The organism is Xanthomonas euvesicatoria pv. euvesicatoria, assembly GCF_020880415.1.
GTDB classification, from domain to species: Bacteria; Pseudomonadota; Gammaproteobacteria; order Xanthomonadales; family Xanthomonadaceae; genus Xanthomonas; species Xanthomonas euvesicatoria.
In genome coordinates this window covers 1-57,671 of record NZ_JAJIUJ010000034.1, presented here as the reverse complement: position 1 = coordinate 57,671, position 57,671 = coordinate 1, and the positions used below count along the sequence as shown (strand labels likewise).

42 protein-coding genes, 1 other RNA gene and 2 pseudogenes (1 of these 45 running past the window's edge) are annotated in these 57,671 nt (G+C 65.5%); 14 read left to right on the top strand and 31 right to left on the bottom strand.

Features of this window, described 5'->3' with window-relative positions; genetic code table 11:
• The 17 genes from LN450_RS05125 to LN450_RS23170 form a co-directional block, all read right to left on the bottom strand.
• A protein-coding gene (locus tag LN450_RS05125) for an aldehyde dehydrogenase family protein (protein ID WP_011349099.1) crosses the window boundary here: on the bottom strand, positions 1-879 show its 5' portion. Its footprint begins 558 nt before the window's first position; the window shows 879 of its 1,437 coding nt (coding positions 1-879); the start codon lies at positions 877-879; its stop codon lies off the left edge, out of view.
• 102 nt (positions 880-981) lie between these two features.
• Entirely contained in the window at positions 982-2,121 is a 1,140-nt protein-coding gene (locus tag LN450_RS05120) for an MFS transporter (protein ID WP_033478785.1), read from the bottom strand.
• A 78-nt stretch (positions 2,122-2,199) separates the two neighbouring features.
• Positions 2,200-2,841 carry a hypothetical protein gene (locus LN450_RS05115; protein WP_029820779.1) on the bottom strand — a complete coding sequence of 214 codons (642 nt, stop codon included), beginning with the start codon at positions 2,839-2,841 and terminating at the stop codon, positions 2,200-2,202.
• 4 nt (positions 2,842-2,845) lie between these two features.
• Positions 2,846-4,294 (bottom strand): aspartate aminotransferase family protein, encoded by a 1,449-nt coding sequence (locus LN450_RS05110; protein ID WP_029820780.1) that lies wholly within the window; start codon positions 4,292-4,294, stop codon positions 2,846-2,848.
• A gap of 11 nt (positions 4,295-4,305) precedes the next feature.
• Positions 4,306-4,986, bottom strand: coding sequence for a class II aldolase/adducin family protein (locus LN450_RS05105; RefSeq protein ID WP_011349101.1), 681 nt, complete (start codon positions 4,984-4,986; stop codon positions 4,306-4,308).
• The gene (locus tag LN450_RS05100; protein WP_011349102.1) at positions 4,973-6,619 is read right to left on the bottom strand and encodes a xylulokinase; all 1,647 of its coding nucleotides are present in this window, start codon (positions 6,617-6,619) and stop codon (positions 4,973-4,975) included. Before LN450_RS05100 ends, LN450_RS05105 begins: the two co-directional genes overlap by 14 nt.
• A complete protein-coding gene (locus tag LN450_RS05095) occupies positions 6,619-7,536 on the bottom strand; it encodes a TorF family putative porin (protein ID WP_011349103.1) in 918 nt (305 codons plus the stop codon). Before LN450_RS05095 ends, LN450_RS05100 begins: the two co-directional genes overlap by 1 nt.
• A gap of 82 nt (positions 7,537-7,618) precedes the next feature.
• Complete coding sequence (locus tag LN450_RS05090) at positions 7,619-8,065, bottom strand: DUF2147 domain-containing protein (protein WP_008573850.1); 447 nt, start codon at positions 8,063-8,065, stop codon at positions 7,619-7,621.
• A gap of 509 nt (positions 8,066-8,574) precedes the next feature.
• Positions 8,575-9,612 carry an SMP-30/gluconolactonase/LRE family protein gene (locus LN450_RS05085; RefSeq protein ID WP_008573847.1) on the bottom strand — a complete coding sequence of 346 codons (1,038 nt, stop codon included), beginning with the start codon at positions 9,610-9,612 and terminating at the stop codon, positions 8,575-8,577.
• Positions 9,613-9,823: 211 nt separating this feature from the next.
• The gene (locus LN450_RS05080; RefSeq protein ID WP_014091488.1) at positions 9,824-11,008 is read right to left on the bottom strand and encodes an endo-1,4-beta-xylanase; all 1,185 of its coding nucleotides are present in this window, start codon (positions 11,006-11,008) and stop codon (positions 9,824-9,826) included.
• A gap of 47 nt (positions 11,009-11,055) precedes the next feature.
• Entirely contained in the window at positions 11,056-13,827 is a 2,772-nt protein-coding gene (gene galB, locus LN450_RS05075) for a beta-galactosidase GalB (RefSeq protein ID WP_011349106.1), read from the bottom strand.
• Between the two features lie 84 nt (positions 13,828-13,911).
• Positions 13,912-15,330, bottom strand: coding sequence for a glucuronate isomerase (gene uxaC / locus LN450_RS05070; protein WP_011349107.1), 1,419 nt, complete (start codon positions 15,328-15,330; stop codon positions 13,912-13,914).
• A gap of 40 nt (positions 15,331-15,370) precedes the next feature.
• Positions 15,371-16,348 carry an endo-1,4-beta-xylanase gene (locus LN450_RS05065; protein ID WP_008573839.1) on the bottom strand — a complete coding sequence of 326 codons (978 nt, stop codon included), beginning with the start codon at positions 16,346-16,348 and terminating at the stop codon, positions 15,371-15,373.
• Positions 16,349-16,448: 100 nt separating this feature from the next.
• Positions 16,449-16,847, bottom strand: coding sequence for a hypothetical protein (locus LN450_RS05055; RefSeq protein ID WP_011349108.1), 399 nt, complete (start codon positions 16,845-16,847; stop codon positions 16,449-16,451).
• Positions 16,844-17,836 (bottom strand): endo-1,4-beta-xylanase, encoded by a 993-nt coding sequence (locus tag LN450_RS05050; protein ID WP_011349109.1) that lies wholly within the window; start codon positions 17,834-17,836, stop codon positions 16,844-16,846. Before LN450_RS05050 ends, LN450_RS05055 begins: the two co-directional genes overlap by 4 nt.
• Before the next feature lie 9 nt (positions 17,837-17,845).
• A complete protein-coding gene (locus tag LN450_RS05045; RefSeq protein WP_011349110.1) occupies positions 17,846-19,159 on the bottom strand; it encodes an MFS transporter in 1,314 nt (437 codons plus the stop codon).
• A complete protein-coding gene (locus LN450_RS23170) occupies positions 19,156-19,284 on the bottom strand; it encodes a hypothetical protein (RefSeq protein ID WP_256127428.1) in 129 nt (42 codons plus the stop codon). Before LN450_RS23170 ends, LN450_RS05045 begins: the two co-directional genes overlap by 4 nt.
• 335 nt (positions 19,285-19,619) lie before the next feature.
• On the opposite strand from LN450_RS23170, the gene LN450_RS05040 reads away from it, so the two are divergent.
• The 4 genes from LN450_RS05040 to LN450_RS05025 all read left to right on the top strand — a co-directional run bounded on the left by LN450_RS05040 (position 19,620) and on the right by LN450_RS05025 (position 26,078).
• On the top strand, positions 19,620-22,553 hold the full coding sequence (locus LN450_RS05040; protein ID WP_011349111.1) for a TonB-dependent receptor: 2,934 nt from the start codon (positions 19,620-19,622) through the stop codon (positions 22,551-22,553).
• Positions 22,554-22,651: 98 nt separating this feature from the next.
• Positions 22,652-24,139 (top strand): MFS transporter, encoded by a 1,488-nt coding sequence (locus LN450_RS05035; protein ID WP_008573831.1) that lies wholly within the window; start codon positions 22,652-22,654, stop codon positions 24,137-24,139.
• Between the two features lie 32 nt (positions 24,140-24,171).
• Positions 24,172-25,206 (top strand): glycoside hydrolase family 43 protein, encoded by a 1,035-nt coding sequence (locus LN450_RS05030; RefSeq protein WP_008573829.1) that lies wholly within the window; start codon positions 24,172-24,174, stop codon positions 25,204-25,206.
• A gap of 338 nt (positions 25,207-25,544) precedes the next feature.
• Positions 25,545-26,078 (top strand): lipocalin family protein, encoded by a 534-nt coding sequence (locus tag LN450_RS05025; protein WP_011349113.1) that lies wholly within the window; start codon positions 25,545-25,547, stop codon positions 26,076-26,078.
• A gap of 58 nt (positions 26,079-26,136) precedes the next feature.
• On the opposite strand, the gene LN450_RS05020 is transcribed toward LN450_RS05025, so the two are convergent.
• From LN450_RS05020 to LN450_RS05010, 3 genes are all read right to left on the bottom strand, one after another.
• Positions 26,137-26,490 carry a ribonuclease E inhibitor RraB gene (locus tag LN450_RS05020; RefSeq protein ID WP_011349114.1) on the bottom strand — a complete coding sequence of 118 codons (354 nt, stop codon included), beginning with the start codon at positions 26,488-26,490 and terminating at the stop codon, positions 26,137-26,139.
• 213 nt (positions 26,491-26,703) lie between these two features.
• Positions 26,704-27,102, bottom strand: a complete 399-nt coding sequence (locus LN450_RS05015; protein ID WP_011349115.1) for a DUF5076 domain-containing protein — start codon at positions 27,100-27,102, stop codon at positions 26,704-26,706.
• A 57-nt stretch (positions 27,103-27,159) separates the two neighbouring features.
• A complete protein-coding gene (locus tag LN450_RS05010; protein WP_008573822.1) occupies positions 27,160-27,732 on the bottom strand; it encodes a hypothetical protein in 573 nt (190 codons plus the stop codon).
• Between the two features lie 152 nt (positions 27,733-27,884).
• Here LN450_RS05010 and LN450_RS05005 point away from each other — a divergent pair, with 152 nt between their 5' ends.
• On the top strand, positions 27,885-28,088 hold the full coding sequence (locus LN450_RS05005; protein WP_008573820.1) for a YdcH family protein: 204 nt from the start codon (positions 27,885-27,887) through the stop codon (positions 28,086-28,088).
• Positions 28,089-28,717: 629 nt separating this feature from the next.
• On the opposite strand, the gene LN450_RS05000 is transcribed toward LN450_RS05005, so the two are convergent.
• Positions 28,718-29,698: a zinc-binding dehydrogenase gene (locus LN450_RS05000; RefSeq protein ID WP_011349117.1), complete on the bottom strand. Its 981-nt coding sequence runs from the start codon at positions 29,696-29,698 to the stop codon at positions 28,718-28,720.
• Between the two features lie 261 nt (positions 29,699-29,959).
• Here LN450_RS05000 and LN450_RS04995 point away from each other — a divergent pair.
• A non-coding RNA gene (locus LN450_RS04995) (sX9 sRNA) lies at positions 29,960-30,033 on the top strand.
• Between the two features lie 4 nt (positions 30,034-30,037).
• Here the strand turns inward: LN450_RS04995 and plsB are convergent.
• Positions 30,038-32,704 (bottom strand): glycerol-3-phosphate 1-O-acyltransferase PlsB, encoded by a 2,667-nt coding sequence (gene plsB, locus LN450_RS04990; RefSeq protein ID WP_011349118.1) that lies wholly within the window; start codon positions 32,702-32,704, stop codon positions 30,038-30,040.
• Positions 32,704-33,675: a hypothetical protein gene (locus LN450_RS04985; protein ID WP_011349119.1), complete on the bottom strand. Its 972-nt coding sequence runs from the start codon at positions 33,673-33,675 to the stop codon at positions 32,704-32,706. Before LN450_RS04985 ends, plsB begins: the two co-directional genes overlap by 1 nt.
• 410 nt (positions 33,676-34,085) lie before the next feature.
• Here LN450_RS04985 and LN450_RS04980 point away from each other — a divergent pair, with 410 nt between their 5' ends.
• From LN450_RS04980 to LN450_RS04965, 5 genes are all read left to right on the top strand, one after another.
• Positions 34,086-35,138 (top strand): LacI family DNA-binding transcriptional regulator, encoded by a 1,053-nt coding sequence (locus tag LN450_RS04980; RefSeq protein ID WP_011349120.1) that lies wholly within the window; start codon positions 34,086-34,088, stop codon positions 35,136-35,138.
• Between the two features lie 167 nt (positions 35,139-35,305).
• On the top strand, positions 35,306-38,344 hold the full coding sequence (locus LN450_RS04975; RefSeq protein WP_039418439.1) for a TonB-dependent receptor: 3,039 nt from the start codon (positions 35,306-35,308) through the stop codon (positions 38,342-38,344).
• 316 nt (positions 38,345-38,660) lie between these two features.
• Positions 38,661-39,794 carry a TonB-dependent receptor gene (locus LN450_RS23340; protein WP_011349122.1) on the top strand — a complete coding sequence of 378 codons (1,134 nt, stop codon included), beginning with the start codon at positions 38,661-38,663 and terminating at the stop codon, positions 39,792-39,794.
• 48 nt (positions 39,795-39,842) lie between these two features.
• Entirely contained in the window at positions 39,843-41,696 is a 1,854-nt protein-coding gene (locus tag LN450_RS23335; protein WP_375341287.1) for a TonB-dependent receptor domain-containing protein, read from the top strand.
• A 105-nt stretch (positions 41,697-41,801) separates the two neighbouring features.
• Positions 41,802-43,322, top strand: a complete 1,521-nt coding sequence (locus LN450_RS04965) for a tryptophan halogenase family protein (RefSeq protein WP_011349124.1) — start codon at positions 41,802-41,804, stop codon at positions 43,320-43,322.
• A 407-nt stretch (positions 43,323-43,729) separates the two neighbouring features.
• On the opposite strand, the gene pyrF is transcribed toward LN450_RS04965, so the two are convergent.
• Positions 43,730-44,461, bottom strand: coding sequence for an orotidine-5'-phosphate decarboxylase (gene pyrF, locus LN450_RS04960; RefSeq protein ID WP_011349125.1), 732 nt, complete (start codon positions 44,459-44,461; stop codon positions 43,730-43,732).
• A complete protein-coding gene (locus LN450_RS04955) occupies positions 44,458-45,417 on the bottom strand; it encodes a 5'-nucleotidase, lipoprotein e(P4) family (RefSeq protein ID WP_039418441.1) in 960 nt (319 codons plus the stop codon). The genes pyrF and LN450_RS04955 overlap by 4 nt, the downstream gene beginning before the upstream one ends.
• Before the next feature lie 331 nt (positions 45,418-45,748).
• On the opposite strand from LN450_RS04955, the gene LN450_RS04950 reads away from it, so the two are divergent.
• On the top strand, positions 45,749-46,417 hold the full coding sequence (locus LN450_RS04950; RefSeq protein WP_011349127.1) for a YceH family protein: 669 nt from the start codon (positions 45,749-45,751) through the stop codon (positions 46,415-46,417).
• A gap of 279 nt (positions 46,418-46,696) precedes the next feature.
• Here the strand turns inward: LN450_RS04950 and LN450_RS04945 are convergent.
• The 3 genes and pseudogenes from LN450_RS04945 to LN450_RS04935 all read right to left on the bottom strand — a co-directional run bounded on the left by LN450_RS04945 (position 46,697) and on the right by LN450_RS04935 (position 50,568).
• Positions 46,697-47,733, bottom strand: a pseudogene (locus tag LN450_RS04945) (DUF4272 domain-containing protein).
• A gap of 51 nt (positions 47,734-47,784) precedes the next feature.
• Positions 47,785-48,321: a GNAT family N-acetyltransferase gene (locus tag LN450_RS04940; protein ID WP_014091508.1), complete on the bottom strand. Its 537-nt coding sequence runs from the start codon at positions 48,319-48,321 to the stop codon at positions 47,785-47,787.
• Between the two features lie 270 nt (positions 48,322-48,591).
• Positions 48,592-50,568: a UvrD-helicase domain-containing protein gene (locus LN450_RS04935; protein ID WP_011349130.1), complete on the bottom strand. Its 1,977-nt coding sequence runs from the start codon at positions 50,566-50,568 to the stop codon at positions 48,592-48,594.
• 205 nt (positions 50,569-50,773) lie between these two features.
• On the opposite strand from LN450_RS04935, the gene LN450_RS04930 reads away from it, so the two are divergent.
• Together LN450_RS04930 and LN450_RS04925 are read left to right on the top strand one after the other, a co-directional pair.
• Positions 50,774-51,403 carry a thymidine kinase gene (locus LN450_RS04930; protein ID WP_008571920.1) on the top strand — a complete coding sequence of 210 codons (630 nt, stop codon included), beginning with the start codon at positions 50,774-50,776 and terminating at the stop codon, positions 51,401-51,403.
• A gap of 428 nt (positions 51,404-51,831) precedes the next feature.
• On the top strand, positions 51,832-52,965 hold the full coding sequence (locus LN450_RS04925; RefSeq protein WP_011349132.1) for a GAF domain-containing sensor histidine kinase: 1,134 nt from the start codon (positions 51,832-51,834) through the stop codon (positions 52,963-52,965).
• Positions 52,966-53,140: 175 nt separating this feature from the next.
• Here LN450_RS04925 and LN450_RS04920 read toward each other — a convergent pair whose 3' ends face one another.
• The 3 genes and pseudogenes from LN450_RS04920 to mutM all read right to left on the bottom strand — a co-directional run bounded on the left by LN450_RS04920 (position 53,141) and on the right by mutM (position 57,295).
• Entirely contained in the window at positions 53,141-54,742 is a 1,602-nt protein-coding gene (locus tag LN450_RS04920) for an OpgD/OpgG family glucan biosynthesis protein (protein ID WP_039418777.1), read from the bottom strand.
• 68 nt (positions 54,743-54,810) lie between these two features.
• Positions 54,811-55,833 (bottom strand): annotated as a pseudogene (locus LN450_RS04915) (DUF4380 domain-containing protein).
• A 646-nt stretch (positions 55,834-56,479) separates the two neighbouring features.
• Positions 56,480-57,295, bottom strand: coding sequence for a bifunctional DNA-formamidopyrimidine glycosylase/DNA-(apurinic or apyrimidinic site) lyase (gene mutM / locus LN450_RS04910; RefSeq protein ID WP_008571924.1), 816 nt, complete (start codon positions 57,293-57,295; stop codon positions 56,480-56,482).
• Positions 57,296-57,671 lie beyond the last annotated feature (376 nt).

Below are 57,671 nucleotides of genomic sequence, written 5' to 3'. Positions count from 1 at the left end.
CAGGTCGGGGCTGGCAGCCACCGCCGCCGCGCTGCTGCCGTAGCGCTGCGCCAGCAGTTCGCGGCACCGCTGCAGCAGCGCCGTGCGGACCTCGCGATGCACGAACAGCGTATCGGGCGCGACGCAGGTCTGCCCGGCATTGACCAGCTTGCCCCACACCAGCACCTGCGCGGCGCGTTCCAGGTTGGCGCTGCGGTCGACGATGCCCGGCGATTTGCCGCCCAGCTCCAGCGTCACCGAGGCCAGCTGGGCGGCAGCGGCGGCCATGACCTGCCGCCCCACTGCCGGTGAGCCGGTGAAGAACACATGGTCGAACGGGCAGGCCAGCAAGCGCTGCGCAGTGGCCACCCCGCCCTGCACCATCGCCACTTCGGAAGGGTCGAACGCCTCGGCCAGCAGCTCGCGCAGCACCGCGTTGACCTGCGGGGTGAATTCGGACGGCTTGAGGATGGCGGTGTTGCCTGCCGCCAGCGCCGAGACCAGCGGCCCCAGCACGGTGGCAACCGGATAATTCCATGGTCCGATGATCAGGCAGCGGCCCTTGGGCTGATAGCCGATCTGCGCGTGCGTGCCCAGCGTCAGCAAGGTGGGCGACACCTTGCGCGGGCGCATCCAGCGCGGCAGCCCGGCGATGGCGGCGGCGATTTCGTCGACCACCGGCAACAGCTCGCTCAGCTCCACTTCCAGTGCCGGCTTGCCGAAGTCGCCGGCAAAGGCGGCATACAGGGCCTGCCGCCGCGCCAGCAGCGCGCTGCGCAACGCGCGCAGGCGCTCGCGCCGCTGCGCGGCGGTGGAACTGCGCCAGGCCGCGGCCACCGGCTGCTGGGCGGCGAACAGTGCCGCGATGTCCTCGGCGCAGACGTCCAGGTCAGCGTGCATGACGCGCACGCCCCTGCTGCAAGCGCACACACTGCAAACGCATCCGCGACCGGCGCGCCGGACGCGCCGGCACGCTGCGGCCCATTCCGCACACGCTGTCGCTCATCGATCCCCCCTGTTCTGCTGCGCTCCGGCCGGCGCCCGGCGGCGCTGGTCGCGGCCGGCTGCCGCCGCCAGGACCGCCGCCAGCAATGCGGCGGCCAGACTGAACGCCGGTACCGGAGCCGGATCATCGTGCTGTAGCAGCAGCGAAGCGAGCAAGGGGCCAGCTGCCGATCCCAGCAACTGCACCGCCGGCACCAGCACCGCCACCCGGCCATGCGCGTCGGCACCGAACGCCAGGCCCACGTGGAAGGGCATCAGGAACATCCAGACCAGGCCGAAGCCCACGCAGGCAACCGTGAACGCGGCAGTGCCGGCCGGCGCCGCACGCGCCATGATGGCCGCCACCGCTGCCAGCACCAGGCTGCCGACCACCAGGGTGCGCGCGTGACCGAGCCGGCGCACCCACCAGATCGCCGCCAGCGCGCCGACGATCTGCATCGCCAGCACCAGCGAGGTGTGCGCCTGCACCGCCCCGGCATCCAGGCCCGCGCGCAACCCCAACGGTTCCAGGTACGCCCACAGCGCGCCGGTCGCGGCCATCTGCACGAAGGCAATCAGCAAGGGCAACAGGGTTGTCGGCGACCAGCGCACGCGGCTGGCCGGCGCGGTTGCGCTCACCGCAGACAGGGTCGCCGGCAGCAACGGTGTCAGCAGGGCCGCGCACAGCGTCACCGCGCCCAGCGCCACGAAACCGCCTTTCCAGCCGGTGGACGGCAGCACCCACAACGCCAGCAGGTTCGCCAGTGCGATCTGCGCCACCGCCTGGGTCAGCATGAACACCGCGGTGACCCGATCCGGCTTGGCCGCGCGCACGATGGTCAGGGTCGCCACCCACAGCAGCAGCCCCTCCGCCAGGCCGGCAGCTGCGCGTACCAGCACGAATGCGGTGTCGCCGACCGCCTGGGTGGTGGCCAGGTCCAGCAGTGCCGCCAACAGCGCCGCCAGCACGGCGACCTGGCGCTGCCAGCGGTGCGGCAACAGCGCATCGCCCAGCGCCACGCCCAGGCCGAGCGCGACGATCTCCCCCATTGCCACGATGCCCACGCCGGAGAGCGTGATCAGCTTCTGCTCGACCAATGTTCCCAGCAGGATCGGCTGCACGCCCAGGATGAGCAGGGCGATCGAACCGATCAACAAACCGGACGGCAATCCCTGCGAGGCGGGAACGGCCACGGCGGACAACGCGGGTGGATGACTGCTGCGCATGAGATGCCCTCAGTAGGCCGTGCTTTCGGTGGGCAGGGCGCCATTGGCGAATGCGGCGCTCGCACGTACCTGGTCCTTGCGCAGACGCCCGTTGGCGATGCGACGCACCCACCACGGCAGCTGCCGGGTGGGTCCTCCGGTGGCCGCCGCCAGCACATACGCCTTTGCGCACTTTTCGAACAACGCGATGTTCAGCGCCAGGCGACGCGCACTGGTACCCAGGCACAGCGGCCGCCGTGCCACCAGCACGGCATTGCCGATCGCCCCGGCCAGCGTGGCCGCCGCGTCGGCCGCGCGCACCGGCGGCGGCATCGGCCCCAGATGCCGCGCCTGTTCGTCGAACACCTGCGGCAACGCGCCGCCGCAGTCGGCCAGGCAGTGGCCGAAGGCACCGGCCGACCACGCCACCGCCCCCACATCGCCACGCTGCGCATAGACCTGCGCATGCAGGCGCTGCGCCGCATCCAGCGCGGCATCCTCGCGCCAGTCCAGCAGCAGCGGCGTTGACGCGGTGGCGCTGCCGATCCACATCTGCGTGGCGCCCGGGCAACGCACCGACAAGGCCGCGTCATCGTCGCCGAGCAAGTGGGAGGCCTGCAGCCGTTCGCGGGTCTGCAGCCAGGTGTCGCGCAGGGCATCGGTGGCGTTCATCGGCTCAGACCAGTGCGAAGACATCGTCGAAACGGTTCAGGGCCTCGTCGATCACCGCATCGGTGTCGGCCATGCTGGTGTAGATGCGGCTACCGGCCAGGGTGATCAGGCCATGCGCCGAATACGCCGCGCCCATCTCTTCCATCATGTGCTTGCGCGCCTTGGCTTCGTTGCGCACGCGCCAGAGTTTGTAGAGGTTGCCGGTGTCCAGCAGCAGCACGCCGGAGGTCTGCAGGTGCACGATCGAGCCCATGTTGTAGACCACGTACGGCAATCCGCGGCGCTGGATGATCGCCTCCAGACCCGCACGCAGGCGATCGCCGGCGCGACCGGCGCGGCCGGCGGCATCGTTCTGCTGCGCTTCCAGCAACGCGTAGTAGCCGGCCACGCAGGACAGCGGATTGGCCGAGAGCGTGCCGCCGACAAAGGCGCGCCGCGCGGTCGTGCCGATGCCGCCCACCAGGCTCATCATGACCTCGCGGCGGCCCCCGATCGCCCCGGCCATCGGATAGCCGCCGGCCAGGCACTTGCCCAGCACGGTGATGTCCGGCGCAACGCCGAAGTAGCCTTGCGCACCGCCGGGGCCCAACCGGAAACCGGTGACCACTTCGTCGAAGATCAGCAGCGCCCCGAACTCGTCGCACAGCGCGCGCACCTGGCGGTTGTAGTCCGCATGCACCGGGCGGGTGCCGCTCTCCGGCCCCAGCGGTTCCAGCAGCACCGCCGCGGTGCCGCCGCGCAGGCGATTGAATTGCAGCTTGCGGCGCAACGCGTCCAGATCGTTGGGCAGGCATTCCTGGGTATGCGCGGTCGCCCCACGCGGAATGCCGATCGCTTCCATGCGGCCGGTGCCGGGCAGGCGCAGGCCGTACACCAACTGGTCGCTCCAGCCGTGATACGCACCGCCGATCTTGATGATCCAGCGCTTGCGGGTATACGCGCGCGCCAGGCGCACCGCGCCCATCACCGCCTCGGTTCCCGAACCGAGCAGGCGCACCATCTCCACCGCCGGCATGCTGGCGCAGACCAGCTCGGCCAGTTTGACCTCGTATTCGTGCAGCAGTCCGGTCACCGGTCCGCACTGGTCCAGCACCTCGTTGACGCGTGCGCGCAACGCCGGCGGGTTGGAGCCGAGCAAGGTCGGTCCGCCGGCCTGCAGGAAATCGATGTAGCGGTTGTCGTCGACGTCGGTCAGGTAGGCGCCCTCGGCGCTGCGCATCGCCAGCGAGAACGGGTAATTGAAGGCCAGGTTGTGCTGCACGCCGCCGGGAATCACCCGCTGCGCGGCGTCGCCCAACTGCTTGGAGCCTTGGCAGCGCTGCTCGAAGTAGCGCATCACCTTGTCCATGCCTTCGCGCCGGACCGGCCGCATCGGCTGTTTGACCAACGCATCGAAGCGGCGATACAGCTGGTCCACATCGGGCCATTGCGAAATCGCGGAAGTCACGCTCATTGTCGGTGCCATCATGTCTGGGAAAGGGAGGACGCGCCGGACGTGTGCCGGCTGGAATCCAGCGCCGTCAGCACCCGCAGCAGGCCGGCAGCGAGGTCGGGCTCGCGCGCCGCACGCGCCTGGATCTGCGTCTGCAGGTGGCTGCGCGCGGCCAGCTCCAACGCTTCGACCACGGTGACGGCCGCCTCCAGGTTGGTGCCGCAGCAGACCACGCCGTGATTGCGCAGCAGATAGGCGTTGACGGTGGGCTGCAGCTGCCGGGCCAGCAGGCGGGCCAGCAGGCCGGTGCCCGACGGCATGTAGCCGGCGATCGGAATCCGTGCACCAAGCAGCCGGCGCAACGCCGGTTGCGTCACCTCCAACGGCGCGCCCAGCAGGGTGCAGGCGCTGGCGACCGGCTGGTGGGTGTGGATGCTGCAACCCACGTCCGGGCGCCGCCGCATCACCTGCGCATGCAGGCCGGTTTCGACCGACGGCGTGCGCGTGCCGTCGAGCTGGTGCAGGTCCTTGGTGCGGACGATGCAGATATCCTCGGCCTGCATGCTCAGGTAGTCGATCGCCGAGGGAGTGACCGCGAAACACTCGGCATCGATACGCAAGGCGACATTGCCGCCGGTGCCGGCCAGATAGCCGCGGCGCGACAGTTCGATGCACAGCGCGACCACGCGCTGGCGTTGTTCAAGGGCAAACATGCGTGGCGACCTCCGGGGCGGGCGCAGGCGTGGAGGGATTGAGCCGTCGGTAGATCGGCGCCAAGGTGCGCTGCAGGTCCTTGAACACCGCGTAGCGGTCGTCGTACAGCGCACGCGTGCCCGCATCCGGCTCGTAGACCCGCCGGGGGCGCTGCAATGCCGCCAGGTCGCCGAAGCCGAGCCGGCCCAGGCCGACCCCGGCGATGAAGGCCGCGCCCACTGCGTTGGCCTGGATCGGATTGTGCAATTGCCGGATCGGCCGGCCGCTGACATCGGCGATGATCTGGCACCACAGATCCGACTGCGCGCCGCCACCGACCGCGGCAATCGTGCCTGGGTCGCAGCCAAGCAGGCGCGCGAACGGCTCCATCATCCAGCGCGTGTTGAACGCCACCCCTTCCATCACCGCGCGGATCATGTCCTCGCGGCTGTGCATCAACGAGAGATTGATCAGGCCCGCACGCAGGCTCGGGTCTTCCACCGGCGTGCGTTCGCCGAACAGCCAGGGCATGTAGATCAACCCGTTGGACCCTGCGGGCACGCGTGCGGCGATGCGATTGAGCACTTCATAGACGTCCGGGCGCTGCTCGTCGCTGAGCAGTTCGTCGGCATGGAACAGGATGCGGTCGCGCAGGAAGGACAGGTTGGCACCGGCGGTGGTCTGCAGGGCGATCGCCAGATAGCGCCCTTCCACCGCGCACGGCACCGCGGCGATCGTACTGCGCACGTCGGTTTTCATGCGCGGCACATGCGCGCCCAACCACGACGAGGTGCCCAGGTACAGGTGCGCGGCGTGGTCTTCCACCGCCGCGGCGACCGCCACGGCCGACGTGTCGATCGCGCCGGCCACCACCACGGTCTGCGGCGACAGGCCCAGCGCCTGGGCCACCTGCGGCAGCAGCGGACCCAGCACGGCAGTGGACGGCACCAGGTCCGGCAACTTGTCGCGCTCCACGCCGACCATGTCCAGCAGGCCCGCGTCGTAGCGAATATGGTGCGGGTCGCGATTGTCGGTGACCCAGGTGGTCAGCATCGAATCGGGAGTGGCGCAGAACCGGCCGGTCAGGCGCAGGTTCATGTAATCGAGCACGTTGAGAAACTTGTGCGTGCGCTGGTAACGCACGGGCTGGTGATCGCGCAGATAGGCGATGTGGCCGGCGCAATCCTTGCCGCTGCGCGCAGGCGCGCCACCGCTCAGGCGCAACCATCGCCACAGGCGCAGGGGATCGTAGCCGCGCACATTGAGCCAACGCCCCTGCAGACGCCGGGCGATGGCCGCCTGGCCGCGCATGTCCAGCCACAGCATGGCGCGCCCGAGCGCCTGGCCGTTATGGTCCACGCAGACGGTGCCTTCGCCCTGGGTCGAGCAACACACGGCCACCACGCGTCGGCGCAGTGCCGCATCGCCCTGCACCACGGCAGCGGCGGTGGCGCTGAACGCGTCCCACCACGCGTGCGGGTCTTGTTCGGCAGCGACGCCCTGCACGTGCAGTTGCACCGGTTCGAACGCCCAGGCGAGCACCTTGCCGTCCAGCGTCACCAACGCGCATTTGCAGCCAGAGGTTCCCAGGTCCACCGCCAGCACCAGCGGCGCATTGCCGCCGGTGTCGTCTGCGAGCGTTTGGGTGCGCATCAGAACGTGTAGCCGATCGAGAACACCAGCGCATCGCCGTCGGTCTTGCGGATACGCTCGCCGTCCTGCACCCAGTACAACTGGTGCGCGTTGGTGTTGGTGGTCAGCCAGTCCAGGTTCCAGTCCAGGCCCCAACGCCGATGGGTGATGCCGATCTGGTAATCGGCGAAGTTGCCTTCGCGAAAGTTGGCCAGTTTCTGGTAGCCGGCATGCAGGCGCAGCGTCGTGGACGGCAGCAGCGAGGGCAGCAACGGCAACTGGGTATTGAGGTCGGCCAACACGGTGCCACGCGAATCCTGTTCGCCGCGCGCGTAGCACTGCAATGCGGCGGTCGGATCGATCGAGAAGCGCAGGATCTGCCCGCACACGCCGCCAGTATCGGCACCGCGGTAGGTCTTGGACACCACATACAACACGCGCCCTTCGACGATGCCGTAGCCCAGCTCCATCACGGCGAAGTCGCTGTTGTAGTTGGTCGTGCGCACGTCGGTCGGGGTGCCGGTTTCCAGGTCGATGCTGTGCGGCGCCATGAAGCGTGCGCCCGGGAATCGCTCGGTGGCCAAGCCCACGCCGGCGTGCCAGCGGTCCGGATTGCCGAAGCGATAACCGCCCGCCAGGGTGACGCCCAGGCCGTCGCCATTGACGAACTGCTTCTTGCTGACCCCGGCCACTTCCAGCAAGGCGACCAGCCCGCTGGCATGCACGAACTGGGTGCTCCACTTGGCCGAGGGCCGCATCAACGAATCGGAGATGCCGCGCGTGCGCTGTTCGCTCATCAGCTTGACCTGGTTGTCGAACTGATAGGTCGCCACGCTGCCCTCGCTGGCCGGGTCGGCTTGCTGGGCCTGCGCCGGCAGGCAAGCCGCACCTTGCAGCAACGCACACGCGACAACCGCGCCGACATGGATCTTCGCCATCTGGATTCCCCCGGTGGATGTGAGTGAGAACCGCCGCGATCGCGGCGGCCGGTGCTGCGCGCGCATGTGGCGCTGGCCGCAGCTAGTGGCTGGCGCACACCGGCGTGGATGGCAGGGCCTGCACGCGGGTGAACAGCATGTTTTCGCCGAGCACTTCGGCGCCGATGAACGCGCGCAGGGTCAGGCTGTCGCCCTTGCTCCGCAGCGTGGCCTTGTAGCGCTTGCCGCTGCGCGGATCGAATGCCCAACCCTCGCGCCAGGTGCCGTTGTCGTCGCGCTCCAGGCGCGCGATCTGCACACCGCAGGTGTCCTTCGGCGTGCCGGCGTCCTTGTCCCACACCACCTTTCCGCACATCGCGCTGGCGGCATCGGTACACGGCGCAAATGCGATGACGGCGTCCTTGGCCGCAGTCAGCCACAGGCCCTGTACCGGCGAGGACGCTGCCGCCAGCGCAGGCATCAGCGGCAGCGCCGCTACGACAACGCACGCCAGGGTGCGCAGCAACCGGGAAACGCAAGCTTCGTTCATTGCCGCAACCCCGCGGGCACCCGCTCATGACAGTAGTGAAAACTACCGTATAGCGATGATTACCTTTTTGCAACAGGCTCAAGCGTGGCGATTGCCTGGACAGCTGCACGCCTTGGCACAGCAGGCGTTGCGCGGTGCAAGAGCGATTCGGTGCACGCCTGTTTTGACGCGCCGCACCACGGTTGCGGTCGCCACGTTGGTGCGGTGAGCCAGGTAAAAGGCCTGGCTCGCAGGCGCTGCGGCCGGCGGTCGGAGGTGCGGGCACCACGCTGCTCGGTAAGACCGGCAGCGGTGGCGCTACGGGCGAGGACGCGTCGTGCGGGCGCGCGTCATGGCCGCTGGCCTTGTCTGCAAGCAAGCGGCCTGTGGCGGCTGGACGATTGACCGAGGCAGTACACAAGGCAGCCGACACGGCGGCAGTACCAGGCGATTGGCGCTGCGGTCAGACACGCATGCGGCCAGACGTGCGTGTCCATCGCGAGGCGATGCAGCGGCATCGCCGCGATCGTCTAGCGCACGAACTGCAGGCCCAGCGACTTCACGCGCACGCGCGCCAGCATCGCGTGCGAGGTCATGTACAGCGTGTGGCCATCGTTGCCGAAGGCGCAGTTGGAGACGGCCTCGCCGGTGGCGATGCGACCCAGGCGTTGGCCGGCGGGATCGAAAACGATCACCCCGCCGGGGCCGGTGGCAAACAACGTACCGTCGGCGGCAACCGCCATGCCGTCGGGCAGGCCGGGAACATCCTTGGCGATCAGGTCGGACGCATCGGCGAACACGCGCTTGCCGGTGACGGCACCCTGTGCATCCAGTGCATACGCCATCCAGATCGGCCGTTGCGGATCGGAGTTGGAGACGTACAAGGTGCGCGCATCCGGCGACAGGGCAATGCCGTTGGGAAAGCTCAGGCTATCGTCCAGCAGATGCACGCTGCCATCGGTGTCCAGGCGATAGACGCCATTGAAGCGCAGCTCCTTGACCGGCGATTTATCCAGATCCTTCAACCCGTACGGCGGGTCGGTGAAGAACACCACGCCATCGCTGCGCCGCACGACATCGTTGGGGCTGTTGAAGCGGTGGCCCTCGAAGGCAGTCGCAAGCGGTGTCTTCTTGCGCGTGACCGGATCGAGCCTGGCCAGGATGCGCGTGCCGGAATCGGCTAGCAGCACCGTGCCGTCGGGCTCGGCGTACAGACCATTGGCGCCGGCTTCGCGCAGCGTGGGCAGTTCCGGGCCGGTGTAGCCGGAGGGCGAGAGCAGGACCGACAGGCCGGCCTGTTCGGACCAGCGATACAGCTTGTTTTCCGGCACATCCGTAAACAACAGATAGCCTCCCTTGCGTACCCATGCCGGGCCTTCGGACCAGGTGAAGCCTTCGGTGAGCTTCTCGATGCGCGCATCGCTTGCCACCACATCACCGAAGCGGCGGTCGAATGTCTGCAGCTGGCCGATGGCCGCAAAACGCGGCGTCGGTGGAGTCTGCTTGGTGCAGGCAGCAAGCACCGCCAGCAACGGCACGGCCAACAGCAGATAAGACGGCAAGCGCATCGGTCAGTCCTGTCTCATGGTTGGGGGCATGATGCCATCATGCGTGTGCAGGCGACTGCGCATAGCGGCCACCAATGCATCGCGCGCATGCATCTATGAGGTGCACGGCACGCAGGAATGCGGTGTTTCGAGCCATCCATGCCGCACCGAACATCGGCCGTGCTCGCCTGTGCCCGGGCGTGGTGGTCAGCAGCTCTTGGGCCGGCAGCCGCTAGCGTGCAGCGGTTGCGGTGGGCACGGCCAACACCGCATCCAACGCCGGCTTGGGTTGATGATTGCGATCGAACAGCAGCGGATAGTTGGTGCGCCCAGGTACCGGGTAATCGTTTTTCCACGACATGTCATCGCTGACGCCCCACACGCTGACGCGCGCAATCTTGTCGCGCTTGCGCCAGAACAGCGCGAACAGCTCGGCATACCGGTCGCGCAATTGCGCCTGCACGTCGGCAGGCAAACCATCGCGATAGGGGTCGAGAAAGCGCTTGAATTCCGGCAGCTGAAACTGCTTGTGCGCCATGCCGGTGCCGATGATCTGGCCTTCCTTGGTGAGCGGCAACACATCGATGTCCAGCTCGGTGATCATGACCTTGACGCCAAGCGCAGCGTACGCATCGATCGCGTCCTCGATGTCGCGCAAGCTGGGGTAGTTCAGCCCCCAATGGCCTTGCATGCCCACGCCATCGATACGGACACCAGCCTGCTGCAGCATCTTGACCATGCGCACGATGCCATCACGCTTGGCCGGCCGCCATGCATTGAAATCGTTGTAGTAGAGCTGCGCATCCGGTGCATAGCGCTGTGCGAAGGTGAAGGCATTGCGGACCACCGTGTCGCCGTCGCCCACGCGCTGTACCCAGTTGGTCGAACGGTAACTGCCGTCTTCGTCGATGATTTCGTTGACCACATCCCAGGCTTGCACCTTGCCCGTGTAACGCCCGGCCACCGCCGCGATATGCGCACGCATGCGTTCCAGCTGCTGTGCCGGCGTATTGGGCCGACCATCGGCGGTAGTGAAGAACCACTCCGGTGTCTGGTTGTGCCAGACCAGGGTGTGACCGACCACGAACTGCCGATTGCGCTGTGCGTAGGCCACGAATGCATCGGCTGCACTGAAATCCTGCACCCCACGACGCGGCGCCACCACTTCGGCCTTCATCACGTTTTCCGCGGTCACCGCATTGAAGTGACAGGCCGCCAACGCAGCGGAGGCTGCGTCCTTGCCGGAGACGATATCGGCATTGACGGCAGTCCCCAGCAGAAACCCTTGCGCATACGCCTGCTTGAGCGAGGTGCCGGGCGTCCCGCACGCGGCCAGGGCCTGCAGCGTGCACACTGCACTGAGGCCGGCGATCAGCAATCCCAGGCGTTTGGTGAGGTTGGCGCGGTTGATGTGCATGAGCAGGTCCGTTGAGAGGTCACAGGTTTCGATTGCACTGGATCGCATCACTGCACCGCCACCTGGGTCTGTGCGGCTTGCAACGTGTCCGATTCCACATGCACGGTGATCGTGCCACGCGCCCCGGCCTTGGCACGCACGATCGCCAGGCACAGCCCATTGAAGGCATGACGTTGCGACGCAGCGAACGTTTCCAGATTGGTGGGGTCGCCGTTGTCGGTGGCCACCAACTCGCCAGGGCCTTCGATGCGGAAGCGCAGGCGGTCGCCCGCGGTCGGTGCGGGACGTCCGTCGCGATCGAGCAGGCGCACGGTGATGAAGCTCAGGTCTTGTCCGTCGCCGCGGATACTGCACCGATCCGGCGTCAGCTGCATGCGCGCGGCGCGGCCTGCCGTCTGCACGCGCTCGCTGGCCCACGGCTTGCCGTCCTTGTACGCCTGCACCCGCAATTCGCCCGGCTGGTACACCACCGCGTCCCAGCGTAGCCGGTACTGCCGTGGCGCCTTGCGCTTGCGCCCCTGCGAAACGCCGTTGACGAAGAGTTCGGCCTCGTCGCCGGAGGTGAACACATGCACGGGCGTGACCTGTCCTTCGCGCCCTGGCCAGCTCCAATGCGGCAGCAGATGCGCCACCGGCAGTTCCGGACGCCAGCGCGACTGATAGAGCCAGTAACGGTCCTTCGGGAAGCCGGCCAGATCGAAGATGCCCGAGTAGGAACTGCGCGAGCTGTAATACGGGGTGGGCTCGCCCAGGTAATCGAACCCGGTCCAGACGAACTCACCGGCCACGTAAGGGTGTTGATCCAACGCAGCGAACACCTTGTCCGCGCTGGAGCCAAAGTCCACCGCATGCAGTTCGTACGCGCTGACCTGATGCGCCACCGAATCGCCGCCACGGCCATCGCGTACCGGTGCGCTGTTGTCCGCAGTGACCGGAAACAGGTACACGCCACGACTGCTCAGTGCCGAGGCAGTCTCGCTGCTGACAATGGCCTTGTGTGGAAACCGTGCATGGAACGCGGGGTATTGCGGCGGTTTACGGATGCGCTCGGTACCCTCGAACTCGGCTGCATCGCGGATGCCTTCGCCCTGGTAATTGAGGCTGACGACATCCAGCGCAGCGGGCAGCGGCATCTCGGGCGAGGCGTAGTTCATCGCCACCGTGGCCGGGCGCGTCGGGTCTTCTGCATGCACGATGGCGCGCAGCGTGCGCGCAATCGCCGCGCCCTGTTGGCCGGTGTATTGCTCGCCAACCTCGTTGCCCACGCTCCACAGCATCACCGAGGGGTGGTTGCGGTCGCGGCGCAGCATCGCGCGCAGATCGGCGGCATGCCACTGCGGAAACACCAGATGAAAGTCCAGCGGGGTCTTCTTCATCTCCCAACTGTCGAACACCTCATCCACCACCAGCAGACCCATGCGGTCGGTCAGATCGAGCAATTCGGGCGCAGGCGGGTTATGGCTCATGCGGATGGCGTTGGCGCCCATCTGCTGCAGCAATTGCAACTGTCGCTCGGCGGCGCGCCTGTTGAACGCTGCACCGAGCGCGCCCAGGTCGTGATGATTGTTCACCCCGCGGATCGGCACGTGCTCGCCGTTGACCAGTAGGCCCTTGTCGGCGTCGAACACGATGCTGCGAATGCCGAAGCGGGTTTCGTAGCGGTCCACCACGCGTCCCTGTTGGTCGACCTCGGTGACGGCCACATAGCGATGCGGGTGCTGGGTGGGTGGAGGCCCCCACAGGCGCGGGGCATCGATCCGGGTGCTGCCTTGCACCTGCGCCGTGCCGCCGGCAGGGACACTGATGGGCTGCGCGGGAATGCGCGCGACCGCTTCGCCACTGGGCCGGTCGCTTGCATCGTCGAGCAGATAAATCGCTGTGCGCACCTGCGCCTGGGTTGCGCTGCGGGCGGCGTTGTCCAAGGTGACGGTCAGCTGCACCTGCGCCGCATCGGCCGAGACGTACGGCGTGGTCAGCTGCGTGCCCCAGTGCGCGATATGCAACGGCGCCGCTTTGGTCAGCCACACGTTGCGATACAGCCCACCGCCTGGATACCAACGCGCCGACTCGGGCGGGTTATCCAGGCGAATGACCAGCTGATTGCGCTTGCCTGCAATCGCATACGGCGTCAGATCCACGCGCCAGGAGCTGTAACCGTACGGCCAGCCGCCGACAAGCTTGCCGTTGAGCCAGACCGTGGCGTAAGACATCGCACCATCGAGATCCAGAAACATCGCGCGGCCGCGATCGCTGGCCGGGATGTCCAGGCTCTTGCGATACCAGCCGATGCCCCAGCTCGGCAACCGACCCATGCCACCGTAAGGCCCATCTGCCAGGAACGGCCCGGCAATGGCCCAGTCATGCGGCAGGTCCACGGTTTCCCATGCGCTGTCGTCGAAGTGCGGCTGCACATACGCCACCGTGCTGCCCGGATTGCCTGGAGGGCGTATGTGCCGTTGGGCCGGGTCTGCGATCAAACCGTTGGCGGTGGGCAGGATCCACGGCTTGAGCACGCGCACGGCGGGCGCATCGATGAGCTGCGCTTGTTCCGGCTGCGCATCGGCCACCCTGCCATCGCTGCTGCGCACCACCTGCGGGCGCACATCGTAGTCCAGGATTTCCTGGTTTGCGGGTGGGTCGCCACGATGAAAGCGCCACTGCGCATCCAGCGAAATACGTTCGCGCGAGGCGTCGCTGGCAGCGTGCGGTGCTGCGATGATGGGCCATGCACTGCAGAGCCAGAAAAGCCCCGTGCAGGCACGTACTGCATAACCTGCGCGCAGCGCTCGTGTGACGTTGTGCTTGGCGTGTGCACGCATCAGTTCACCGATCCTGCCGCTGCGCAGGATGCAGTGGCGCCGCGTGCGCACGCCTCGGCACTGCCGCCCTCCGTTTACGCCACCTCACAAGTTGTACGCTTGCTTGGGTAGGCGGTAGGCCAGGTCGATTGCCACCTCGGTTGCCTCGTCCTCTTCCAGCCGGTGCTCGGCAACGAGTTTGGCCAGGAAGGCGCTGTCCACGCGCCGCGCCACATCGTGCCGCGCGGGAATGGACAGGAATGCGCGGGTATCGTCGTTGAAGCCCACGGTGTTGTAGAAGCCGGCGCTGGCCAGGGTCTGCTCGCGAAAGCGCCACATGCCCTCCGGCGCATCATGGAACCACCACGCCGGGCCGAGCAGCAGGGAGGGGTAATGCCCGGCCAATGGCGCCAGCTCGCGGCTGTAGCTGGTTTCGTCCAGGGTGAACACGATCAGGCGCAGGCGCGGGTCGTTGCCATGCCGATCCAGCAAGGGCTTCAACGCATGCACGTAGTCGGTGCGCATCGGAATGTCGGCGCCCTTGTCGCGTCCGTACTGCTCGAACAGCTGCCGATTGTGATTGCGGAAGCAGCCCGGATGCAGCTGCATCACCAGGCCGTCGTCAAGGCTCATCGCCGCCATTTCGGTCAGCACCTGCGCACGAAACAGTTCGGCCTGCTCCGGCGTGGCCTCACCGCGCACCACCGTATCGAACAGGCGCTGCGCTTGGACCGGCGACAGATCGGCGGTCGCGGCGCTGGGGTGCCCGTGATCGGTCGAGGTGGCGCCGTGCGCGGCAAAGAACGCACGCCGTTGCCGATGCGCGCGCAAGTAGCCATCCCAGCTGAGCACGTCCTCACCGGTGAGCGCGCCGAACTGCTGCAGCGCGCCGGCGAACTGCTCGTGCTCCGGGTCCACGACCGGGTCAGGGCGATACGCCGTCACCACCCGTCCCTGCCAACCGCTGGCGGCAATGGCCGCATGGTGCTGCAGCCGATCCAGCGGCGATTCGGTGGTGGCGATCACCTCGATATTGAAGCGCTCGAACAGCGCACGCGGCAGGAATGCTGGCGTTTGCAGCGCGGCGGTGATGTGGTCGTAATAGTGATCGGCGGTGCCGGCATCGAGACGGATACGCAAATCGAAGACATCATGGAACACATGATTGAGCCATAGCGCCGACGGCGTGCCGCGCAACAACGTGTAGTGCTCGGCAAACACGCGCCATGCCGCACGCGGGTCGACTGCTGCGCGGGTTCCATCTGCGCGCGGGATGCCCAGGGCATCGAGGTCGATGCCCTGGCTGTACAACATGCGGAATACATAATGGTCCGGCACCAACAACAGTTCGGTGGCGTTGGCAAACGGTGCATTGGTGGCGAACCAGGCCGGGTCGGTGTGGCCATGCGGGCTGATGATCGGCAGCGTTGCAACCTGTGCGTACAGGCGGCGGGCGATCGCGCGCGTGCCGGGATCGGCCGGCAGCAAACGATCGGGATGCAAGGACAACACGGAAGAACGCATGATCGATATCAGCCCTATGGACAATGAGAAGGAAGCCCGGTCAGGGCCTGCTGGCAACGTAGCTGCGTAGCCAGGTCAAGGCCGGGCGTTCGCTGCCGTCGTAATTGATCAGATACGCACCTTCATTTTCACGCCATAGACCGTGACGGAAACCCCACACGTTCACGCCACGCACGGCCGGATGCTCCCAGAACATCGGGAAGAAACGCTGCCAGGCTGCCAACTGCTGAGCGTCGGTACGCCCATCCAGGTCGAACTCGGTGATGTAGATCGGCAGTCCGGTGGACGCCAACAGGTCGAGGTTGGCGCGCTGCACCGAAACTGAGGGGCCGTTGCTCGACAGGTGCCCCTGGATGCCGATCGCATCGATCAGGTGTTCTTGCTGCAGCAGCTGGATGGTGTGCAGATACTGCCTGGCTTGGTCGTTGTACTCGGTGACGTTGTAGTCGTTGATCATCAACTTGGTATGGGGGAAATACTTGCGTGCCAGGCGGAATGCCTCAAGCACCCAGTCCACGCCGGTCGCCCCGGTGCCGCCCAGTGCCCGCAGATAGTTGCCCGTATCGCTGCGGCGATTGTCCGGCTGGTTGTGACCCGGCAGCGTCTCGTTGGCCACCTGCATCAAGTCGATGTCGGGGTAGCGCTGCGCAATCGCGGCAAACCAGTGCTCGATCGCCGCAAGCTGCTCGTTTGGCGGCAGGTTGCGCACCCACGTCGGCTGCTGGGCACCCCAGAGCCCGACATGGAACTGGAATTGCATGTGGTTGCGCTTGGCCAACTGGTAAGCCTCGTCGAGCGGGCCCCAGTTCATCTGGCCGCGCACGGGCTCGACGCTGCCCCATTTGCCCGCATTTTCGGGCACGTCGGCGTTCCAGTAGTTGGTGAAGCCCTGCGCTTGCTGTGGGCTGTAGGCGCTGCCCAGGACGCGCTGCTTGCCGGCAGCGATGGGCCCGGCAACAGCGGACGCATACGCGCCCAGCAACAGCACAAGCGTGAGCGGATAACGGAGTTTCAACATGTTGGCATCCTCGATAAGTGAGCAAGGCAGCTACGGAAAGGAGCAGGTGCGCTGACGTGCGTCGGATCGACGCCAAGTGCGCAGACACCTGGAACCGCGTCTAGGCCGGTTGCTCCACTCGCGCCGGCTGCGTCGTGACACCAGGCGGTGCACCACCGCCAGCGCCAGAATGTAGGCCGCACCCACCGTAAAAAAATTTCGAAATGTAGCCGCCGATGGCCTGCAAAACGAAACCAATGAGCGGTGTGATCAGGATGGCGCCGAGGCTGTCCATTCTTGCGACTGCAGGACAAGCAAGCAGGTCAGCAAGCAGCGTAAAAGGACATGCCGACCCGCCTTGGTGTGCGGCAGTGGTCAGCGCGGTCAGCGCGGTCAGCGCGGTCAGCGCGGCTATTTGCCACACGGCGCATGCAGCCAACACGATGACGTGCGCGCATCGGCATAAGGTCAGGACACCAGACAAAGGTCTGTGAGCGCGGCGCGCATCAATAATTGTCATGGCGCAGGTGCACCGGGATGGGCTGCAACGTAGTCGCGCAGCCACGCCAGCGCCGGACGTTCGGTGCGGTCGGCGCGGATCAGGTAGGCAGCTTCCTTGTCGCGCCACAAGCCGGGCCGAAAGCCCCACAGGGTGAGGCCATGCACTGCCGGGTGTTCCCAGAACACCGGAAACACACGCTTATAGTCGGCCAGTTGCTGCGCATCGGTCGGCCCGTCCAGATCGAACTCGGTGATATAGATCGGTAGGCCGGTGGCGGCCAACGCATCCAGATTGTCGCGATGTACCGACATCGCCACCTCCGGCGTGGTCTCGAAGGCATGCTCCTGCACCCCGATCGCATCGACCAGGTTCTCACGCTGCAGCAGCCGCACGATCTGCAAATACTTCTGCGTGGCCTGCGCGCTATTGGTGATGCTGTAGTCGTTGATCATCAACTTGGTGTTGGGAAAATGCTGGCGCGCAAGCCGAAACGATTGCAGCACCCATTCCCAGCCGCTATCGCCGTTACCCCCCAGCGCCTGCAGATAATTGCCGCCGCCGGTATCGGCCTTGCTGGGCGGGTCGTTGAGTGGCTCGTTCACCACCTCCAGCAGCGCGATCTCCGGGTAGCGCTGCGCAACGGCGGCAAACCATTGCTCGATCTCGCGGCGCTGCTCGGCCGGCCGCAAGGTCTTGATCCATTCCGGCTGCTGGTTGCCCCACACCATGACATGCATCTGGAATGGCATCTGATTGGCCTGGGCAAACCGGTATGCCGCATCCAGCGTGCTCCAGTCCATCTGGTCGCGCACCGCCTCCACACTGCCCCATTTGCCGCCGTTTTCCGGGGTGAGCTTGTTCCAGTACTGCGCAAACCCCGGCGCCTGCTGCGCGCCGTACGCACTTCCAAGGAATTTGGACGCCGCCGCTGCCAGCGGTGCCGCGTGGGTTGGCGCGGCCATGCCGGCCACCATCAATAACCCCAGTGCTACTGCGCGCTTGTGCATAGGCTCACCTCAGGACGATGTCGGCGCTGGATCGGCAGGCAACTGCGCCGGCTCCAGCCGCGGCACCAGCGTGTGCACGACGGCCAAGGCCAGCAGATAGGCAGAGCCTGCCATCAGAAACACCGGCACATAGCTGCCGGTGGCTTGCAACAGAAAGCCGATGAAGGTGGCGATCAGCATGCCGCCCACCGCACCGGCAAAACCGCCGATGCCCACCACCGTGGCAACCGCGTGGCGCGGAAACATGTCCGAAGGCAGCGTAAACAGATTCGCCGACCAGCCCTGATGGGCGGCGGTGGCCAGCCCGATCAGCGCGACCGCCAGCCACAGGTTGTCGGCGCGTGCGGCAAAGACGATGGGCACGACGGAAATCGCGCAGATCAGCATCGCGGTCTTGCGTGCGCGGTTGACGCTCCAGCCACGTGCGATGAAACGCCCGGCCACCCAACCACCGGCAATGCTGCCGATGTCGGCCAGCACGAAGATCACGATCAAGGGCACGCCCAATTGCAGCAGACTCAGGCCATATTCGGCGTGCAGGAACTTCGGCAGCCAGAACAGGAAGAACCACCAGATCGGGTCGGTGATGAACTTGCCCAGCACAAACGCCCAGGCTTGCCGATGCCGAAGCACCTGTAGCCACGACAGCCGGCGCTGCACCGGCTCATGCGCATCGCTGCGGATGTGCGCCAGTTCTGCAGCAGACAACCGGGGTTGTTGCTCGGGCGGGTGATAGCTGAACCACCACACCGCCAACCAGGTTGCACTGAGCACGCCGGTGAACAGGAATGCCGCCTGCCAGCCCCAGGCGGTGGCAATCAACGGCACCAACAATGGGGCAACAATGGCCCCGATATTGGAGCCGGAATTGAAGATGCCGGTGGCCAGCGCGCGCTCACGGCGCGGGAACCATTCGGCCACCGTCTTGAGCGCTGCAGGAAAATTGCCCGATTCGCCAAGGCCCAGGAAAAACCGCGCAATCGCAAACCCCACCACGCTGGTGGCCAAGGCATGCCCCATCGCCGCCAGGCTCCACAGGCCGATCGCCAGCGCATAGCCGAGCCGAGTGCCGAAGCGGTCGATCACCGCACCGCTGCACAGCAAGCCCAGCGCATACGCCGCCTGGAATGCGGTGACGATATAGCCGTACTGGATTTCGTTCCAACCGATCTGCGTCTGCAGGAACGGCGCCAGCACGCCCAGTACCTGGCGGTCCACATAGTTGATGGTGGTGGCGGCTAGCAGCAGGGCGCAGACCCGCCAACGCACCCGGCCGAGCCTTGCCGTTGCGGCCCCCGGGGCCGCGGCGGGCACCTCGCTCATGCGCGTGGCCTATGCGGGCGCGCCAGCGCGCCGGCTTCCTGCGCGGATTGGCCGATGTCCTGCAAGCGTGCACCCATCAGGTGCCGATCGGGTCCGTCGCTGCCGTGTTCTTCGGTTCGATTCATCGACCACTGCACCTGCACGAAGGTGGCCTTGTGCCACGGATGATAGCGCTACCATTACCACGGCATCGCGATAAATCCATCGCGCAGTGCAGCACTGCGCCTCCGTACGCAAGCGCGTCCGGCGCGACGGCGTGGGTTGGCCGGCGACCTGCCGGCGCGTGCACGCATCTATGCTGCCCTGCAGCGTGATGTTCCGAATTTGTTAGCGCTAACATCAAATGCACTGATCGTCCGTCTCCCCCATCGCACCATCGTCGCGCCGCGCAACGGCAGCGGCACTCCCTGCGCAGGGGCGATGCGTGGGACATCTGCTACCTGTTAGGGAAGGGATTACGGTGAAGAACAGCTACGCACGAACCGCGTTGTCCTGCGCGTTGGGATCCATCCTGCTGGGCATGTCCAGCACCGCCGCCTGGGCACAGTCCGCCGATGCCCAGAGCACGGCGCAAACCCCGCCAGCCACTGCCGGCAATAACGATGCGGTGACCCAGCTGGATACCGTCACCGTGTCCGGCTACCGACGCAGCATCCAGTTCTCCACCGACGCCAAGCGCGATTCGGTCGGCTTTGCCGACACGGTGTTTGCCGAAGACATCGGCAAGTTTCCGGACATGAATATCGCCGAGTCGCTCAACCGCATTCCCGGCGTGCAGCTGGCGCGCGACGTCAATGGCGAAGGTCTCAATATCGCCATCCGCGGCCTGGGCACCAGCTTCACCAAGACCACGCTCAACGGCGCCAGCATCGCTACCGCCTCGATCGGCCTGAATGCGCAGAACCAGAACCGCGAAGTCGATCTGAATCTGTTCCCCACCGAATTCTTCACCCAGCTCACGGTGAGCAAGACACCCACCGCGAGCATGCTCGAAGGCGGCGTTTCCGGTGTGGTGGACATGCGCAGCGCGCGCCCGTTCGACCGCCCCGGCGTGCACTTCACCTATCAGGCGCAGGCCGACTGGAACAGCACCAGCGAAAAAACTACCCCACGCGGCGCTTTCATGGGCAGCTGGACCAATGAAGCAGGCACCTTCGGTGCACTGTTCGGTGTGGCGTCGGTCCGCAGCAAACTCGGCGTGCGCGGTTTCGAGAGCGTGGGCTGGACCAACCCCGGCCTCACCTACACCCAGTGCGGTCTCGCGCCGCCGGCAGGAACGCCAGCCACCAACCAACCGGCGGCGTGCAACGTCAATGGCGGCGGCAACTGGCGCATTCCAGACACTGTGCCCGCCACTGCCGGCAGCGGCCTCACCACCGGCGAGACCATCGACGCCGCCTGGCTGCTGGCGCGCAACCCGGGCCTGAGCATCGACCAGATCAGCGACGCGCTGATCCCGCGTCTGGGCCGCAGCGTCTACATGAGTGGCGATCGCGACCGCGATGCATCGGTGATGTCGCTGGAATGGCGCCCTTCCGACAGCATGCATTTTTACCTGGACACGCTGTACTCCGAAGCCGAGCGCACCACCGAGCGGATCAGCATGAATCTGATCGGCCGCAACGGCAACATGATTCCGCTCGGCATGCAGCTGGATCAGAACAACGTGGTGACCAGCGCCACCTTCGCCAACGCGCAGTACTTTTTGGAAGCGCGCCCGTACCACGAAAACGTCAAGTTCTGGAGCGTCAATCCCGGTGCGGAACTGCTGTTTGGCGCCGAGCAGGACATCAAGCTCAATGTGCAGGCCAATGCCACCCGTAGCTGGCTCGCGCGCGAATCGCCCAGCATCCTGGTCACCTCGCCGTTCACCACCGTGGACTACCGCAACGAAGGCGGCGACCGCCCCAGCATCACCAGCCCGCTCGATCTCAACGACCCCAACCTGGGCTGGGGCTGGACGGGTGGCCGGGTCAATATCCAGAACGAAAAGCGCCAGACCGAAACGCGCGGCGCGCGCGCTGATCTGCAGTTCGGCGAGGACAAGCGCAACGTCAAGATCGGCGCGTCCTACGACATGGCCGAGCGCACCATCCGTGGCTTCGACAACAGCACTGCCTGGGAACAGGTGGTATGCCGCGGCAATGGCGGCAACGTGTGCAACGGCGGCGCCGGCTCGGCAATCCCGAACGCGGCCCTGGCCAGCTATCTGAAACCCGGCCCAGGCGGTTTCATCACGGCCGACTTCTCCCGCTTCCTGGCCGACACCAACTACTACGCGCTGCGCGATGCCGCACCGGAGAGCAACTCGGCCAACACCGGCGCTTCGACCGGCGGCATCCGCGAAAAAAATCTGGGCTTCTACATCGAGACCAATGCGGAAGCCGATGTCTGGAACCGCACCATGCGCTTCAACGCCGGCGTGCGCTATGTGACCACCGACCAGACCATTACCGGCCCGGTCACCATCAATGGCGTCCGCAGCGTGCAGGTGCTGGATTCGGATTACAAGGAAACCCTGCCCTCGTTCAACGTGGCATGGGACGTGGCCGACAAGGTGGTCATGCGCCTGTCCAGCTCGCGCACGCTGACCCGCCCCGATCCCAGCGCGATGCTGCCCAACACCAACTTCAGCGACCCTTCCGCGCAGACCGCCACGCAGGGCAATCCGAACCTCAAGCCGTATCTGTCGACCAATGTGGATTTCGGCGGCGAGTGGTACACCGGCGGCGAAGGCTATGTGGGCCTGACCCTGTTCAACAAGCGCATCACCGGCTTCACCGTCAACGGCATCCGCCGCATTCCGTTCAACGACCTGGGCGTGAACTACGACACGCTATTGCCGATCCAGCAGGCCGGCCTGGCCCAGCGCGGCGGCCCCAATGCGGCCACCGTGGATGTGCAGACGCAGGTCAATGCCGATGGTGTGCTCAATATCCGCGGCACCGAGGCCATCTGGGTGCAGCCGCTGGACAAGCTGTTCGACGGCCTGGGCTTCAGCCTCAACTACACCCACGTCAACCAGCAGTCCGAAGGCGAAGGCGTGCCGGCGGTGGCCGTCGGTGTCGCACCCAACCTCTGGAACGGCACCGTCTACTGGGAAAAGGACGCAGCCTCGATCCGCCTGTCCTACACCTGGAACGACGACATGGTGATCTCCGGCGCAAACCAGAACGGCATTCCGTATGCGCGCCTCAACGCCGACGCGCGCGGCCAGCTCGATATGTCGGCGAGCTACGCACTGGATTGGCTGCCGTCCAAGCCGCAGATCACGCTCAACGTCACCAATATCACCAACGAGCCGTTGCGCACGACCTTCGCTTGGCCCAACGCCACCTACGACCTGTATGAGCCCGGGCGCACCGTCATGCTCGGCATCCGCGGTACCTTTTGAGTGTTGTCGTCATCGGTCGCCGTTCCTCCCAGCGGCGACCGATGGCGCAATGCGCGCCGCGGCGTTTTCCGCAGCATTCTTCGAGTCCGCCCCACCTCATGAACGATCGGTCACAGCAGCTCTCCTTGCGCGAAAAGATCGGCTACAGCCTGGGCGACCTGGCCGCCAATCTGATCTTCCAGACACTGGTCACTTTCCTGGCGTTCTTCTACACCGATGTGTTCCGCATACCTGCCAGCGTGGCAGCGACGCTGATCTTTGTGGTCGGCATGTTGGGCGCGTTCGTGTTTACGCCGGTCATCGGTATTTTGGCCGATCGCACGCGCACCCGCTGGGGCAAGTTCCGCCCGTGGATTCTGTGGACCGCACTGCCTTTCGGGGCGTTGTCGCTGGCCGCCTTCAATACGCCCACGCTCGGCGAGCAGGGCAAGATCGCCTACGCCTTTGCCACCTACACCTTGCTGATGCTGGTGTACGTCGCCAACAACCTGCCGTACTCGGCCTTGAGCGGCGTGCTCACTGGCAGCATGGAGCAGCGCAACAGCTTGTCGGCGTATCGCTTTCTGGCGGTGACCTTTGCGCAGTTCATCATCCAGGTGCTGTTGCTGCCGTTGGTCTTGATTCTGGGCAATGGCGACAAGGCGCAGGGCTTTCGCAACACCATGGCGCTGTTCGCGGCGATCGGCACGCTGTGCTTTCTGATCACCTTCTTCACCACGCGCGAGCGGGTGCTGCCGATCAGCGAACAACGCAACAGCGTGCGCCAGGACCTGACCGATCTGGTCCGCAACAAGCCCTGGCTGGTGATGCTGGCGCTCACCATCCTGGTCTTCATCAATCTGGCGATGAAGGGCGGGATGTACATCTACTACTTCAAGTACTACCTCGACGCGAATGCGTTGACGCAGTTTCTCGACCACGCCGGGTTCAACCGCTTCATCGCCGGCATCAACAGCGTCCTGACTGGCGCCGGCATGAGCGCGTTGCAGTGGCCACAGGACGCACCGACTTCCGCATTTAGCGTGTTCAGCGCCGGCGGCATCCTGGCGATGATCGTAGGCATCGGTTTTTCCAAACGCCTGGCCGACCGCTTTGGCAAGCGCAATGTCTTCGGCGGCGCGCTGCTGATCTCCACGCTGTTCCTGCTGGCGTTCTATCTGTACCCACCGAATGCGATCGGCTGGGTGTTCGCTTCCTACGTCCTGCACGGGTATTTCTACGGCATCACCATCCCGTTGCTGTGGGCCATGATCGCCGATGTGGCCGATTACTCGGAGTGGAAGAACCACCGCCGCGCCACCGCCATCATCTTCTCGGCGATGTTGTGCGGCTTGAAGATCGGACTGAGCGTAGGCGGCGCACTGGTCGCCGGCATCCTGGCGTTTTATGGCTATGACGCAGCACTGCCGCAGCAAGGCGCGGCCGTCACCAACGGCATCCGCCTGTCCATCAGCGTGTACGCCTCGCTTCCGTTCCTGCTCGGCACTGCATTGCTGGCGCTGTACGAAATCGACAAGGCGCTGGAAACCCGCATCGAGCACGAACTGGGCATGCGCCGACAGGCCGCCCCGTTCGCCACTGTCTGACCTCCCCTCCCACTTCATGCACAGGTACGCGCATGTCCGATGAACTGCAAGCCGCTAATCTGCAGGCGCTGGCGCGCACCGCCATTTCCGCACCGCTGGTCACCCACCTCTACACCGCCGACCCGTCCGCACATGTATTCGACGGTGCGCTGTATATCTATCCCTCGCACGACCTCGATGCCGGCGTGGCCTTCAGCGACGACGGCTCGCATTTCGACATGGCCGACTACCACGTGTTGCGCATGGCGCATCCAGGTGCGGCGGTGGAAGACCTCGGGCAAGTGCTGCATGTGCGCGATGTGCCCTGGGCGCAGCGGCAGATGTGGGCACCGGATGCGGCACAACGCAACGGCAAGACTTATCTGTACTTCCCCGCAAAACGCGCCGACGGCATATTCCAGATCGGCGTGGCGGTGGGCGATCGCCCCGAAGGCCCGTTCGTCGCCGAGCCGCAGCCCATCGCCGGAACCTACTCGATTGACCCGGCCGTACTCGCCGCCGACGACGGCGCGCATTACCTGTACTTCGGCGGCATCTGGGGCGGCCAGCTGCAGCACTACCGCGATAATGTCTACGCGCAGACGCATCAGGAACCGGTGGGCGAGGCACCCGCACTTGGCCCGCGCGTGGCGCGCCTGCACGCGCACATGACCGAACTGGCCGAACCCAGCCGCGAAGTCGTCATCCTCGACGAACACGGCGCCCCGCTGCGCGCAGACGACCACGCCCGCCGCTTCTTCGAAGGTCCCTGGGTCCACCAACATGCAGGTCGGTACTACCTGTCGTATTCCACCGGCGACACCCACCAGATTTGCTACGCCACCAGCGACTCACCCTACGGCCCGTTCAACTACCAGGGCGTGCTGCTCGCACCGGTGGTCGGCTGGACCACGCATCACTCCATCTGCTTGTTCCAGGAGCAGTGGTATCTGTTCTATCACGACAGCGTGCTTTCGGGCGGCCAGACGCATCTGCGCAGCATCAAGATGGCACCGCTGGAACATGCTGCAGATGGAACGATCGCGACGATTTACCCGTATGGGGAAGACGCGGTATCGCCTTGGTGAGTGCCGTTGGGAAACCGCCCGCCGACATCCCTCGAGTCAGTGATCGCTGGGCAGCTGACGGTGGAAGAAACGTCCTTTCAGCTCGATGCTTCAGCGCACCTTGTCGTCATCACGGCGGCTGAGGGTTGAACAATACTCACGGCATAAATTGGGCGTTTCCGGCGTTTGAGTGGCTCTTTATTTGGCTCTTGAACGCAGATGACTCGGCAAACGGCACCGACGTGTCGCACGCACTAAGGCCAGTCTTGCCCCCAGGCCGGAGCTACATCGCATGGGCTCGCATCCAGACGCAGTGCACCTACGTATTGCTGAGACGTGCCCTCTTAGGTAGAAGTGCCATGCGACGTAGTTCGATGCTGTTGTTACTCACGCTCGCGGTCCACGGCAGTGCTGGCGCAAGCGATTCACGCGCTGCCCTGCCCCGCGCAGACACCGTTGATGTGCCGCGCTTCATGGGCGACTGGTATGTGATTGCGCATATTCCGACCCGGCCCGAGCGCAGCGCCTACGACGCGGTGGAGAGCTACGCGCTGCGACCGGATGGTCGCATCCAGACCACCTTCACCTTTCGCAAGGGCAGCTTCCAGGCGCCGCTCAAATCGATGCATCCGATCGGCCAGGTGGCGAAGGAAGGCAATGGCGCGCTCTGGCGCATGCAGTTCTTCTGGCCGTTCAAGGCCGAGTACGTGATCGCCTGGCGGGACGCAGCCTATACGCAGACCATCGTGGCGCGCAGCAAGCGCGACTACGTCTGGTACATGGCGCGCACCCCGCAGGTCTCCGATGCCGACTATCAGCAAGCGGTCGAGCGTATCGCGGCGATGGGCTACGACGTGACGCAGCTGCGACGTGTGCCGCAGTCAGCGCGCTGATGCGAAAGCGCTGATAGGAGGATCTGCACGCCGTGCAGTCCTCGAACTGGCCGAGCGCTCAGGCGTCCTTCGCGTCCCCGAAGAATTCCCATCCATCGTTCAAGCCGTCCAAGGGCTTGGCCTCGGCTGCCAGGTCTTCCTCGAACGCCGAAATCGCCTTGTACGACGGCACCATGGTCGGATACACCGTCACATCCATGGGAAACGCCGTATTTTCCGGGTAATGACAGCAGCGGACTTTCTGCTCGAAGCGAAGCATCTTCACCGAGAACTCCAGCGCCGATTCCTTGCTGGGGAAGACCACCGAAAAAGCGATTTCCCGCGGCTTTGAAAGGTCGACACCTTGCTGTGCGATATGCCAGAGCGTGTCGCCGTTATCGTCTTTGGGATACAGAATCAGATCTCGCTGCATGACACTCTCATCAGGACGCTCTCATCAGGTGTTGGTCGGGAAGGCCAGTGACGCCAGGATCTTTGCCCTTGGGCGAGAAAGCCAGCGTCGATGGTATCCAAAAGGCAGCACGGCGATGCGTCCGTGCCCGGCGCACTGCTAACCGAGTCATCGCAGTCAATAGAGGCTTGCCCGGGACGCGCGATCGCGCAACAAGGGCCTTGCACGGCGCCGCTAGTGCTCGACTGGCAGCGCTCCCTCTTGCCGACCGCTCGGGTCGGCAACGCGTCGCAAGAAGTCATCCAGCATCAGCGTGCGACATTGCGCGAGCGGCATGCCATCGCGCTGTGCGTACATCCGCGAAGCATGCTCGAACAGATCCGCAAGCAGTTCGCCGAAGTCCTCTGCACCGCCACCCAGATCGCGATTGATGCTCACGTGCAGCTGTTCATTCGCGGCCCATAGACGCAGCAGTTCGAAGGCCTCCGGATCGGCCAGTGCGTCGGGCGGGATAATCAATTCACCATCGTGCATGTCTTCCCTCGTCGGGGTCGCACGTTCAATGAACCCGCGCGGTGTCGTCGATGCCTTGCATTCGCCAGCGCGCACGCACGCGACATCAGTGATCAGCAACCGTGGGGCGATGACAGGTGCCGGCTCACGCCGGCGCCTGCTGCTCCGCTGAGTGCCTCACGGCACCCAGATCAAATTCATCACCTGCGGATCGGCGGTCACCTTGACCAGCTTGCCGCTGGGGCCGAACTGCACCTGGTACTCGGAGAAGCTGTCGCGCCAGTAGCGCCACAGCGAGGCGTCCAGGTTGGGGTTTTCGCTGCTGATCGGGTAGCCGACCGCCATCAGCACCTGTTCGCGGGTCATGCCGCCGGTGAGCTTGCCATCGTTGATCGCCTGGCGAATCTTGGGCGGGAAGGTAGCGAGCTTGAGCTTGGGGTCGGTGGTGACGACATACCGGGCGGCAAAGGCGGTGTTGTCCAGGTCGCGGCTGTAATCGTTGCCGATGGACTGCTTTTCGCCGGCGATCTTGAGGTTGACGCGGTTGCGGCCGAAGCCGGTGACGCTGACCGGGGTGCCGACCGGGAGCATGCGCTTGCCGTCTTCGGCGTAGTTGCTGTCGCTGATCCAGCTGCCGTCGGTGCGCAGGTTGCAGCACAGAAAGCCGTCGTACTTGGCGACATCGGCGGCGCTGGCCAGGTTGGCGGCGGCGAACAGGCCCAGGGCCAGCAGGGAAGGATGCAGACGCATCGAAAGACTCCTTTCTCGACGGCCGTAGCCGCGCGGCAATGATGGACGGGGCGCGCCGCCGTTTCCCCGCGGCGCGCGGGCATTGTCGCAGCCCCGGGCCGCTTGGCAAGCGTGGGTGACGCGCGCAGCCCGGGGTTGTGTATGCTCGGGGGGTGGAAACCCTGTCAACCGCCGAGATCGTCGAACAGATCGCCGAGTTGCGACGCGCCCACCGCGCGTTGGACGAGGAGATCCAGCGCGTGCCCGCGAACCTGGACGACGAGCTGCAGATGAAGCGCTTGAAGAAGCGCAAGCTGCACATCAAGGACTGCATCACGCGGCTGGAGATGGAGTTGGTGCCCGACGAGCCGGCGTGATGGCTGGTTGGCGGTAGCTTGCGTCAGCTGCAGAAACGGTCCCTCAACCAGAGCCCGTGCTTGCGACGCGGGCACCCGAAGGCACGAGCGCCAGGGGCGCACCAGCCATGCGTTCTCGCCCCGACGTGAGGAAAGGCTTTGATCTGTGCTGGTGGGATGACGCTCTGTAAAGCGCTGGTTCGCGGCTTCCTTATTTCGCCGAAGCAGGCTCTAGCGCTTCGCGTCGAGACATTCCTTCTCGTACCTGGAGAAGCTCACTGCATCGCAGCCGGAACTGCACGTCTCCTGCATCGAACCGGCTAAACCCATCGCGCCGATAAGCTCCCTTCTCCCACCGGGAGAAGGTGCCCCGAAGGGGCGGATGAGGGTACGAGTGCTGAACGTTGTCAACGGCCAAGTCGCTCTACTCTGATTGCGCAGCGCTAACTGCGAACGACCGCTGGCTGCAACGGATCAACACACACATCGGCCACACGACACATACGACCGCGCGGCGCACGTAAGATCAGTGCTCGCTAGGAGCCGCTCTGAGAGTTCCAGCCGCGCAAGCGACACTGCCATCCAGCCAGCGCGGGCGACCTGCCACTCCGTCCCCGCGCTGGCGCTGTTTCGATCGGCGCGCGCCCCGCTCAACCGGCGCGCAGCAGGACCTTGCCACCTCGCCCCGGTTCGGCACTGGCCGCTGCCGCCTTGGCCGCGTCTTCCAGATCGAACACCGCTTCCACCGGCAGCGCCAGGTTGCCGTCGAGCGCGGCCTTCAACAGCTCGCCGATCATGCGGCGCTTGTCCTCGGACTTGGTGGCGGCCATGACCTTGCTGCCCCAGAAGCCGCGCACGGTGGCCTGCTTGAAGATCACATCGCCGCTGGCAATCTCCAGCGGTTCGCCGGTCATCGAGCCGAACGAGATCAACTCGCCGCCCTCGGCAAGCAGCCCCATCAGCTCGCCTGCCGCCTTGCCGGCCACCGAGTCGATCGCGCGCACGATCGGTGCATCGCCGGCCAGCGCGCGCACGCGGTCTTGCCAACCGTCCTGCGCGGTCGACACCGCATTCCCGATCCCCAGTGCCTTGAGTTCGTCCACGCCGGCATCGCGACGCACCAGATTGATCACGTTGATGTCGCGTGCCGCCGCGAGCATGGCGACGGTCTTGCCAACCGCGCCGTTGGCCGTGTTTTGCACAATCCAGTCGCCTTTCTGGACATGCAGGAACTCGATCAGCATCAACGCGCTCAGCGGCATGGCGATGAGCTGGCAGCCACGGTCGTCATCCAGTGCATCGGGCAGTGGGACCACGCCGGTCGCCTCGGCCAGAAAGTAGTCGGCCCAGCTCTCGTGCACGCCGGCAGCGACGACGCGCTGGCCGACCTGCAGGTCCTGGACGCCTTCGCCCAGCGCATCGATCACTCCAGACCCTTCGCTGCCGCCGATCGCCGGCAACGTGGGCTTGTAGCCGTAGTTGCCGCGCACCGTCCACAGGTCATGGTTGTGGATGGGCGAACGCCGCATCGCGATGCGGACCTGGCCCTTGCCGGGTTGCGGTGTGGGCCGCTCGCCAAGTTCGAGCACCTTGGCCGGGTCGCCGAACCGGGTGTGGATGGCTGCGCGCATGCAAGTCTCCTGTCGGCGGCGCCCGTGATGCAGCGCAGCCGATCACAGTGAAAGGTGCTGCGATGCTAACGGGAACGCTGCAAGCGCCCGATGAAGCGAACGGAACCGCTGTGTGAAAGGCGGCCGGCGCCTCGCCCACCGCCACCTCGCCACGCACCCGACGCGCCCTGCAAGACGTGAAGGCATTCGCCAACGGCCTGGAGCATCCAACAAAACGACTGTGCAGCCGCCAGGCGGGCGCGGCCGGTGCCCGGTATCGGCATGTACCACGCGTACGCTCCGGTTCGTGCCCGCCGTCCACCCACCTGACGACTGCTCGCTACGTCTTGTCAGTCGCTCTTACTGCGGCGGCACAGCCACGTCCGGCTTGGCCGCTGCCGGGCTGACGCGTTCGATGGTATGGCGCAGTTCGCGGCCGAGAATGAACTTGGCGTCCTTGGCCCAGGCATCCAGGCGCTCGTCGAACATCAGCTTGCTGTTGTCGTCCGGCCACACCAGGCGCAACTCGCGCAATTTCTGGATGAAGCCGCGGAACAGGGTCTTGTCGAAGAACTCCGGCGCGGCCGGTGCGTACAGCAGGCTCAGACGCTGCGCGGCCTGCTGGCACAGGCTTTCCAGTTCGCCGGCACCGAGCACGCCGGGGCCGTTCTTCACCAGCACCGAAATGGCGATGTAATAGCGCTCGAACGCTTGCTGCAGCGAATGGCCGATCGCGCGCAGGCGGAACACTTCGTCGGTCTGCCCGGTGTTGCGGGTCAGGATGCCGCCGTCGTCGTCGGTGACGTTGAGCAGCAGGCCTTCGCGCACGAACATGTCGATGGTCTGTTCGATGCGTTCGGCAAAGCGGTCCTCGCTCCACGGCAGGAACAACTCGGCCTGCAGGAACGGATACACCGTGCGGCCCAGGCGCAACAGACCGGCGCGGCTCATGCGGCGGTTGTTCTGGAAGCAGCACGCCACCCACGAAGAAGCGGTGAACAGGTGCAGCACGTTGTTGCGGAAGTAGCTCAGCAGCACCGCGGTATCGCCGCTGACGCTGAGCACATCGCCCAGCGGGTGCGACACGCGCGTGAGCACGTTGATCTCTTCGGCGTGGGTGATGATGCGCGCCGGCGTATGCGGGGTGACGGTGACGCGGTCCGAGTACGGCATCTCGGCCAGCAGCTTCTTGCACAACTCGATCTGCGCGATCAGGTCGGCCTCGCCCATCGCGTGCTTGGGCGTGGACAGCAGGGCCAGCGCCAGCAGGTTGATCGGATTGACGTCGGCGGCGCAATTGATGCGGGTCTGGATCTGCGTAGACAGCATGTCCACCGCGGGCGCCAGCCAGGTGGGTTTTTCGTCTTCCGGCAGCGGCTGGCCGTCCCAATCGGGCGCGTGCCTGGCCAGCACGTCGTTGAGCGCGATCGGCTCGCCGAAGTTCACCACCACCTGGCCGTAGTTCTGCTTGAGCACCTTGGGGATGGACCACAGCAGGCCCCAGATGGATTCCTTTTCCTTCGGCCGGCCGGTGAGTTCGTCCAGGTAGCTGTTGCCTTCCATCAACTTTTCGTAGCCGATGTACACCGGCTGGAACAGCACCGGCTTGCGCGGCTGGCGCAGGTACGCGCGCAGCGTCATCGCGATCATGCCGCCCTTGGGCTGCAGCAGACGCCCGGTGCGCGAGCGCCCGCCTTCGACGAAATATTCGATGGAATAGCCGCCAGCCACCAATTGGGCGACGTATTCGCTGAGCACGGCCGAATACAGCGCATTGCCCTTGATCGAGCGGCGGATGAAGAACGCGCCGCCCTTGCGCAGCAGCGTGCCGACCACCGGCAGGTTGAGGTTGATGCCGGCCACGATGTGCGGCGGCACGATGCCGCGTTCGTACAGCAGGTAGCTCAGCAACAGGTAGTCCATGTGGCTGCGGTGGCTGGGCACGTACACCACTTCATGCCCGGGCGCGGCCTGTTTGAGCTTGTCCAGGTGATGCACCAGCACGCCGGCGTAGATGCGGTTCCACACGTGGGTCAGCAGGAAGCTGGCCGAGCGCACCACCGGGCTGGAATAGTCGGCGGCGATTTCCCACGCATAGGCATGCGCCTTGCGCCAGGCATCGACCGGCTTGGAATTGTCGCGCTTGGCCTGGATGGCGATGGCTTCGCGTACCGACTCGGCGGCCAGCACCTGGTCCACCAGCAAACGGCGGGTAGACAAGTCCGGGCCGATCACCGCTTCGCGGATGCGCCGGAAGTGCGTGCGCAACACGCGCTGCAACTTGCGCAGGGTGCGCTCGGGCGGCAGCCCCTCGGCCATGGTCTGGCGCAACGAAATCGGCGGGGCGAAGCGCACGATGGTGGTGCGGCCGTTGAGCAAGACCGACAGCAGGCGGCGGAAGCGGCCGACCAGCGCCCAGTTTTCTGAGAACAGCACGGCGAACCAGCCGCTCTGCTTGTCCGGCGCGCGGCCGACGAAGATCGATACCGGCACCAGATGCACGTCCAGGTCGGCGCGCACGCGGTGCGCCTGCAGCAACTTGGCCAGCGAATCGGAGTGGGTCTTGCCGCCGCGCTGCTCGGGAATCAGCGAATTGCTGCTGCTGCGCCGTGAGAGCGCCAGGTAGGCCCGCTTGCGCTCCAGCGGGTCGCCCGGCAACGGCACCAGCGGCGACGGCAGGCCGACTTCGCGACAGGCCTTGTCCAAAATCAGCGCATTGGACATGCCGTAGTCTTCCAGCACGTACACCACCGGGCGGCCGTCGTCGTAGCGACCGGGCTGGTCCGGCTCGATGGTCAGGCTCAGCCAGGGGTCGGCCAGGCGGCCGAGCAGGCGCGCCCACCACGGGCGCTTGGCGCTGCGCGCAGCGGCAACGCCGGGGGCGATCGATGGCGCAACCGCCGGCGGCACCGGCTCGGCGAGCGGCAAGGCCGCCGTCGTGGCGCCGGTGTCGGCTGCGGCAGTGCTGGGCGGGCTGGGCTGGCCGTCCGGGAACGGCAGGGGATTCTGTTCTGGCATCACGGTCATTATCGCCCAGCCGGGCGTTGCCCGGTGTCGGCAGCCTTCGCCGGCGCGACCGCTGCGGTGTCGGGCACTGCAGTGGCGCTGGGTAAGGGCGCGGCCTGGGCATCGAGCAGCGCCTGCACTTCGTTCTGGGTCTGCAGCTGGTACCAGTGGCCCTCGCGCTTGATCAGCGCGACGTTCAGATCGATATCGTGGGCGGCCAGCGGATAGCGCAGCCGTACCTGGGCGGTGTCGGCATCCTGCTTGATCAAGCCGGTCCGCAGCGCGTCCAGGCTGCCGTCGATCGACAGGTCGTAGCGCTCGAGCACCTTCTTGCAGGTTTCCCAGAACGGCCCGAGCCGGCGCAGGCTTTCTTCCATGCCCAGCCGCTGCAGGTCGGCATCGGAGGTGATGCCGGTGGCACGGGCGGCGGTCACCAGGTCGGCGATGCTGGCCTTGGCGCGGGGGCGATCGGCCAGCGGCGCAGTGGCGGCCCACGCGCTCAAGGCGTCGACCAACTGCACGTAATGGGCGCGCTGCTCGGGCTGGTAGTCGTTGCGGCTACGCAGGTATTGCACGCCGAACTGGCCCAGCGATTGCGCCGCCTGCGCGATGCCCTGGGCCTGGCCGGCCAGCTGCGCATCGAAGGCCTGCTGCAGGCGGCGTTCGGCATCGGGCGCCGACAACGACCCGAGCAGCGCGCCGACTTCATTGGGCAGCGGCAGTTCGGTCAGCGGCCAACGGCTGACACCGCTGCGCCACGCCGCCTCCAGCTGGGTGTATTGCGCAGGCGTCACCCGGATACGCGCATACGCCACCAGATCATTGCGCCGCAACGGCAGGGTCATCGCCTGCATCGCCGCGGCCGGCTCGGCCTTGGCGCCGGGCAGTGCGGGCGCGGTCTGGTTGCGCTGGCAGCCGCTCACGCACAGCGCGGCCAGCAGCAGCCACGCGGCGAAGTGGAACCGCCCTGCACGGACGGTAGGTAGCGACATGCGCACGATGTTCCCCCTGATCGATCGGCGCATCTTGCTGTCTGGAGGCATTGGCGGCAAGGCGGGCGCAAACCGTGCGCCACGGTATGGTAGGTAGATGTTACGTTTTCGTAGTTCCTGGCACGTTGTCGACCAGTGTCCGACATTGGCTGCTGATGTCTTATTCGGACAAACTTGTCCAGCGATCGGGCTTCAGCCCTTGCGCCACTTGCGTTTGGCCCAATGCTGCGGCGCATCATGTAAGCGCTTGCAGTTCCTGCTAGCGTGCGCTGCATCTCGCTTGGGGGTCTCCATCAGATGGGGCTGATGTCATTCATGTGCCTGTGTGACACGGGCGCTCGGTGCCAGCAGGCCGTGCGCCTCACCCTGGCGCGCGGTGCCAAGCGCGTTGACCTGGAGAACGCCACAGCATGAGTCGGCCACGGTCCGAAGGCGGCAGCGTCACCATCAAGGACGTCGCGCGCGAAGCGCAGGTGTCGGTGGCGACGGTCTCGCGCACCATGAACGGGCATCAGCACGTGGCCGAGTCGGTACGCGAGCGGGTCTTGCAGGTGGCGCGTGCGCTCAATTACATCCCGCACCACGCCGCGCGCAGCCTGAGCAGCCGGCGCACCCACACCATCGGGGTGGTACTGCCGGACCTGCATGGCGAGTTCTTTTCCGAATTGATCCGCGGCATCGACCAGGTGGCGCGCGAGCAGGGCTATCACCTGCTGGTGTCCAGCTCGCACGGCGACCCGCAGGCGCAGCGCCGAGCACTGGAGCGCCTGCCCGGGCGCGTGGACGGCGTGGTGGTGATGTCGCCGTCGCTGGGCGATTCGGGCGTGCATGAAGACGCGCTGCCCGGTGGCCTGCCGGCGGTGCTTCTCAACTGCGCCGGCAGCGCCAGCCAGCGCCCGGTGCTCAATGTGGACAACTACGGCGGCGCGCGGGTCATGACCCGGCATCTGCGCGATAGCGGCCACCGCCGCATCGCCTTCATCGCCGGGCCGGACGACAACTTCGATGCGCATGAGCGCCTGCGCGGGTATCGCGACGAACTGGCGCTGGACCCGGCCGCGCAGCCCTGGATCTTGCCCGGCAATTTCGACGAAGAATCCGGTTACCGCGCCGGCCAGGCGCTGGCCCGGGACACGCGGCCCGACGCCGTGTTCGCCGCCAACGACATGATGGCCTTGGGCTGCCTGTTCGCGCTCGGCCACGCCGGGCTCAAGGTGCCGCACGACATTGCGCTGGCCGGATTCGACGATGTGCCGATGGCGCGCTACGTGCTACCTGCGCTGACCACGATGCGGGTGGATATCGCCGGCCTGGGCGGGCGCGCGTTGCAGTTGTTGCTGGGCCAGCAGTTGGTCGATGCGCCTGCACCGCCTGCCGACGCTGCGCCGCCGGCGTTTTCGCAGATGGTTCCGGAACTGATCGTGCGTGCGTCCAGCGCCGCCCGCGGCACACCGGGCCATTGACGTCTATGCACCCTGTCGCATCTTCACAAATTCTTTACGGTTTCTTATGTTTTTTATAACTCTATCGTTGCCGCTACCGCTGCTCGTTCGTCCTTGAAACAACGCGTCACCCTGCGCCACGCCGACCACGCTGCCGGTACGCGCCTGACCCCTGGGAGGGGGAAGTCATGAAGACCTACCGTACCGTCTCCACCCTGCCGGCGCGCAGCCTGCTGTGCTGCGCCCTTGCCGCTTCGTTGCTGGCCGCCAGCCCGGCCATGGCCCAGTCCAGCAATGCCACCCTGCGCGGGCAAGTCGCCGCGTCCCAGGCAGGCACCACGGTGACCGCCACCAATGTCGCCACGGGCACCACGCGACGCGTGGCGACCGGGCCGGACGGCAGCTATGCCCTGGTTGGCCTGCCGCCGGGCACCTACAAGGTGGATGCCGGCCCGGGTACCGAGAAGACGGTGACCTTGTCGGTGGCCTCGTCGGTGAGCCTGAATCTGGGCAGTGGCGGCGAGGCGACGACGCCCGCCGATGGCACCGCCACCACCCTGGACACGGTCAAGGTCACCGCCACCTCGCTGCAGGAGGTCAAGACCTCCGAAGTGGGCACCAATGTGTCGCTCAAGCAGATCAACACGGTGCCGCAGCTGACGCGCAACTTCCTGGAGTTCGCCGACACCGTGCCCGGCATGCAGTTCGAGACCGACCCCAACGGCAACAGCCGCATCCGCGGTGGCGCGCAGGCCAGCTCGGCGGTCAACGTCTACATCGACGGCGTGGGCCAGAAGAGCTATCTGTTCGGCGGCGTCTCCGGCCAGGAGCAGAGCGCGGGCAACCCGTTCCCGCAGCTGGCGATCGGCGAATACAAGGTCATCACCTCCAACTACAAGGCCGAGTTCGACCAGGTGGGGTCGGCCGCGATCGTGGCCTCCACCAAGTCTGGCGGCAACGAGTTCCACGGCGAGATCTTCGGGCGCACCACCAATACCGACTTCCGCGCGCGTCAGGCCGACGAGCGCGCCGGTGCGCCCAATGCCGACGGCAGCAAGCGCCAGACCCACCAGGACGAATACGGCATGGCCTTCAGCGGGCCGATCGTCAAGGACAAGGCACATTTCTTCGTCAGCTACGAAGGCAAGGGTTTCGAGGTGTCGGCCAACCCGGTCTCGGTGCCGGACAGCTTCAGCGCCCTGAGCGACGACCTGCCGGCCGGCGTGCAGGGCCGCCTGGGTTCAGTCACCCGTCCGTTCAAGGAAGATCTGTACTTCGGCAAGATCGACTGGGACGTGGGCGAGAACGATCGCCTGGAGTTGACCGCCAAGTACCGCGACGAAAAGAGCCGCGACGACGTGGGCGACCGCAACACCGCCATCGCCGGCAAGAACAACCTCAACACCGAAGAGCGCTATGACCTGCGCTGGCAGCATTTCGGCGAACGTTACGTCAACGAGGCGCGTATCTCCTACGAGGACGTGCTGTTCAACCCCAATGCCTTCACCCTGGGCAACCAGAACATCTATACCCGCGGCGTTGCCGAAGACGATGTGCTGATCCGCGACAACGCCACCAGCGGCCTGGCGATCCAGCGCAAGGGACAGAAAGGCCCGAGCTTCCAGAACGACCTGACCTTCAACAGCATCGACTGGCACGGCAGCCACGTCATCAAGATGGGCGTGAAGTACAAGGAAGTGGAGCTGACCCAGAGCGAAAACTCGGCGGTCAATCCTTCGTTCTATTACGCGGTGGCCGATGGCCTGGGAACCTCGGCAATTCCGTACCAGGTGAAGTTCAACCTGCCGTTTGCCGGTGCGGCGCCCTCGGTGACGACCAAGAGCAAGCAGCTGGGCCTGTACATCCAGGACGATTGGGACGTCAACGACAAGCTGCAATTGAACCTGGGCGTGCGCTGGGATGGCGAGAAGATTCCATCCTACCTGGACAACGTGACCCCGCCGGAAGTGGTGGCGGCCTTGAACGGCCCCGGCACCGACCCGACGGTGAGCGCCACCTACGCCGAGCAACTGGCCAAGGGCGGCGTCAACATCAACGACTACATCAGCACCGGCAATAACCGCAAGCAGGACAACAACAACTTCGCGCCGCGCCTGGGCTTTTCCTACGATTTCCGCGGCGACGAATCGCTGGTGTTGTTCGGCGGTGCCGGGCGCAGCTACGACCGCAACCTGTTCGACATCCTGGGGCTGGAGCAGGTCAAGTCGGCGCTGGCGCAGTACACGCTCCGCTTTGCCGAGGCCGCGCCCGGCTGCACGCCGGCGCCGGGCACCTGCGTCAACTGGAACCCCGCCTACCTCAGCGACCCGGCAAGCCTCGGCGGTCTGGTCAATTCGGGTGTGCGCAACGGTGAGATCGACCTGCTCAACAACGATCTGAAGACGCCTTATTCCGACCAGTATTCGCTGGGCCTGCGCACGCGGCTGGGCGAGTGGAACACCTCGGCCACGGTGTCCTACATTCACAGCAAGGACGGTCTGATCCTGACCTTGGGCAACCGTTATCCCAATGGCGATTTCTTCCAGAATGGCGGCCAGCCGTGGAACGAGAATCCGCCGGGCTTCGGTTCGCTGCTGATCGGCAATAATGGCGTGGAAACCAAGACCGGACAGCTGCTGCTGTCGGCCGACAAGCCCTATACCCAGGAAAGCGGCTGGGGGCTGACGGCGGCCTACACGTTTTCGCGCGCACGCGGCAACCGCGGCAACGACGAGCGCTACGGGTTCGATGCGGCCACCATCGCCGACTACCCGTTCCTGGATCTGAACGCAGTGCCGCGCCACCGCCTGGTGCTGACCGGCATCTACGATTTGTTCTGGGGCATCAGCGCCTCGGCCAAGCTGACCCTGGCCACGGTGCCGCCGCGCAATGAGGCGGTGTCCTACGACCAGTACGGCGGCCAGCCGTCGGAGAACATCCGCATCGTCTCGGTGGATGCACCGGGCGGCAAGTTCATCGCCGGCGGCGACATCTTCGGCACGCGCCAGCTGGATCTGTCGCTGTCCAAGGACATGCATGTCACCGAGGCGTTGACCGTGCAGGTGCGCGGGGATCTGATCAATGCGCTCAACTTCCGCAACTACGATCAGTACGCCATCGACTGGGGCCAGGACGGCGTCTACAACCCGCGTGCCAGCATCAACCAGTACGGGGCGCTGTCCACCTCGCCGCGGACGCTGTTCCTGAGCGCACGCATCATCTGGTAAGTCGCTAGCATCGCCGCAGTCGCCCAGCACAGGGTGCCGCCTGTGCTGGCCATCGTGCACGGCACGCACCCTGGTGCATCGTTGGTCTTGCATTGCCCGGTGATTGCCACGGCACTGCATTGTCCACGCGTCGCCATTGCCTCACCCGTCTCGACCCGTGCCTGAAGGAGCAAGCACCCGTCACCGCAGACCCTTGTTGTTCTTGCAGCCCTTGCGGCTGCTGTTGCCTGTTGTCCCTGTGTTCCACACCAAAGCACCAACCCAACGCGCCAGTCACTGCACTGCGTCGCGCTTTACCCCTGGGAGGGGGAAAGTCATGAAGAATCACCGCACCGTCTCCACCCTGCCGGCGCGCAGCCTGTTGTGCTGCGCCCTGGCCGCCTCGTTGTTCGCCACCACTCCGGCCATGGCCCAGTCCAGCAACGCCACCTTGCGCGGCCAGGTCGCTTCCGCGCAGAGCGGCAGCGAAGTCGTCGTCACCAACCTCGCCACCGGCTCGGTGCGACGCGCGCCGGTCAATGCGAACGGCAACTACACCATCGTCGGGCTGCAGCCGGGCACCTACAAGGTCGAATCCAACGGCATCAGCCGCACGGTGACCCTGTCGGTGGCCTCCAGCGCCATCGTCGATCTGGGCACCGAGACGGCCGCGGCGCCTGCCGGTGATGCGACCACGCTGGATACGGTGACGGTCAGCGCGCCGATGATTCGCGACGTCAAGACCTCGGAAGTGGGCAACACCATCAGCGCGCGCCAGATCCAGCAGTTGCCGCAGGCCACGCGTAACTTCCTGGAGTTTGCCGATACCGTGCCGGGCATGGTGTTTCAGGTCGATGGCAACGGCAACACCAAGCTGCGCGGCGGTGCATCCAATGCCAGCGCCGGCAATCTGTATATCGACGGCGTAGGCCAGAAGAGCTACGTGCGTAGCGGCGGCGTCGCCGGTCAAAGCGATACGCAGGGCAATCCATTCCCGCAGCTGGCGATCGGCGAATACAAGGTCATTACCTCCAACTACAAGGCCGAGTACGGCCAGATCAGCGGCGCGGCGATCACCGCGGCCACCAAGTCCGGCACCAACGAATTCCACGGCGAAGCGTTCTATCGCTATACCGATCAGGACCTGCGCGACAAGCGGCCCGACGAAGAAGCCAATGGCAAGATCGACTCGCAGACCAAGGAATACGGCTTCGCACTTGGCGGGCCGATCATCCAGGACCGCATGCATTTCTTCGTTGCCTACGAAGGCAAGGAAAACGTGGCGCCCAAGAGCGTGCAGCCGAGCTCGGAGGCGGCGGCCTTCGTCAGCCAGTTGCCGGCCAACCTGGCCAACCAATATGGCCCGGCCAACATGCCGTTCGAAGAAGACCTGTTGTTCGGCAAGATCGACTTCGAGCCCACCGATCGCGATCGCATCGAATTGAGCACGATCTACCGCGACGAGACGTAGACTGCCAACGTCGGCGGTACCAACACGCTCGCGCAGGCTACCGACAAGATCAACAAGGACAAGCGCACCAACCTGCGTTGGCAGCACAGTACCGACAACTGGTTCAACGAGGTCATCGTCGGCACCGAAAATTCGGAGAACAACCCGACCCCGCGCACCCTGGGCAATGGCATCGTCTACACCTATTTCCAGCCACGTGCCGGCTCCACCGATATCGATGAGCGCACGTTCCTCACCACCGGTTCGGCTGGCGGCAAGAACGCGCAGCGCAAAAGCCAGAAAGGCTGGTTCATCCAGAACGATCTGACCTTCACCAGCTTCCAGTGGCATGGCGAACACACCATCAAGATGGGTGTGAACTACAAGGACATCGAGCTCACCTCGCAGGATGCGGCGGCGTTGAATCCGCAGTTCAGCTATCGCGTCAGCAATGGCAGCATTGACTCAACGCCGTACCGCGTGGACTTCATTGCGCCCTACACCACGCCAGGCCAGCGCGCCACGGGGGTCTCGCCGTCCAAGCAGTACGGTATCTATCTGCAGGACGACTGGGCCGCCACCGACAAGTTGATGATCAACATCGGGGTGCGCTGGGATTACGAAGACACCCCGGCCTACACCAACTTCGTCACCTCGCAGGCGTTCGTCGATGCGCTGTATGCCAACGACGCAGAAAATCCCGGCCAGCCGTGGGCAAACCGTCTGCTGCCCAGCGGCATCAACGTGGCCGACTACATCAGCACCGGCAACAACCGCAAGAACTTCAAGGATGCCTGGGCGCCGCGCTTCGGTTTTTCGTATGACATCTTCGGCGACGAAGCCGCCATCGTGCATGGCGGTGCCGCGCGCTCGTACGACCGCAACCTGTTCGAACAGTTGGCGCTGGAAACCAGCAAGGCGGCGCTGTCGCCGGTGGCGGTGTATTTCGAAAACCCGGCCACCGGCACGTGCTATCGCGCCGACCGCACCTGCGTGGCGTTCGACCCGCGCTATCTCAACGGCATCGATCAGCTCAACACCATTCCCGGTGTCGCCGGCAGCGCCGAGCTCTTCATGTTCAACAACAAGCTCAAGACGCCGTACAGCGACCAGTACAGCATCGGCATCACCAACCAGGTGGGCGACTGGCTGACCGATGTGACCTTCCAGCGCATCCTGAGCTACGACGGTTTCGCGATGGGCTTGATCAACCGCTATCCGGATGGCTCCTACTTCCAGAACGGCAACGTGCCGTGGGGCGAGCCGGTGCCGGGCTATCAGAACACCATCCTGGGCAGCAACGGCCTGGAGCAGCGCAACAGCCAGGTGCTGTTGTCGGCCGACAAGCCGTACACCAAGGAATCCGGTTGGGGCCTGACCTTGTCCTACACCCACACCAGCGCGCGCCAGAACCGCAACATCGACGAGCCTTACGGCTTCGATAAGGCCACCATCCGCGGCTATCCGTTCGTGAAGTCCGATGCCGTGGCCGCACATCGCTTTGTCGCTTCCGGTTCGATCGATGGTCCGTGGGGCGTGACCTTCGGTGCCAAGCTGGTGTTGGCCACGCCCGAGCCGATCAACACGATCGCCTGCTTCGGCTTCACCGATCCCGATGGCGCCACCTGCCAGCAGGTCGGCGTCACCCCGCCGGGTAGCGGTAAGTTCCTGGTCGGCGGCGATATCTGGGGCTACCGCACGGTGGACTTCCAGGCCACCAAGGAGTTCACCGTGGCCGGCGACTTCAAGCTCAACGCACGTGTGAACCTGCTCAACGCGTTCAACTTCAAGAACTACAGCGCTTACGCCTACAACGGCTTCGGCAGCAATGGTCAGTTCGCTCCGGACATCGCCATCAACACCAGTGGCGAGATCAACTACGTGCCGCGCAGCGTCGTGCTGGAGATCGGCGCCAAGTTCTGATGCGCGCATTGCCACATGCGCCGACACGGGCATGTGGTATTTCGAACGGGGCCAGCTGGCCCCGTTCGTGTGTCCGTCCGCTGTCTTGCTCAGGAATGCATCGACATGATTCCCGCTCCACTTCGCAACATCGTCATTGTCGGCGGCGGCACCGCCGGCTGGATGGCGGCCGCCGCGTTTGCGCGCGTGCTCGGGCCCACTTTCAAGGTGCAGCTGATCGAGTCCGACCAGCTGGGCACCGTCGGGGTGGGCGAAGCCACCGTGCCGCACATCAAGGCCTTCAACAACCTGCTCGGCATCGATGAGGCCGAGTTCGTGCGCCAGACCCAGGGCAGCTTCAAACTCGGTATCGAGTTCGTCGACTGGCAACGCCCGGGAACCGCGTACATGCATGGCTTCGGCACCCAGATCGGGCACCCGCTGGGGCTATTGCCGTTTCACCAATACTGGATCAAGCAACACGCACGCGGCAGAGCACAGCCGTTGGGGGCGTACACGCTCAATACCGTGGCGGCTGCGCGCGGCAAGTTCATGACCTCCGCCGGCGATGTGCCGGCCAACTCGCCGCTGGCCAACATCGCCTACGCGTACCACTTCGACGCCACGCAGTACGCGCACTTTCTGCGCCGGTATTCGCAGCAGCGCGGCGTGACCCGCATCGAAGGGTTGGTCGAGCAGGTGCAGCTGCATCCGGAAAGCGGCCATGTGCAATCGCTGCAACTGGCGTCCGGACAGACGGTGCACGGCGACTTGTTCATCGATTGCTCCGGCTTCCGTGGGCTCTTGATCGAAGAGGCGCTGCACACCGGCTATCACGACTTCACCCACTGGCTGCCGTGCGATCGCGCGCTGGCAGTGCCCTGCGAAAAGGTTGGCCCGCCCACGCCATACACACGCTCCACTGCGCGCGCAGCCGGCTGGCAATGGCGCATTCCGCTGCAGCACCGCACTGGCAACGGCTATGTGTACTGCAGCGCGCACATCAGCGACGACGAAGCGGCCGCCACGTTGCTGGCCAATCTGGACGGCAAGCCGCTGGCCGACCCGCGCCCGCTGCGCTTCACCACCGGGCGGCGCAAGCAGTGCTGGAACCGCAATGTCGTCGCACTGGGCCTGGCCAGCGGATTTCTGGAGCCACTGGAATCGACCAGCATCCATCTGATCCAGTCCGGCATTTCCAAGTTGCTGGAGCTGTTTCCGCGCGAGGGCATCAGCCCGGTGCTGGTGCAGCGCTACAACGACCGGCTTGCATTCGAGTTCGACCGCATCCGCGACTTTCTGCTGCTGCACTACCACGCCACCGAGCGCGACGACAGCGCGTTCTGGCGGCATTGCCGCCACATGCCGATCACCCCGGAGCTGCAGACCACGCTGGACCTGTTCCGCGACAGCGGGCGCTTCTATCGCAATGCCGAAGAAATGTTTGCCGAAATCAGCTGGGTGCAGGTACTGGTGGGCCAGGGCATCCTGCCGCAGGGATATCACCCGCTGGTGGACCAGGTGCCCGACCGCGACGCCGAAGGCTTTCTGGCCAGCGTGGCGCAGACCATCAGCCGCTGCGTGGATGTGATGCCAAGCCACCAGCAATTCATCGACCGCTACTGCAAGGCGGCTGCGTTACCGTAAGTGCCTTGGTTTGCACTGCGGCTGGAACTGATGCTGAAGGTGGTGGCAGTTGCGCATGACCGATAACGAACGCAGGGATCCAAGCGTGCGCTAACGGCGCGCTTCGCGCGTGCGTCCAGGCGATGCATGCTCGCCTGGTGCCGCGGGTAACGCGCGATCTATGCCACCACGCAGCCAGCCACTGATGTCGGTCGCCACGACACGCGAACGTGACGGCCAAAAAAAGGATCGGACACAAGGCCCGATCCCTTCGAAAACCGGGACAAGCCCGGTGGACAATGAGTGGCACAGCTTCCGACTGACATCGGACGCTGGCATGTTAACGAGACTTTCACATTAAAGCAATGCTTTAATTGTTGCCGCCTACCTATTGATTTATTTGGAAGCTGGCCGCTGCTTCGGCCCGATCAGTTTCCGTTCTGCGGCAGTGCCGCGCGGATCTCGTCCTGGATGGCGGTGGCAGCGGCTGCAGGGTCGCTCGCCTGGCGGATCGGGCGGCCAACGACGATCGCGTCGGCGCCGTCGGTGAAGGCCTGCGCCACGCCGACCGTGCGTTGCTGGTCGTCGCCGACCGGGCCGCCGGGGCGGATGCCGGGGCAGACGATCGAAAAGTCCGGGCCAGTGGCGCGGCGGATCGGGCCGGCTTCCTGCCCCGAAGCGATCACGCCATCGATCCCGGCGGCCTGCGCAGCCAGCGCGCGTTCCACCACCACGTCCACCGGTTCACGGTCGATGCCCATTGCCGCCAGGTCCGGGCGGCCCATCGACGTCAGTACCGTGACCGCCAGCAGGCGCATGTCACCGTGATTGGCCTCGGCGGCGGCCTGCAGCATGCCGGCGTGCCAGCCGTGCACCGTGCAATAACTCACCGGCCACTGCGCCAGGCGGCGGATGGTGCCGGCCACGGTGGCGGGAATGTCGAAGAACTTGAGGTCCACGAACACGCGCTTGTCGCGCTTGGCCAGCGCATCGAGCACGTGGAAGTACTCGCCCGATGCCAGCAGCTCCATGCCGATCTTGTAGAACGACACCGAATCGCCGAGCCGGTCCACCCAGGCGATCGCTTCATCGTGGCCGGGCACATCCAGCGCGAAGATCAGCCGCTCATGCGCGGCCAGCGGCAAGGGCGCGCGGCTCATCGGGCCACCTCCAGCGCAGCGCGCTTGGCGTCGTGGCGCTTTTGCCAGGGTTGCGCGTAGTCGTTGTTGAACTGCGCCGGCTCCCAGCCGCCGTAGCTGGGGTTGGGCAGCATCCACCAGCGTTCGCCGAACCAGTCGTGGTACTGCTGCAGCAAGGCGCCACGCGCCTGGCCGGTGTTGGCGGTGACCTGCACGAAGTCGCCCAGCTGGTCGCCGAACTGCATCAGCACGCGGTACTTCTGTCCGGCCAGCTGGCGGCGGCAGTTCTTTTCGCTGCCGTTCTGCTCGCAGCCGGGCACCACCGTGCCCAGGCCGAGAAAGACGCTGTCATCGGCCACCGGCAGGCCCACGCTGCGCAGATTGGCCAAGGTGGCGTCCTTCAGGTGCACCGCGCGGTTGGAAATGTAGATCAGGGTGATGCCGCGGGCATTGGCGGCCTTGGCGAAATCCACCACGCCGGGAATGGCAGTGGCCTTCTTCTCGGCCACCCACTGGTCCCAGCTCAGCTCGTCGTATTCCTTGCCATCGCGCAGCAGCCGCGCCTGGTAGGGCGAGTTGTCAAGCACAGTCTCGTCCACATCCAGCACCACCGCCGGCTTCAGGCCGGTGGCGGCATTGCCGCGTTCCTCCGGCACCAACGCGTCCCAGTTGGATTGCTTGAGTGCAGCGTCCAGTTTGTCGGCCGCAGCGCGATAGGTCTGCTCGGCCACGGCACGGTATTCCTCCGAGCGCTGCATCCACAGCACCGCATTGAGGTTGTCGTCGCCGGCCGGTGCAGTGGTGGACGACGTTGCGGCCTTGCTGGCCGCAGCGCTGGCGTCGGCATCGGCAGTTGCGGTGGCTTCCTGCGCGTGCGGGGCTGGCTGCGTGTCGGCGGGCTTGCAGGCGCCCAGGGCCAGCGCGGTGCAGGCGATGAAGGACAACGGAGCGTAAAGCGAGGGGCGCATGGCATCCACCGGGACAGGGTCGACAATAAAGCGTGCGATTTTAGCCGGTTCGCGCCGTACCGCTCGCGCTGGCCGATGGCGCCGCCATCGAAATGACAGGGGCGCACGGACGACGGTCGCCGCAATACCGGTCGTCCAACCGCGTGGCTGCATCGGTCTTCCACACGATGGCGAATATGTGCCGTGCCCGTTCCTGGATGCCCACGCCCGTTGCCGGCGCACGACGCTGACATGCGCGACACCGTCGATGGCGTCGGCCGCCTTGCATAGCGTCGCAGCGGAAGAACGCCGGCAGCGGATCGGCATATCCTTGTGCGCTGATCGCCTCCCGGAGTCATCCATGACAGAGACCTCGCCCCCGCCCGTCCTCGATACCGCCCAGGCCCGCGTGCTGGGATGCCTGATCGAAAAGGAGGCCACCACGCCGGACGCGTACCCGCTCACCGTCAACGCCGCGCAGGTGGCCGCCAACCAGAAAACCGCACGCGAGCCGGTGCTGAATCTGCAGACTGGCGTGGTGCACCACGCGCTGCGCCAGCTGGAAACCCTGGGCCTGGTGCGCCAGCAGTTTTCTTCGCGTGCCGAGCGTTACGAGCACCGCCTGGGCAGCGTGCTGGATCTGACCCGCCAGCAAGTCGCACTGATCGGCCTGCTGCTGTTACGCGGCCCGCAGACGCTGGGCGAGCTGTACGCACGTAGCGAGCGCCTGGCGCGTTTCAACGATGCCGACGACGTGCGCCATCACCTGGAGCGGCTGATCCAGCGCGGCCTGGCCGCACAACTGCCGCGCGCCAGCGGTCAGCGCGAAGACCGTTACATGCATCTGCTCAGCGGCGAGCTGGATGTGGAGGCGCTGCAGGCCGCTGCCGCGCGTGCGGCACCGAGCGCGCCCAGTGGCAGCGACAGCAGCGACCTGGACGCGCGGATGCAGGCGCTGGAAGCGACGGTCGTCGAACTGCAGGAGGCGCTTGCCGCGGTACAGGCGCGGCTGGAGGCAGCTGGCGCCTGATCTGTGGGCGGCACCCACCGACGGCCGTAGCGGCAGCGCGGCAGGTGTGCTGCAGCATCGACGTCAGCTGACTTGGGTGACCCGGCAGTTGCCGGATCGCTCGATACGCACCACGGCACGCAGAGGCATGCGGCATCGCCTCCAAGACCCGCACGGTCTTGTCGCCCGGCCGCACGATGTCAGTGTGTGCGCGTGTTGGATGGATGCACCGGCCAGTCCTGCCGCGTCGGTGCAACCGCACTGCCCGCGCTCGAACGCCGGGGTCGGGGCACGCCAGCGTCAGGTCGGCGTGTCCACCTCGTCCCACTCGGCGTCTTCGAAGTGCAGTAGCCAATTGAGCGCGTAATGCCGCTCATACACCACGCCCGGCACGATGCCGGCGGGGACCGGCTGACCGGATTGGCCGGCCTGGCGGACCGCCCAGTGCAGGCGCAGGTGGCGGTCCAGCGTGTCCAGCAGCTCGGCGAGCGGGCGTCGCGCCAGCGTCGGGCGCTCGGCGGCTTGTGCGTTGTCCAGCGCGCGCTGTGCAACCAGGGGTACATCGCACAGCGCGTTGGGTTCCGGCAGCGTGTCGGCCAGACCCAAGGCCCATTGCAGCACGGCCAGGCTTTCGTAACGCCAGCCGAAGTTGGCCAGCGCCTGCGCATCCGGCGCTGGCTGGGCGAAGAACGCGCGCTCCTGCGGCGACAGCGCATCTGCCACGCCGGGAAGACGCGTCTCCACCTCGGCCAGCGACGGCGGCGTATCGCCAGCGGCCAGGATCTCTGCACGCAGCGCCACCGCAAAAACAACGCCAGCATGCGTCGACTGACGACTGCCGCATCGCGCACGCGCGCTTCGGCCTCGCCGGGCACCGGCGGCAGGCTGGGCGGTACGCGGATGCCTTGCGCGGCCAGCACGGAAAGTTGTTGCGCGCGCCGCTGCAACGCATCGGGCGGATACGGTACCTGCGCATCGTCGTCGATGGCCGGCTCGCCCTGGCTGATCAGCACCCGCCCCTGCGGGTCGCGCACGCTACCGTCGGCCAGGAAACACACCGCATTGGCGTGCTCGGCCCACTGCGCCAGCGCGCCGAGGTCCGCATCGTCCACCTCGAAGCTGAAGTGCTGCCGCACCCGCTGCACATGCCGCATCAGGTGATAGCGCGCCTGCGTCATCTGCCCATCGCCGGCCTGATTCACATAGCCGACAAAGCCGTGCAGATGCGCGGCCAGTTCCGGGTCGGCGTGGTCGCGATGCTGCAAGGCAGCCTGCGGCAGGAAGTCCGGCCACAGGGGCGTGCGTAGCGTGGAATAGGCGTTGACCAACAGTGCCATGCGGGCCTCCCTGTGCGGTGGAAAACAGCCGGCAGGGTGACGCAGCCCCGCTCAGCTGTCCACGCCACCAGGGCCGAGGTCGATCGTGTAGTACGCCACGGCCTCGGTGCCGGGACTCAGCACCCGCAGGCTCTCATAGCGCAGCCCCAGTGCTTCCAGCGCGCGGATCGACTCCGCATTGCCTGGCGAGACGATCGCGCACACCTGCGTCAATCCCAGTACCTGGCGTGCATGCTCCAGCACCGCGCGCCCGGCTTCGGTCACATAGCCCTTGCCACGATACGCGGGCAACAGCGCAAAACCGATATGCGGCACCGGCAAGGTCTCGCGGCACAGCAGGCCCAAGGTGCCCATGAAGGTGCCTGCCTCGCGCGTTTCCAGCGCCCAGTGCGCGAAGCCGTGTTGTTGCTGATGCGCCTGCGCCCATTCGCGCACATGCTCGCGCGCCTGCTCGCGGGTGCGGATACCGCGGTCGTTGATGCCGGCGATGAACGCAGGATCGTTGACCAGCGCCAGCATTGCCTCGGCATCGCGCTCGGGATCGAGCAGACGCAAGCGCACGCGTGCGGTTTCGAGGATGACGGTCACGGCGCACTCCGTTGGCGGGAACCTCAGACTGCCGTGCGGCAGTGGCACTGACAAGTCTGACGACAGCATGCATGGACACGCTGCAGTACCCGCACCTTGCGCACGCGTGCCGCGCAGGGCAGCCGGCCCGGGAGGCTCAGCGTCAGGCACGCCTGGCAACCGATGTGTGCCACGCACTCACCCGCAGTGCCTCCGGCAGGCGCCCAGCGCCGCCTTGCCTGCCAGACTCACCTCATGTGGCCCAAAGCTGCCCGCGCGGCTCAGGAGAACTCAGTCGAACAATGCCTGGATCGCAGCCAATCCCGCACTGGCGCGTTCCTTCTTGCGCTCGGCGTCGGCCACCGGGTCGGCACCATCGCGCTGCAGTTCTTCGGCCGGAATCTCATCGAAAAACCGGCTCGGCTTCAGTCGCACATGCTCACCGAACTTGCGCGTCAGCTTGCTGTGGCTCATCCACAGCTGCTCCTTGGCGCGGGTGATGCCCACGTACAGCAGGCGGCGCTCTTCCTGCAGATTGCCTTCTTCCAGGCTCACTTCATGCGGTAGCACGCCGTCTTCGCAGCCGACGATGAAGACATAGCGGAATTCCAGTCCCTTGGACGCATGCATGGTCATCATGCGCACCTGGTTGCCGCCATCGTCCTTGTCGTTGCGCGACAGCAACGCCAACTGCGCAGCCAGATCGCTGGCGCTTGCACCGCGCGGACCACCCTCGAACCACTCGGCCAGCTCGTCCAGATTGCGCTTGCGCCGCTGGAAGCCGGTCTCGTCTTTCGACTGATTGCGCAGGTCGTTGAGCAAACCGGACTTGTCGGCCAGCAGGCGCACCAGCTCGCCGGCCGGCATGCTAGACGAGTGCTCGCGCATGTCGCGCAGGATGTCGGTAAACGCACTCAAACCGTTGGCTGCGCGCGGCGGTAAATGCTGCAAGGCGCCCATCGACTCGGCTGCGCGCGACATCGGTACCGACTTGGCGCTGGCAAGTTCGGCAAGACGCGCCAGCGAGGTCGCACCGACTTCGCGCTTGGGCGACTGCACGGCACGCAAGAACGCCGCGTCGTCATCCGGGTTGACGATCAACCGCAACCACGACAGCAAGTCCTTGACCTCCTGCCGCTCCAGAAACGCGGTACCACCGGTGAGGTGATACGGCACGCGCAATAGCTGCAGCGCTTTTTCCAGCGGCCGCGATTGAAAATTGCCACGGAACAGAATGCAGAAGTCGCTCCACGGCACCTGCTTGGCGGTACCCAGGAACGAGATCTCCGCGGCGACCTTTTCGGCTTCGTGCTCGCTGTCGCGGCATTCCCACACGCGGATGCGCTCGCCGTCGGCCTGGTCGCTCCACAAGGTCTTCAAATGCTCATGCGGGTTGTGCGCGATCAACGCGTTGGCCGCACGCAGCACACGATTGGAGCAGCGGTAGTTCTGTTCCAGCTTGATGATTTCCAGCGCCGGATAATCGCGCGCCATCTGCTGCAGGTTTTCCGGATTGGCGCCGCGCCAGGCATAGATGCTCTGGTCGTCGTCGCCCACGCAGGTGAAGTTGCCGCGCGGCCCGGCCAGCATCTTCAGCAGCCGGTACTGCGCATCGTTGGTGTCCTGGCACTCGTCCACCAGCAGGTAGCCGATGCGCTCGCGCCAGCCCATCACGATGTCTTCGTTGGCTTCCAGGATCTGCACCGGCAGACGGATCAGGTCGTCGAAGTCCACTGCGTTGAAGGTGGTCAGCCGCGCCTGGTAGCGCTCGTACAAGCCGGCCGCTTCCTTTTCGCGGGTGCTGCGTGCGGCCGCCATCGCCTGCTCCGGCGACAGGCCGGCATTCTTGGCGCGCGAGATCAGGTTCTTGGCATCTTCGATCGCATCGGGCTTGGCACCATGCATCAGGTCCTTGATCTGCGCGGCGGCATCGTCCGAATCGAAGATCGAAAAGCCGCGCTTCAAACCGGCGGCGGCGTGCTCGATCTGCAGAAACTTCAGGCCCAGTGCGTGGAAGGTGCAGATCGTCAGGCCGTCGGCACCGTCGCCGCGAATGCGTTTGGCCACACGCTCGCGCATTTCCTTGGCGGATTTGTTGGTGAAGGTGATCGCGGCGATCCGCTTGGCCGGATAGCGGCCGATGGCGATCAGATGCGCGATCTTTTCCACGATCACGCGCGTCTTGCCGCTGCCGGCGCCGGCCAGCACCAACAGGGGACCTTCGCAGTGCAGCACGGCGGCGCTTTGCGGGGGATTGAGACCGTACATAGAGGCTTCCGACAGAGCGCGCCATTGTACCGGGGCTGCCCGCGGCTGGCCGACGCGATGGATTCATGTCTCCAGTGCGGCTAGCCCTGCCCACAACCGGAGGCTGCTCCCACACGCTCGACGGCAGGCGTCGACCTCGCCCGACCGCGCCAGCGCAGCGCACACAGGCGCCGCATCCTGCTGCCTGGCCCGTTAAAATCGCCCGATGGCCAAGCTCTATTTCTACTATTCGGCGATGAATGCCGGCAAGACCACCACCTTGCTGCAATCGGCGCACAACTACCGCGAGCGCGGCATGCGCACGCTGATCCTCACGCCCAAGCTCGACCACCGCGCCGGCAGCGGCGTGGTCGCCTCGCGGATCGGCCTGCGCGCGGACGGGCGTATCTTCGAGCGCGACACCGAGTTGCAGCAGCTGGTCGAACGCGACATCCACAACGACGGCGCGTTGCACTGCGTGCTGGTGGACGAAGCGCAATTCCTCGGCCGCGCGCAGGTCTGGCAGTTGAGCGAGGTGGTCGACCGGCTGCGGATTCCGGTGCTGTGTTACGGCTTGCGTACCGATTTTCGTGGCGAGTTGTTCGAGGGCAGCCAGTTCCTGCTGGCCTGGGCCGACGAGCTGGAAGAAATCAAGACCATCTGCCACAGCGGCAGCAAGGCCACCATGACCGTCCGCGTGGATGCACACGGGCACGCGGTGCAGGACGGCCCGCAGGTGGAGATCGGCGGCAACGAGCGCTATGTGTCGGTCAGCCGGGCCGAGTTCAAGAAGATCATGCGTGGCGAAGGCCGCATCGATCCGCTGCAGATCGCCTTGCCGCTGCCCGTCGCCTAGCGCCGGGGCCTGGTAACGCACTCGCGGCCATCCGCGCTGCCGTGGTGCATCCAGGACAGCACTGCCCCGGAGCAGCGTGTGCGCGCATCCTCGTTTGCGCTGCGATATCGCGCTGGAAGCAGGGGTTTGCACATCGCCGTTGGTCGTTCGCCAACACCAAACGCTCACCGCCGCACTGGCGCCAGCGGCTACAACCACACATCAGCACACGGTGCGGCACCGCGTTCGTCGACAGCCAGCCGCGACCGCCGGCCACGCTCTATACGCTTTTCAGGCGCTGCTAAACCCGTGCGGGCATGCGGTCACGCCGGCGTCGCGGGCGCCATCAGACAGGCGTATCGTGGCGCCTGTGAGACAGCGGCGCACCACACAACCGGGCGCAACCGCGGTCCTGTAAACTGGCAAGCGTCCACTCTTTGGAGGCACTCATGGATCCACTGCCTCCCGCATTGCGCGCCGATATCGCGCGTGTTGGCCGGCTCTCCTCGGTCGCCGACGTGTTGAGCGTGCTCACCCGCCTGACCGGGATGGGATTTGCCGCCGTGGCCCGCGTCACCGACGCGCGCTGGATCACCTGCCAGGTGCACGATGCACTGTCCTTCGGCCTGCGTCCGGGCGACGAACTTCCGCTGGCCACCACGTTTTGCGACAGCGTACGGGTGAAAGGCAATGCGGTGTGGTTCGGGCACGCATCGGATGACCCGGTCTACCGCGATCATCCCTCGCCGCGGCTCTACGGCTTCGAGAGCTACGTCTCGGTGCCGATCAGGTTCGACGATGGCAGCGTGTTCGGCACCTTGTGCGCGCTGGAATCGCGGCGCGCCCGCAGCGAACTGGGCCGTGTTGGCGCCTCGGCGCGCTTGCGCGAAGAATTCATCGGCATTCTCGGGCACGACCTGCGCAACCCATTGCAGTCCATGCATGCGGTGGTGGATATGCTGTCCATCGACCAACTCGACCATCGCTACGGCAGCTCCATCCGCTCGCTGCAGCGTAGCCTGCGGCGCATGGAAGAACTGATCGATTTCGCCTGCGATTTCGCTCGCGGCATCGAACTCGATTGGTTGCAGCTGGACTATGGCGACGGGAGCGACTTGGTCGATGCACTCTCCCAGGTCGTGGACGAAACCCGCGCCGCCTACCCCAACCAGGTGCTGTCCACGCATGTGGCCATCGACGAGCCGGTGCACGGCGATGCGATTCGGCTGGCGCAGATGTTCGGCAGCCTGATGATCAACGCGGTCGTGCAAGGGCCGCAAAGTTCGCTGATCAAGGCGGTCGCGGTCACCGAACATGGCCGGCTACGCATCGAAGTCTGCAATCTGGATGGGATCGATCCACGGCGGCTGGATGTGCTGCACGCTTCCACCCATGTGCATACCGGCGGACGTGCGCTACCGGATGTCGATCTGGGCCTGCATATGGCAGCGCAGATCGCAAAGGCCCATCAAGGCGAATTACGCATCATCAGCGGCAAGGACGGCACCTGCTTCCGCGTGGAGCTGGCCTGCACACGTCCGCGCGGACGACTTCACCTGGTCGGCACCTCGGCGCCGGCCTGAGTGCTTTACGCAGCGACGATCGTCCCGCAAACACGTCCGACAACAGATGGCGCTCCAACCGCATGCTGCATGCCGCAGCTGGCCACGCGTCCCCTGGCGCCGCATTGCCGCATGCGACCGCGCTGGCCCCGCGATGCCCGCAACAAGCGTCGCCGGCCGCCCCGCCCGGCGCTTCTCAGTAAATCTTGCGCTCGCTCGGCGGCGGCGGCGTCCACTGGTACAGCCAGGTTTCGGTGAGCGGCTTGCCATTGGCGCGCAGATACAGGCGGATATCGATCTGCTGGGTGCCCTCGTCCGGCGGCACCAGGTCGAACATCGCCCGATAGCCCTTGAGCTCGTGCAGCGGGCGCGCCGACACGATTTCAGTAGTGCCGCGCGACACCTGCAACACCGCCTCCACCTTGGCCTTTGCGTCCTTCGCCAGCGCGGCCAGTTCGCCGCCGGCAAAATCCACCGCAAAGCGCCAGGAGAAATGGCTGCGTTTTTGCCCGACGATGCCGCCGAGGCCGGTTCGGGTCGCCACGCAATGCGCCAACGGCGAGCTGGCCGGCGGCTGCGCGCCCCAGTACAGCCGGTAGCCCATCAGCAGTTCCTGCCCCGGCTGCGGCTTGGCTTGCGGGTTCCAGAACGCCACGATGTTGTCGAAGGTCTCGTCCACGGTCGGAATCTCGACCAGCTGCACCGAGCCCTTGCCCCAACCACTCTTGGGTTCCACCCACAGGCACGGGCGCTTTTCGTAAAACACGCCATCGTCCTGGTAATGGTCGAAGTTGCGGTCGCGCTGCAGCAGCCCGAACCCACGCGGGTTCTCGTCGACGAACATGTTGAAACGCAGATGCGGCGGGTTGCATAACGGGCGCCAGATCCATTCGCCGCCGCCGGTCCACATCGCCAGGCCATCGGTGTCGTGAATTTCCGGACGCCAATCCCAGTCCATCCGGTTATCGTTTTCGCCGACCTGGTACATGCTGGTGCACGGGCCGATACCCAGCCGCTCGATCGCCTTGCGTGGGTACAGCGCGCTGTCGATATCCATCAGCAGCACATCGCCATTGGTGATGGCGAAGCGGTACGCGCCGGCAACGCTGGGCGAATCCAGCAAGCCGTACACCACCACCGTGTCCGAATCGTCGGCCGGCTGCTCCAGGTAATAGGCGATGAAATCCGGAAACTCTTCCGGCCCGCCGGTACCGGTATCGATGGCCAGCCCGCGTGCCGACTGCCCATACTGGCCTTCCTTGCCGACCGCACGGAAATAGCTTGCACCCAGGAATGCCGAAAAGTCGCGGTCGGTGTCCTTGCGTGTGTTGAGCCGGAAACCGGCAAAGCCCAGATCCTTTGGCAATTGCTTGCCGCCCAGCCCGCTGCGGCCGTAATCGAATGCCGCCGGGTCGTAGGCCAGTTGCTGTGCCTTGCCATCGACGATGTCGTAAATGTGCACCGGGGTATGGAAATACAGTCCCAGGTGGAAGAACTTGGCCTGGAATTTGCCGTTGCCATCGGCCCACAACGCGTGGTCCTGGCGATAGCGGATGGACTGATACTGATCCCAGTTCAGCGCCTCGAGCGGCCCCGGCAATACCTGCTTGTGGCTTTTATAAGGCGCCTTCGCCAGCGCGCGCGCCTGCCCTTTCAACCAGGCGTAGTCGAAGGGTTGCGGTTGCCCGAGTCGACGCAGACCAACGGCCTTGGCCGCCAGCGCCCACTGCGGCAACGTCGGCAAACCGAGCGCGGCCAATGCGGCAGCAGCATTCTTCAGGAAGTGGCGTCGTTGCATGCGCATCGATCTGGTCAGGGAATGGGCGACATCATAGCCACAGCCCGGCATCGACGTGAATTCGCATCTCAGCGAGGCGCAGGCGGCGCATCGCACGCATTGGCCAGCGCCAGCGCGTTGGCCTGGCTGCAAAGGAACCGCCGCTGCGCCTGTTCCTCATCCGGCCCGCTATAGCGCAGCAGCGTCCACTGCTCCTGTGCCTGCATTTGCGCACCTGGCGCAAGCTGCCGATACGGCGCGTGCACCTCCATTTCCAGCAATCCCTGTTCCGGATGCCGGGGTGGCGCATCCAGATACAACTCCACCTGGCCTTGCTCGGGATGGATCGCCGACAGCGGTTGATGCGCGAAGCGAATCACCAAGACCTGCCCGCCTGCGAACCCGGCCATCCATCCTGCCGACGGCTGCAGCAATAGCTTGCCGCGCTGGATCAATTGGTCTGGACGCGTATCGGCGCGCAGCGCGAGCAGGCCGCGCTCATGCTGATAGCGCGGCGCAATCGTGCCGGGCTCGCGCGGCGGCTGCAGCCGGATATCCGCAGCAGCGGCAACGGGCACAAACACCCGCGTCGTTGCCGCAACCCGCGTATTGAACCAAAGATCCCAGGCAATTGGCTACGCGCCGATATTACGTGCGCTGGCCTGGATGTCGACGGTATCCGCACGCGCTGCAGAACGTTTGATCTGCTTGCGCAATTGCACCCCGGTCAGCGGGCTGGGCACCCCTTCAAATTCCACCACGTCATGACGACGCATGCTGACGCGCGTCTGCGCCAGGGACAGATACGGATCCGGCGGCCACACCGCGGCCGCCGCCTGACGCTCGTGGTTGAGCTGCTGGTGCAACCACCACTGACTCTGCGGCCCGACCCACACATCATGGCCGAAATAGGGAATATCCCCCGCAGTGGCCGACACCTCGGGCGCAGGCTGTTGCTCCACTGCCGCACCGACCTTCAACACGTTGGGCTGGCCGCGCAGATGGAACGACAGCACGCGCCCGCCAAATGCCGGCGTGACGCTCAGCTCTATCGCGTTGGTCTTCAACTGGAGACGCTCTACGGCAGCTGCCGCGCTCGAAGAGGGCGTCATCGCGCCGGTCGACGGCATCGCTACCAGCGCACATGCACCGATAAGGATCAGAGGAATGACAAGCTGTCGGGGGCTGGACATACAGCGCTTCCACATGAGGACCTCACGATTGTGGCCCGCCGCCTACCTGGACACCAGGACACCGCTGCTCGCGGCTGCTTGCTGTACCTCCGCTGGAGCTCAGGTGCGACATCGCACTATGTTTGCCTGGAGAACTGGCCACGCAGGGCGCTGAGCACTCTCGAGGGACTCGAGCACAAGAGGGTTTCCGTGCGGTCGGCACATGCGCCCGGACGTGCAGGTTGGAGCGCACGTCCGATGCCGGTATCCAGAGCGAGCGTAACGATCGCGAGGATTCTTGCAGCTAGCTGGCCGCTTTACGGGTGCGGTACAGCAATCGATTCAGTAGTCTCGGGCGGCCCGACCGCATGCGTCGCAACCAGCCAGTGCATGCCGAAAGCTACGGTGCCCAAGAGAGCCGCGTCGACCGTCACAGCATTGCGCAGAGCAGACGCGTGTAGCACGCCCGCAGGCGAGCCATATGGAGAGTTGCTCGGAGTCGCTTTGTTGTGACTTGCGCGGCAACGATCGTGACACGATCGCGAGAGTACCAGTGCTCAAACACCGCGTCGGCGCGATATCGCGCTTATCGCTGACAGCTCCCGCACCACACCGTGGCGCGTTGACCAATCGTCGCGTGCTTCAACACCCGCCCACATTGCTTGCAGGCCTCGCCTTCGCGCCCGTACACAGAGAGTTCCTGCTCGAAATAGCCAGGCGCACCATCCGGGCTGATGAAGTCGCGCAAGGTAGTCCCGCCGCGTTGGATGGCATACGCCAGGATGTCTTTCACTGCGTCAGCCAGACGCCGATACCGCGCCAGCGACACTTTTCCCGCCTCGCGCAGCGGACTGATTCCCGCCCGATGCAGGCTTTCGGCAGCGTAGATATTTCCAACCCCGACAACCACGGCCTGATCCATCAAAAAGGTTTTGACGGCGGCACGCCGCCCTTGTGCCAGTGCGTGGAGATAATCGCCAGTAAATGCGTCCGATAATGGTTCTGGACCAAGCGCAGCGAGCAACTCATGGGTTTGTGTGCCGGATTGCCACAGCAGGCAGCCAAAGCGACGCGGATCGTTGAAGCGCAGCACGCGCCCGTTCTGCAGACTGATATCCACATGGTCATGCGCCCGCGGCAGGGTGTCGCCTGGCAGCACCCGCAGACTTCCGGACATCCCCAGATGCAACAGCGCGCTGCCGCCCGCATCTGTATCGATCAACAGATATTTCGCGCGTCGGCGCACGTTGGTAATGGTAGCGCCGGGGAGCAAGCGCTCGATCTGCTCGGGAATCGGCCAGCGCAAATCGGGCCGACGCAGGATCACGCCATGGATCCGCTGCCCAACCAGATGCGGCGACAGGCCACGCAACGTCGTTTCGACCTCGGGCAACTCGGGCATCAGCGCATCCAACAAGCGCCGGTCACATACCGGCAAGGCAGCTAATGGGGTCGAAACACTCAAATGCAATCAATGCGACGCTGCCGGCGTGCCATCGCTGGTCTATCCCTGCCTTGCCCGCCTGATAGAAGCGCTACTTCCACGTCATACCGTGAACTGAAGATATCGGATCACGATTCGTTTCGACGTGACCTGCTGATCTTTCGCAGCGGCGGCCCTTGCGTTTCTGGCTCGCATCTACGCGTTCTTCGACTGCACCGCGTGGAGCCGATCAATGGCGCAGCGATGTAATGCTGAGCCCTGCGTTGGCGATCCAGTTTCTGGGACTGGATATGTGAAACGTCCTCCTTGCGTCTTGTCTCACCAAGGATGTGGG

Bases quoted from the DNA above. Each gene is read 5' to 3' on its own strand.
- LN450_RS05115 (WP_029820779.1), bottom strand. From the start codon at position 2,841: ATGAACGCCACCGATGCCCTGCGCGACACCTGGCTGCAGACCCGCGAA.
- LN450_RS05110 (WP_029820780.1), bottom strand. From the start codon at position 4,294: ATGAGCGTGACTTCCGCGATTTCGCAATGGCCCGATGTGGACCAGCTG.
- LN450_RS05105 (WP_011349101.1), bottom strand. From the start codon at position 4,986: ATGTTTGCCCTTGAACAACGCCAGCGCGTGGTCGCGCTGTGCATCGAA.
- LN450_RS05100 (WP_011349102.1), bottom strand. From the start codon at position 6,619: ATGCGCACCCAAACGCTCGCAGACGACACCGGCGGCAATGCGCCGCTG.
- LN450_RS05095 (WP_011349103.1), bottom strand. From the start codon at position 7,536: ATGGCGAAGATCCATGTCGGCGCGGTTGTCGCGTGTGCGTTGCTGCAA.
- LN450_RS05090 (WP_008573850.1), bottom strand. From the start codon at position 8,065: ATGAACGAAGCTTGCGTTTCCCGGTTGCTGCGCACCCTGGCGTGCGTT.
- LN450_RS05085 (WP_008573847.1), bottom strand. From the start codon at position 9,612: ATGCGCTTGCCGTCTTATCTGCTGTTGGCCGTGCCGTTGCTGGCGGTG.
- LN450_RS05080 (WP_014091488.1), bottom strand. From the start codon at position 11,008: ATGCACATCAACCGCGCCAACCTCACCAAACGCCTGGGATTGCTGATC.
- galB (WP_011349106.1), bottom strand. From the start codon at position 13,827: ATGCGTGCACACGCCAAGCACAACGTCACACGAGCGCTGCGCGCAGGT.
- uxaC (WP_011349107.1), bottom strand. From the start codon at position 15,330: ATGCGTTCTTCCGTGTTGTCCTTGCATCCCGATCGTTTGCTGCCGGCC.
- LN450_RS05065 (WP_008573839.1), bottom strand. From the start codon at position 16,348: ATGTTGAAACTCCGTTATCCGCTCACGCTTGTGCTGTTGCTGGGCGCG.
- LN450_RS05055 (WP_011349108.1), bottom strand. From the start codon at position 16,847: ATGACAATTATTGATGCGCGCCGCGCTCACAGACCTTTGTCTGGTGTC.
- LN450_RS05050 (WP_011349109.1), bottom strand. From the start codon at position 17,836: ATGCACAAGCGCGCAGTAGCACTGGGGTTATTGATGGTGGCCGGCATG.
- LN450_RS05045 (WP_011349110.1), bottom strand. From the start codon at position 19,159: ATGAGCGAGGTGCCCGCCGCGGCCCCGGGGGCCGCAACGGCAAGGCTC.
- LN450_RS23170 (WP_256127428.1), bottom strand. From the start codon at position 19,284: ATGAATCGAACCGAAGAACACGGCAGCGACGGACCCGATCGGCACCTG.
- LN450_RS05035 (WP_008573831.1), top strand. From the start codon at position 22,652: ATGAACGATCGGTCACAGCAGCTCTCCTTGCGCGAAAAGATCGGCTAC.
- LN450_RS05030 (WP_008573829.1), top strand. From the start codon at position 24,172: ATGTCCGATGAACTGCAAGCCGCTAATCTGCAGGCGCTGGCGCGCACC.
- LN450_RS05025 (WP_011349113.1), top strand. From the start codon at position 25,545: ATGCGACGTAGTTCGATGCTGTTGTTACTCACGCTCGCGGTCCACGGC.
- LN450_RS05020 (WP_011349114.1), bottom strand. From the start codon at position 26,490: ATGCAGCGAGATCTGATTCTGTATCCCAAAGACGATAACGGCGACACG.
- LN450_RS05010 (WP_008573822.1), bottom strand. From the start codon at position 27,732: ATGCGTCTGCATCCTTCCCTGCTGGCCCTGGGCCTGTTCGCCGCCGCC.
- LN450_RS05000 (WP_011349117.1), bottom strand. From the start codon at position 29,698: ATGCGCGCAGCCATCCACACCCGGTTCGGCGACCCGGCCAAGGTGCTC.
- plsB (WP_011349118.1), bottom strand. From the start codon at position 32,704: ATGACCGTGATGCCAGAACAGAATCCCCTGCCGTTCCCGGACGGCCAG.
- LN450_RS04985 (WP_011349119.1), bottom strand. From the start codon at position 33,675: ATGTCGCTACCTACCGTCCGTGCAGGGCGGTTCCACTTCGCCGCGTGG.
- LN450_RS04980 (WP_011349120.1), top strand. From the start codon at position 34,086: ATGAGTCGGCCACGGTCCGAAGGCGGCAGCGTCACCATCAAGGACGTC.
- LN450_RS04975 (WP_039418439.1), top strand. From the start codon at position 35,306: ATGAAGACCTACCGTACCGTCTCCACCCTGCCGGCGCGCAGCCTGCTG.
- LN450_RS23340 (WP_011349122.1), top strand. From the start codon at position 38,661: ATGAAGAATCACCGCACCGTCTCCACCCTGCCGGCGCGCAGCCTGTTG.
- LN450_RS04965 (WP_011349124.1), top strand. From the start codon at position 41,802: ATGATTCCCGCTCCACTTCGCAACATCGTCATTGTCGGCGGCGGCACC.
- pyrF (WP_011349125.1), bottom strand. From the start codon at position 44,461: ATGAGCCGCGCGCCCTTGCCGCTGGCCGCGCATGAGCGGCTGATCTTC.
- LN450_RS04950 (WP_011349127.1), top strand. From the start codon at position 45,749: ATGACAGAGACCTCGCCCCCGCCCGTCCTCGATACCGCCCAGGCCCGC.
- LN450_RS04935 (WP_011349130.1), bottom strand. From the start codon at position 50,568: ATGTACGGTCTCAATCCCCCGCAAAGCGCCGCCGTGCTGCACTGCGAA.
- LN450_RS04930 (WP_008571920.1), top strand. From the start codon at position 50,774: ATGGCCAAGCTCTATTTCTACTATTCGGCGATGAATGCCGGCAAGACC.
- LN450_RS04925 (WP_011349132.1), top strand. From the start codon at position 51,832: ATGGATCCACTGCCTCCCGCATTGCGCGCCGATATCGCGCGTGTTGGC.
- LN450_RS04920 (WP_039418777.1), bottom strand. From the start codon at position 54,742: ATGCAACGACGCCACTTCCTGAAGAATGCTGCTGCCGCATTGGCCGCG.
- mutM (WP_008571924.1), bottom strand. From the start codon at position 57,295: ATGCCCGAGTTGCCCGAGGTCGAAACGACGTTGCGTGGCCTGTCGCCG.